Here is a 57671-nt window from a genome sequence, read left to right as displayed (position 1 = left end):
TCATGATCAGTGATCATAACATAAGCGATAGAAATAATAGCGGTATTGATTCTCCCAATGTGTGGAATGATATTTTTACTACAAATACAGTACAAACTAATCCATTCGGAATTACTTTTGATTTAGCAAATTTCTCGCAAACTACAAGTAATTTTGCCAATCTACCAAGCGATCCAATTTTGCACGGTGCATCAGGAACACCTACACAAATGCAATATTCAAACGGAACAAGCATGACTTTAGACCTATCAAAAAATTCAACAGCAAAAGGTTTAGTTTTTATGACTGGTGCTTCTACAACAGGCTTAACGAGTATAATGTTTGCAACTGCAAGTTATGGAACAGGTAAGGTTTGTGCCTTGGGAGATAGTTCTGTTCCAGATGATGGAACAGGAGATCCAGGAGATCGTTTGTATAATGGTTATACAGCAGATGCTGCAGGAAATCACAGACCTTTACTCTTAAATGCAACATCTTGGCTGGCGACCAATTCTAATTTAGCGGTAATTGATTTAGCGAAATCGGACGCTGATTTAGAAGTTTATCCTAATCCTTCTTCAGATTACATTTATATAAAAAACAATAAAAATAATTCTTCTAATTATACTGTGAATCTTTCGGACGCAAGTGGGAAATTGGTGTTTTCAAAAGCAGTTAATTCAAATATAATTGATATTAAAAGTTTGCAAAAAGGATTGTATTATCTGACGGTTAAGAGTGAAAATGGTCTAAAATCGTTTAAAGTTGTAAGGAAATAAATTAGATGTCTAGAGCTGAGATTTAGAAAAGAATTGCATTTTTGCAATTCTTTTTTTATTTAAAAATTAACTTGAAAACCCGCTTTTATTCCAAATTTTGCAATGTTTGGCCGGTCAAGATAATTCCCCCGCCAATTAAAATCGACCCTAAGAATTCTTAAATTACCGAATCCAATATTTTCTATTCCAAATCCGTACTCATAATAAATATGGTCAGAAGGTGCAGAATATAGAATTTTACTGCGGTTAATATCTTTCGAAGCTTGGCTTAAAGTGCCATAAGCTGCACGAAAAATAGCAATTTCTCTCAATTTCAATTTTTTAATTAAGGGGATGTAAGATAAAATTTTACCGTTAAAATGGTGCTCAATATTAAACGTGGAATAAGTATCTGCTACAAATTCGTAATAATTTAAAAGAGAAAAAGTATTCGGAATTAAATTATAAGATTGGTTGCCAGGAATTATATTTTGTAGAGCCAAAGGTAAAGTTTCAAAAGTTTTTCCTACTTCTAAATTAACAATTGATTTACCCCAAACTCCAGTCAAAATTGGTTGCGTGTAAAGAAATTGCAATTTATTATAACTGTAATCTGCATTAAATAAACCCTTTAAACCTCGTGTGTATTTTAGAACAAAACTTGGCGCCAATGTCGTGTGAGAATAGCGGTCAATGCCGGTTTCTGAAAATTTTGCACCCGGATTTGCAATTAAACTCAGCGTAACGTGCGAATCATTTACTGTTTTTCTAATTTGGTTATTATAATTATAAGTTAAATCAAATAACTGATTATCAGCGGATTTAAGGCTCTGTAAAGTTCCATCAATTCTGATTTGAAAATTCTCCCAAGGAGCAATAGAAGTATAAACGCTGGTTTGATTGCTCGAACTCAACGAGCTATTATCGCCACGGGAAAATAGGGAGGATGACGCAAAAGACCTTGACATAATTCCGTCGTCGCCTGTTAAAGCCACACCCAATTGTAAAATATCACGGCGCGTTCCCACACCAATTTGAAAGCGGTTTGTTTTATTAAACATATATTTTGCTTCCACCCCATATTTAAACTGATGGTCCTTAAATCCATAAGCGCCATATCCCTGAATCCGCCAGTCGTCATTTGCTGAGAAGTAAGTCCTGGCGCCTAATCTTAAACGGTTTCCTTCGATAATATTGCTGCCAAAAGTAGAATACAAATCTCCAATATCAATGGCATGACCTACATTAAAATAGCCGGAAGAAAGCGTCTCATAAATTTTTACGAAGCGTTTAAACTTTGGTACGGTTTGTAGTTGCGCCAACATTTTATAAACACCTTCCTCTTCTGTATTTAAAGAATCTGAACGGTTCTCTTCCCAGTAAGCGTCATTTTTTGTAATTTCTGCTGGGGTTTTCGGCGCATCATTTTTAAAAATAGCAGGATTAATTTCTTTATTAAAATCATAATTTGAGTAATCTACCGTTCTTTTTGCCATCATTCCGTGGGAATCTTTGCCCTTACTGACCAGCGATAAATCAAATTGTGTGGTGTTTTTTAAAGGTAAAAAGGTGTATTCATCGGGGTTATCAAATTCTAATTCCGTGAAAACGCCGTTCACAAAATTTACATTCATATTTCTTGTAGATTTCAAAGAAGCTTTAACGACTGCATAACTTTTTTTTGAAATGTATAAATCACCCATAAAAGCCAAAACATCCTTCCTTTTCGGGAAATATTTAATGTGGTAGCATTCCGAGCCTCGAATATTTAGACTATCAATTAAATTATAATCATAGGTGCTAAAACCATCTGTGGAAACCGGACTTTGAAAACCAATATTAAAATAGTTGAGGGTATTATCATAAATGTTGATCTCTTTATAAAGGTTTTTTACGGTTGTAGCCATGATCTGATTATCCTGAAAACCAGAAGTTTTCTGAGCAATTAAATCTTTTTTCTCTTTTTTCGCCGGCTGGTTTTCACCATAGATGTTGTAAACGGACTCATTGAGAAACATCGGTAGAGAAAGCTTTCCATTGGCAGCAGAATCTGCGTATTTAAAAATAAAATCAACTTTATTAAAGATTTTACGCTTCATGAAAGTACTGTCGATATTACTTAAATTAAACTGAATTTTTTCGTATTCCTTGTACTGATAAGTTTTATAGTTTTCTAAACCATTTTTTCTTTTATTGGCCCAAACCTTTTGCATAATAGCGTAAGCAGGATTATCTTTCTTGTTTTTATATTTTTTTGCCGTTGCCTGTATCACAACACCCTGAATATTTTCTACAGTATTCTGATCTAAAATCACTTTTAAAACTACCGGACTTTTCTCGGTTATCAAAACAGTTTTAAGATTAAAACCATTTTTCTGAAAGCGGAGTTTGTAAATAATGGAATCAGAAGAGATTTTAAAATCAGCGGAAGAAATAAGTGCTGGCTCGCTGCTGTCATTGATGTAAATAGCAACATGTGCAGTGGGTTTTTGCTGAAGCGAGTCAACGACGATTCCACTCACCAGAAATTGGCAATGAAAAAAAGTTATAGAAAATAAAAAGATAAGGCTATATAAAGACTTCTGATGAAGATTCTGAGGCATTTTCCAATAATGTGTTGCAAATTTAGCAGAAAAAGTTTGCGTTTCATTACTTTTAGCAAAAGATTAACGTTTGTTGTCTTTATTCTGAACAAATTGATAAACTTCCGCCAAAATGCAGTCAAGTTTTTATCCTAAGTCAAGTGGAAGGAATGAAGTATAAAGAAATCGCCTTGAAATTGAATATTTCAACAAAAACGATTGAAGTGCATATGACGAAAGTTTTAAGAATTATCCGGGAAGCATTTTAAATTGAATTTCAGAAACTTGCCTTCTACTATTTTAAAACACTAAAAACTGAAGCATTCTAATTAATTGATTCAAAATTATTTAAAATTAAAGAAATCAAACTTAACTTTTAATATTCTGCACATAAAAAAACCACTACATTTTTGTAGTGGTTTATACCTTCGCTCCTCTTCTTGGGCTCGAACCAAGGACCCTCTGATTAACAGTCAGATGCTCTAACCAACTGAGCTAAAGAGGAAGGTTACGTCGTTTTTAACGTGGTGCAAATATAAAACGTTTTATAATAAGCACCAAATATTTTTAAAATATTTTTAAAATTTTCCAGTGATCCATTTTACAATGTCACTGCCGAAGATTAAAGCCATTAAAGCAATTAAAAAGATCACTCCAACCATTTGGGCATTTTCTAAAACTTTTTGTGGTACAGGCTTGCCAGTTATCATTTCCCATAAGGTAAAAACGACGTGACCGCCATCTAAACCCGGAATCGGAACTAAATTAAGAAATGCTAACCACACTGAGAACATCGCCGTAAAACTCCAGAGAGCCGGCCAGTCTAAAGTTGTAGGCATCATTTTAACAATACCGATTGGCCCTGAAACTTGTTTGTAACCTTTTGTAGTCGTATTAAAAACGATTTTAAATTGCTTGATCTGCATTGTTAAAACATCAATGGTTCTTCTTAAACCACGTGGAATGGATTCTAAAAATGAATAATGTTTAGTTGTAAGGGTTTTATCAAAATTATCCATTGCTAATTTTGGGTTTGAGACGAAACCTAATTTTCCCTCGTTATTAACTTTTGCAGAAATAGTTTGGGGCATATTATTTCTCAAAACTTCTACAGAAACATCTTTATTTTTGTTCTTGCTAAGTTCTGGACCCAGTTCATCAAAGTAATTAATCTTCGTATTATTTACGCCAATAATTTTATCACCAATTTCTAAACCAGCAATTTTAGCATTGCTGTTTGCTTGAAAACTATCTACAACAACGGGCGCTCTAGTCGCAAAATAACCTTTCGGGCCATCTTGTGCTAAAACATCTGCAATGCCATATTCGTTAATTGGGAACGTTACTTCTTTGCCATTTCTTAAAACCGTTACCTGGTCTGCGAAAAGCATATTAATAGTTGAGGTTTCCAAACGTTCTGCAGGTTTACCATCTATTTTTAAAATTTTGTCCCCATTTTTTAACCCCATTTTTTGACCAGCGGGTGTAACTGAAATGCCGTCTTGAAATTTATTTAAATCATGGTAAGATTCGCCTTGCGTATATGATAACGCCGAATAGATAAACCACGCTAAAAAGAAATTCACCGTAACGCCACCAAGCATGATAATTAATCTCTGCCATGCGGGTTTACTTCGGAATTCCCACGGTTGAGCGGGTTGGGCAAGTTGCTCCTTGTCCATACTTTCATCCACCATCCCGGCGATTTTTACATAACCACCAAGAGGTAACCAGCCAATTCCGTACTCTGTTTCTCCAATTTTCTTTTTAATAATTGAAAAACCAGGATCAAAAAAAAGATAGAATTTTTCTACTTTACATTTAAATAATTTTGCGGGGATAAAATGCCCTAATTCGTGCAAGATAACGAGTATCGAAATACTCAGTAAAAATTGAAATAGTTGTATTAAAGTCATTGATTTTTGTAATAAGGTTGCAAATATAAGCATTCTAAAAAGCCTGCCCAATAAAAAAAGACCTCCAAAAAATGAAGGTCTTCGTAATTTCTAAATTTTATATTTTAGAGGTTAAAGGAAACACCGATGCTTCCATTATTACCTGCTTCAAGATAAATACCAACATTTTTATTGAAGAAATATCTTGCGCCAATGTGAGCGCCAATATAAGTCCCACCTTTTCCTAAAACACCTAAATCAATACCCGGATAGATATCCCATTGAGAAGGAAGACCTAAAGGCTGTTGTAAGTGTACATTTAAGCGTCCAAAAATCCCAAAGTGGTCATTCTCATATTTACTATCGTTGTGACTGAAGAAAATGTTTGCGCCTGCACCAATTGAAATTAATTTAGATAAACCGTAGTCGTAAGTTCCTACAATACCTGACCCGTATCCTAAACCACTTAAACCAACTTGAATTTTTTGGTCGCCTTTCCCGTTCCATGCTTGTGCGTTTACCATTGATGCTGCGAAAAATAACGTGCAGACTAAAATTAACTTTTTCATAATTATTTAATATTTTTTTTTGTTGAAAAAATTGTATCAAAAATAGCACCAATTAAGGATTCTTTTAAATATTATATAAAATTTTACTATATTTATTACATAAAAATTACAATTAAAAATGACTCTTTTAACGATTATAGCATTAAATCTTGATATTAAATGGAAGGATAAAAATGTAAATTTCCATCAGATTAAAAAACTTTTGGAGAACGAAGATGCAGACCTATTCCTTTTACCAGAGATGTTTTCAACGGGTTTTTGCATGGATGCAGATGAAATTGCTGATCAAAATAACGAATCTTTAAAATGGTTAAAAGAAATTTCAAGGGAAAAAAATGCGGCTTTTTGCGGAAGTGTTTCTGTGAAAGAAAATGGAAAATTTTACAATAGAATGTATTTCGTAAAACCCGATGGTGAATTTACTTATTATGATAAACGCCACTTGTTTTCTTATTCTGGCGAAAATAAAATTTACGAAAGAGGTGAACCTCGAAAAATTGTTAATTACAAAGGATTCAAGATTCTATTGCAAGTCTGTTATGATTTGCGATTTCCCGTTTTTTCCCGAAATAAAAATGATTTTGATTTAATTTTATATGTTGCTAATTGGCCAGCATCAAGGATCTCTGCGTGGGAAAGTTTATTAAAAGCGCGCTCCATTGAAAACCAATCTTTTGTTTTTGGATTAAACAGGATTGGGACAGACGGAAATAATTTGGTTTATCCTGAAAGTTCCTACTGTTTTGATGGAGAAGGAAATGTGATTTCTACAGTTTCAAACCAAATCGTTTCTGCTCATTTAGATTTAGATCAACTTCAAGATTTTAGACAAAAGTTTCCATTTTTAAAAGATGGCGATAATTTTAAAATAAAGTAATAGAAATAAAAAAAAGTCACAAAAGACGATTTCTTTTATGACTTAAATATTTAATTATTTTAAAATTTATAAAGAATAATTCGGTGCCTCCTGCGTGATGATCACATCATGCGGATGAGATTCCTTCAAGCCATTTCCAGTGATTTGCACCATTTTAGAATCACGCTGTAAACTTTCAATATCTTTTGTGCCGCAATAACCCATTCCAGCGCGTAAACCGCCAGTTAACTGGAAAATTACCTCCTGCAATTTTCCTTTGTGTGGAACGCGGCCTTCAATGCCTTCTGGTACAAATTTTTTGGCTTCACTTTGAAAATAGCGCTCTTTTCCTCCGCGTTTCATTGCTGCTAAACTGCCCATCCCTTGGTAAGATTTGAATTTTCTGCCTTGCAATAAAATTTCTTCGCCCGGCGCTTCATCTGTTCCGGCTAAAAGTGAACCCAGCATTACTGCATTTGCACCACTTGCAAGTGCTTTTACAATATCTCCAGATAATTTTATACCGCCGTCTGCAATAACAGCAACATTGTATTCTTTCGCTTTTTCAAACACATTATAAATAGCAGAAAGTTGAGGAACACCAACGCCTGCGACAACTCTTGTTGTACAAATTGAACCTGGACCAACGCCAACTTTTAAAACATTTGCGCCGGCTTTTATTAAATCTTCAGCGGCTTGTGCGGTTACGATATTTCCACCAACAATATCTAAATCGGGAAATTTTGCACGGATTTCTTTTACTTTATTTAAAACTCCAATAGAATGTCCATGGGCAGAATCTACGGCAATAATATCTACGCCCACGTCTACTAAGGCTTGAACACGCTGAATTGTGTCTTCACCAATGCCAACGCCAGCGCCAACGATTAACCTGCCTTTTCCGTCTTTGTTAGCATCCGGATATTCCAATTGATTATCAATATCTTTAATGGTAATTAAACCAACTAATCTATTTTCGGCATCTACAATGGGTAATTTCTCGATGCGGTTTTCTAATAAAATTTGTTTCGCAGTTTCTAAAGTCGCATGTTTATCCGAAGTGACGATGTGATTTTTAGTCATTAATTCTTCCACTTTCATCTCCAGATTTTCCTGGTACTTTACGTCGCGGTTTGTAATAATGCCGATTAATTTATTATCGGAATCTACAACAGGCAAACCAGAGATTTTAAAATTTTCCATTAAAAGTTTTGCATCTTTCAACGTGTGGTCTTTAGATAAAGTGACAGGATCGGAAATCATCCCGTTCTCTGAACGTTTCACGCGATTTACTTCTGCAGCTTGCTCTTCGATACTCATATTTTTATGAATAAATCCTAAACCGCCAACTCTTGCTAAAGCAATTGCCATTTCAGCTTCAGTCACAGTATCCATGGCGGCAGAAATTATCGGAACATTGAGCGTAATTTTATCAGAAAGTCTGGATTTTAGAGAAACTTGTGAAGGTAAAACTTCGGAAAAGGAAGGAATGAGAAGCACATCATCAAAAGTGATGGCGGTCTCTACTATTTTGCTATGTATGGACATCTTTGCTTTCTGACAAAATTAAAGTATTTCAAAGGAATATGAAAATGTTTTCTTCGATAATTTAAATAGAAAAAACCAACTTGCAGTAAGTTGGTTTTATATCTTGGAAAAAGAACGATCATTTTATTTTAATGATAATTTTCCCTTTTGCTCTTCCCGTCGCTAAATGCTGAAAAGCTTTAATACTTTCCGAGAAAGGATAAATTTTATCAATCACCGGTTTTATTTTTCCGGCTTCAACTAAGGTTTTTATTTGTTTTAATTGCTCGCCGTCAGGATGCATCCAAATAAATTTATATATCGCATCTTTATTTTCAATGGCTTTTGCTAAATCTTCGGGTAATTTATAATCCGAAATTCCAAAAGCTTTTGCAGATTTTTCATCCATCGGACCTTTTACACTTACAACAGTTCCTCCATTTTTTAAAACTCTAAAAGCATCAATCGTGTAATCGTGACCGAGTGTGTCAAAGACAATGTCTGCATCTTTCACGATTGTTTTATAATCCTCAGTTTTATAATCTATGACTTTATCGGCGCCCAAATCTTTAACCCAATTCACATTATCTGTGCTGGTTGTTGTGTAAACGAAAGCGCCTTTTTCTTTGGCGTATTGAATGGCGTAGCTTCCAACACCACCTGAGCCGGCATGAATTAAAACTTTATCTTCATTTTTAATATTTGCTATTTCCAGACATTGCAAAGCGGTTAATGCAGCCAATGGAAAGCTGGCCGCTTCTTCAAAAGAAACATTCTTTGGTTTTTTTGAAACGACGTCAGATTTTACGGCTACAAATTCTGCTAAAGTCCCCATTTGTTCTTGTGGGACACGCGCGTAAACTTCGTCGCCGATTTGAAAATTATTTACAGAATTACCTTTTTCGATTACAGTTCCACTCACATCGTACGCAAGAGTTGCAGGAAAATTTAAGGGAAGCATGCTTTTTAAATTACCTAAAATAATTTCTTTGTCAATGGGGTTTATCGCCGCTGCCATTACTTCAATCAATATGTCGGTAGATTCTAGCGGAGGTTTTTCAACTTCATTAAAGGCTAAACTATTTTCTATTTTACCGTAATTTACTAATTGTAATGCTTTCATCTTTTTTAAATTTACTTTTTTGAACAAGATGCAAAAATAAAGCCTGATTAATATCTGAAAGTTTATTTGTGATAAGTTTGGGATTTTAGTTTTATTAATTTTAAATATTGATTTTGTAAAGTTAAGAATGAAAACAGCGGAGATGTAAATAGCCCTGATAGAAGCGGCATCCTTTTTTTTGGCTGGAAATTCTTAATCATGATTTTAAGTATTGGCAAAAAAAGATAGAGCGGATAGCAGGATTGGCTTCTACAGAATTATTTATTGTTGGAATAAATATTGTACCTATTGAAAAAATATTATTATGGAACATCCAAAACCAATGTTAACTTTGAGCCAAGTGATGAATAAACTGGCGCAAAAAGGCATCGTGAGAGAGTTTAGAATGAATGACAAAGGTGAAATGCGCCTAACAAATTTTGAAAAAAACTATGAACCAAGCGATTTAAGTATTTTTAAGACCTTTCGTTTTGAAGGTGACAGTAATCCTGGTGATAATGCAGTTTTATATGTAGCGGAAGATAATGAAGGGAATAAAGGCATGATCATCGATTCCTACGGCGCGGAAAGTAATTATCCAGGTGACAGTTGGGGTAATTTTTTAAGAGACATTCCGGTAAATGAGAATGATGATTATGGTTTTCAGGAATAAAAATATATTATTTCTCAGCAAATTATATTTTAATAAAAAAAAGAGGCTCTAATCTAAAGCCTCTTTTTTGTGTTTAAGAATTTGGTTTTAACCAACCTAATTTACTATAATGTTCTTTAAATCTTGCGATTTCTGGCCCAATCACTGCGCTGCAATATGGTTGTGTAGGGTTCTGATTGTAATAGTCCTGGTGGTAAGTTTCTGCCGGCCAAAATTTTTCAAAAGGCACCACTTGCGTCACGTATTTGCCACTCCATCTTTTTGTGGCTACGGAAGTTTTAATAGCTTCTAAAGTTTCTTTGTGCTGCGTTTCATTTTTATAAAAAACCACAGATCTGTATTGAGTTCCAACATCATTGCCCTGTCGGTTAAGTTGAGTTGGATCATGAAGGAAGAAGAAAACGTCCATTAATCTCTGATAAGAAATCACTTTCGGATCAAAACCAACTCTTATCGTTTCTGCGTGGCCGGTTGTTCCTGTTGACACTTCTTCATAAGTTGGATTGGCTTTAAAACCTCCAGAATAACCTGAAACTACAGAATCTACGCCTTTAAGCATTTGAAAAGTGGATTGTACACACCAAAAACAGCCACCACCAATAGTTACATATTCCAAGTTGGCTTTATCTGTTTTCTGAACTGCCATTTTCGCGTCCATTTTATTATCTTTTCCCTGACCGTTGCATGAAACAAGCAAAATGGCCATAAAAAGGGTGAGGAATTTTTTCATTTTAATATTTAATGATTATTACTTTTATCTACGATTTATTCGCAATCAAAGTTTGCCTAGATGTTCAAGCAAATATAATGCTAGTCAGAAAACTTAGAAATTCTGAAAATAAAATTTTAAGAATTAACTTGTGAGAGTGGCGCAAATTTATTCTCCCAAACTAAAGCGCTTGCACCTAAAATGGCTGCGTCAGCTTCGTCTAATTCACTAAAAACAAGTTTCACTTTACCTCGAAAAATAGGTAGAAGATTATGCTCCATATGGCGTTTGGTAGGCTTTAAAATAAATTCACCAGCTTTTATCACCCCGCCAAAGAGAAGAATTGCTTCTGGGGATGAAAACATCACGAAATTTGCTAAAGCTTCGCCTAGTTTCTGTCCAGTATATCTGAAAACTTCTATTGCGGTTGGGTCACCTTTCAAAGCACATTCATGAACTGTTCTGGAATTTATTTTTTCTTCCGGATATTCATTTAGCATAGAATCCGGAAATTCTGCGCGGAATTTTTTTGCGGTGATTGCAATGCCAGTTGCCGATGCGTAAGCTTCCAGCGACCCTTCAGAACCAGTGCTCCAGTGTTTTCTGCCACCAGGTTTTATAATGGTGTGACCTAGTTCCCCAGCAAATCCGTCATGACCATAAATTAAATTTCCGCCACACACGATTCCACTTCCAACGCCGGTTCCCAAAGTCATCATAATAAAATCTTTCATACCGCGCGCTGCTCCATACATCATTTCGCCTAAAGCTGCAGCATTTGCATCATTTGTAATTTTGCATTGTACTCCAAATTTTTTCGACATTAGATCTGCAAATGGAACGACACCTTTCCATCTTAAATTGGGCGCTTGTTCAATTGTACCTTTATAATAATTGGCATTTGGTGCTCCAACACCAATTCCGTAAAACTCGCCATCAATAATGTATTTTGCTAAAAGTGGATGTACAATCTTATGCAATTCATCAATAAAATCTTCTACATTATCATATTTATCGGTTTTAAGATAGCCTCGTTCTAGAATCTCACCACGGTGATTAACCAAGCCGAATTTTGTATTTGTGCCGCCGATATCAATACCTAGCGCCACTTGTTTTGATAGATTTACTAATGACATGTTTGAGTGAATTTTTTGAAAATGGAAGTTAGTAAAAAAATCTATTGTGATGGTAAAATTGAGAAAAGTTATTCAACAAATTTCCAAAATCTAACATTATGATTTTTTAGAAGCAACAAGAGTTCGTTTTTTCGGAAGATTGTACCTGCTCTGCATTACAATCTTTTTTAGAAAACGGCTAAAAACGCCATTTTATAAAAAAGGATTTCCATTGTGATCAGGGCTAAAAGTTCGGGAATCGGTTTTGCGAGGGGATGGGAAATTTGGTTTGAGTAATTTAACGTCCTGCCGCTTGGCGAGGTTGGGGACTAAATTAAGATTAATATTTCGGTTAAACACAAAATTTTCAAATACAAGACCAACTTTAAATTAAGCCTAAAACCCCAATCTAGCCAAATGGCTGTTGTGTGATGTCGCAATTTACGGTTTGGTTTCTATTTAGTTTTCTGCGAAACTGTAACCCAAGATTTGTCAAATCCTAATGCTTTTAAAATTACATTTTTGTCTAATTTTTCGGGTTGTTTAATTTTTATGATTAAACACTTTTCAGGAACTTCTTCAACTATTGTAAATTGGGAACCGTGAGGTTGCCAAGTAAAACAATGTTCGTCAGTTTTTATGTTAGTTCCAGTTAAGTTTCCATTCTTATTCCATTCCCATTTATACAATTCGTGGTCATATCTGATTGTATCAAATTCAAATACTACAACTTCTGATAAATCGTCTGATTTCAAAAGTACAATTGTTCTTAAATGTTTGAATTTTTCACGAATCGAAGAAACTCTTTCATTCCAAATTTCAAGTACAAGTTTACCAATTAATTTTGGATCTGCTTTTTGGTCACTTCTTTCTCCAAATGAATAGTTTGGCGAATTTCTTCCAGAAATTAATCTAACTTTCTTTTGTTTTGATGGATTTTTTGCTTTTACGGTTTTTGCGCCCCAAGCGGTATTGCCCATTACAACATCATCTAAACCAACATTTGAAGGCTTCCAATCTGCTCCAATACAATTAGCAAAAATACTTTCCCATTCCGAACCTTCCAATTCAGGTTTCCCTTTTGAAGCAAGCAAATAGATTATTTCTTTTCCTAACAAAAAAGGAAATTCTTTTGGAAATTCGTTTAGTGGAAATGCCGAAACAGATTTGTTAACTGTTCTTAATTTAGGTGATTGGTTATTCTCCATAACTTACTTCATAATCTCTTAATACTGAAGTCATATCCATAGAGTTTGCAACATAAGGTAAAAGTTTTAATATAACGGCTTTTACTAAATTTACTGGAACTGCATTTCCTGCTTGTCTTTTTGCTTGTCCATCAGAAACTACAATTTTATATTTATCTGGAAAACCTTGCAAACGAAACATTTCTCTTGGAGTTAATCTTCTTTCTCCGTTAACTAATAAATAATTGTGAGAAGCACCTGAACGCAATGCACAAGAATATGGATAAGAACATATATTTCCAGATTTATTTTCGTGCCAAATAGAAAGATTATATGCAGATTTATGTTTGTTTTTTCTCTTCTCTAAAATCATTTCAGATGCAAAATATTTTGCATCAACTTTTTTCTCAAGAATTTCTGTTAATGGTTTAAATGGTCTAATTGGTGATGGAAAATTAAATAAAATTGGTTCTTTGTGTCCAACAATAATTATTCGTTCTCTTTTTTGTGGAAGTCCAAAATCAAGTGCGTTCAATACTGCAAATCTAACACTGTAACCTAATTCTTTTTCAAGAACATTTACAATTGTTTTAAGTGTATTTCCATTATCGTGTCCAAAAAGTTGTTTAACATTTTCTAAAACAAAAGCTTTTGGTTTTTTGTGTTTTAAAATTCTTGCAATGTCAAAAAACAATGTTCCACGAACATCATTAAATCCTTGCATTTTACCAATTATACTGAAAGATTGACAAGGAAAACCAGCAAATAAAATATCGTGGTCGGGAATATCTTTTTCATCTATTTTTGTTATATCTCCAAATGGTCTTTCTCCAAAATTTGCTTCGTAACTATCTTGACAGAAACTATCTATATCAGATGAAAAGACACATTCTGGAATTATATCATTTTCAAGACACGCTTCATCCATTGCGGTTCTAAATCCGCCTATTCCGCAAAAAAGGTCAATAAATTTTATCTTTTCCATTTACAATGTTTATTTATTTTCAAAAATAATATTTTGCTTTCTAATAAACTATTTTATTTGTAAAATTTTAAAAAGATGTTGATTATTTACGATTTTGTCAGCGATATCACACAACGTTTTGAAAATTTTTGCAGAAATGGCATTACTTTCAGAACCATTGTCGCACCACACTTAATTAAATAAATAACTGGTGGATTAACTTAAACCACCCTCAGCCATTTTTGAACAAATTTGCTGTTAGCTCCAGTATTTTTAATTTTTTCTCGCTAAATCTGCCTGTAATTCTTCAGCAAGTTTTTTTCTGTATTTCATATCACTAGGTACTTCTCTAATTCCTGCTCCCCATATAGTTCCGTTATAACTTCTTAAATTTGTATGAATGTAATTGTAATAGATAGTTTTCCCCATTTCATAATTATCTGACCTTAGTCCTTTTAGAATGGACGAAAAAGCTCCCGAAATAAAATCTGCTAGTTGAATTCCTACGCTTTGATGCGAATGTTCAATATTCAAACTGTCTTTGATATGTTTATAAGAATTAATAAAATCGCCGGAATTGAAAAGGTCAAAATAAATATCTCTCAAATGTTTGTCCGTTTTTTCACATACAGGGTCAAAAAACAAAACAGCTAAGTTTTCTTCTTCTCTTGTCTGAATTTGCATTTCAACACGTTGCATATGTTCTTGAAGATGCATCTTCAAGAAAGCTTTTTCGTTAATCTTAGAACAAGTTAGATTTTCGGTATGAGTAATAATAATTTGTTTATATTCAATTTGATTTAAGAGATTTAAACTTTTATCAACGAAATCAATAATTGATTTATAGCTATGGTTTTCCAAAAATTTAAAATCTTTATTTTTTGGAATTTCTTTATTTTCCTTTTGAAATTTCCTAAGTTGCCATAGATAAGCCCATTTTATTTCTCTTTCTAATGGTAAATTAAATTCTAGTTTTAAAGCATTAAAAAGCTTATTTAATTTTTTCCATTCATCTCCTCTAATTAGCAAGGTAGACCTAATATAATAAGGGTGAACAGCAAGGTGCTTTTTCGTCTTTTCTATTTGATAAGTTCCACATTCATCACTAAATCCAAAAAATATGCACATAGTTTACAGGTCTTGTTTAATATTGGTGCTAACGTCCCGCCGCTTGGCGAGGTTGGGGACTAAATTAAGATTTATATTTCGGTTAAGCACAAAATTTCCAAATACAAGACCAACTTTAAATCTAGCCTAAAACCCCAATCTAGCCAAACGGCTGTTATGCGTTCGGTTTTCTTTCTTCGTCACTTTCTTTTTCAATATATTTTACAATCCTTTTTCCATTTGTCAATAACAAATAACCGATGATTATTTTTAGGAAATGGAAAATCAGCCAACAAGAATCAGGATAATCTTTAATCAACATTTTTTGTTGTAAAAAATTGAATAGAGTAGAACAAAAGCTTGGTAAACTTTCTATTATTGTTAAACCGCCAATAACAATAACGGTTATTGTCAAAACTGTTGAACTTTTGATTTCTACATTAATTCTTTCTTCATTGAAGTTTTTTTCGAGTTTTAATTTATCAATAATCCATTCTGCTTTAAAAAGAAACAACCGGATAATTAAAATATAAACTATGATTGCGCCAAAAAGCATCAACCAAATCATTAGCAAACTTTCAAAGTTTAAACTTCCGTTTGTAAAAGATAAAGTGGAAAAGAATCGAGGAATAATTGAAATACAACCAAACAATAGCCAAAGGCCAATGATTTTAATTATGATTTTCCAAAAAGTGTTTATTGACATATTTTCTCGTTTAATATTTACGTGTTTAAAACTGACGCACAACTCATAAATACACGCAACTACTATTTTCAAGTGTTTACAAATATTTATAGTCGTTTGTTAATGTAAATATAAAAAAAAACTCTTCCAAAAAAATTGAAAGAGTTTTAGAAGTAATTAGTAAAAAATTTTACGCAGGAATTTCGCCTTTATACAAGAATGAAATAATTTCTTTGTTTACATTTTCTACCATTTCACTAAATAAGTAAAAAGATTCTTGTTTGTAAATTACCAACGGATCTTTTTGCTCATAAACCGCGCCTTGCGCAGAACGACGAAGATCATCCATTTCTCTTAAATGTAATTTCCAGTTTTCATCGATGATTGAGAGAGAAATATTTTTTTCAAAATCGTTAATTAAAGTGTCACAATTAGAGTCGTGCGCTTCTTTTAAATCTGTCACGATCGTCGTGGTTTTGGTTCCGTCGGTGAAGGGCACCTGGATCATCTTAAACATCGAACCCTGTGTTTTAAAAACATTTTCTATGATCGGGAAAGATTTTTCTTTTAAAAGTAGAAGTCTATGGTTGTAATCTTCCTGTGCTTTTTCAAATAAAATATTAGTTAAGGTAGGAAGTTGCATCGTTTTGAAATCTTCTTCCGAAACCGGTGCTTCCATTGTGAAATATTTGATGACTTCAAACTCAAAATCTTTGTAAATACCACTTGCTTTTGCTTTTGAGGCAATACTTTGCGATACATCAAAAATCATATTAGAAATGTCATATTTTAAGTGATCACCAAATAATGCATTTTTACGACGTTTGTAAATTACATCACGCTGCTTGTTCATCACATCATCATATTCCAATAATCTTTTACGGATACCGAAATTGTTTTCTTCAACTTTTTTCTGTGCGCGCTCAATGGATTTCGAGATCATAGAATGCTGAATAACTTCACCCTCTTTATGACCCATTCTATCCATCATTTTTGCAATCCTCTCAGATCCAAAAAGACGCATTAAATTATCTTCTAAAGACACGTAAAATTGAGAACTTCCTGGGTCACCTTGTCTTCCGGCACGGCCACGAAGTTGTCTGTCTACTCGTCGGGAATCATGTCTTTCTGTACCAACAATTGCTAAACCGCCATTGTTTTTTACTTCACCTTGAAGTTTAATGTCGGTTCCACGGCCTGCCATATTTGTGGCAATCGTCACAACGCCTGGTCCACCTGCCATCGCTACGATTTCTGCTTCTCTCGCATGCAATTTTGCATTTAAAACATTGTGCTGAATTTTTCTCAATTGCAGCGCTTTTGATAATAATTGAGAAATCTCAACCGAAGTCGTACCTACTAAAATTGGTCTTCCACCAGAAGTTAATCTTTCAATTTCCTCAATAACGGCCGCATATTTTTCACGGTTTGTTTTGTAAACCAGATCCTGTCTGTCATCACGTACAATTGGTCTATTGGTCGGAATTACAACCACATCCAGTTTATAAATTTCCCAGAGTTCGCCAGCTTCAGTTTCCGCCGTTCCTGTCATTCCCGCAAGTTTATTATACATACGGAAATAATTTTGCAAAGTAATTGTTGCAAAAGTTTGGGTAGCCGCTTCTATTTTTACATTTTCTTTGGCTTCGATTGCTTGGTGAAGTCCGTCAGAATAACGCCTTCCTTCCATAATACGACCGGTAGATTCATCTACAATTTTCACTTCACCTTCAATTACGACATATTCATCATCTTTTTCAAATAATGTATAAGCCTTTAGCAGTTGATTTAAAGTATGAATCCGCTCAGATTTAATTCCAAATTCACGGAACAATTCTTCTTTGGCTTCAAACTCTTCTTCTTTGGTTAAGTTTTTATTTTCCAGATCTGCTAATTCTGTCGCAATATCATTTAAAACGAAGAAGTTATGGTCTTCATTTCCTGCAGACATATATTCTACACCCTTATCTGTAAGGTCAATTTGGTTATTTTTTTCGTCAATTACAAAATACAGATCCTGATCTACAATAGGCATATCGCGATTGTTATCCTGCATATATGTCGCTTCCGTTTTCTGCAAAAGTGACCGGTGACCACTTTCTGAAAGATATTTTATTAAAGGACGGGTTTTTGGCAAGCCTCTGTACGCCTGTAACAATTTAAAACCACCTTCTTTGTTTTTGCCGTTGTCGATTAATTTTTTAGCTTCACTAAATAATGCTGAAACAGTTTTCTTTTGAATGCCAACAATTCTGTCAACACTTGGTTTTAACATATCAAATTCCTGTCTGTCCCCCTGCGGTACTGGTCCGGAGATAATTAATGGCGTTCTTGCATCGTCAACTAAAACTGAATCGACCTCATCTACAATTGCAAAATTTAATTCACCCTGTACAAGTTCATTCGGCGAAGTCACCATATTATCTCTTAAATAATCGAAACCAAATTCGTTATTTGTACCATAAGTAATGCTTGATTGATAGGCTTTTCTACGGGAATCTGAGTTTGGTTGGTGGTTATCAATACAGTCAATTGACATACCGTGAAATTCATAAATTGGTCCCATCCACGCGCTGTCACGTCTTGCTAAATAATCATTAACAGTAACAACGTGAACGCCCCTTTCGGTAAGTGCGTTCAAATAAATAGGTAAGGTTCCCACTAAAGTTTTTCCCTCACCAGTTGCCATTTCAGCAATCTTCCCGGAATGTAAAACCACACCACCGATAAACTGCACATCGTAATGTACCATATCCCATTTTATGGGTGTTCCTGCCGCATCCCATTCATTAAGCCAAACGGCTTTTTCACCTTCAATTCTCACAAAATCTTTAGTTGCAGCTAATTCCTTATCGCGATCATTTGCGGTCAAACGGATCTCCCCATTTTGAGCTAATCTTCGCGCTGTTTCTTTTATAACTACAAAAGCTTCAGGTAATATTTCACCTAAAACTCTCTCTTCTACTTCGTAAGATTCCTTTTTTAAGTTTTCTATTTTGCTGTAAAAAGCTTCTTTCTCATCTACGTTTGTAGATTCTTTTATCAACTCTTTTGTAGCATCAATTTGTGAAGTAAACTGTGCAGTAGCAGCTTTAATTATTTCTTTAAACTCAGCCGTTTTTTCACGGATTCCGTCGTCAGAAAGCTCCTGAATTTGTGGTTCAACAACTTTTATCTTTTTTAAAACTTTCCTTACTTCCTTTAAATCTTTGGCGTTTTTATCGCCCAAAAAACCTTTCAGAACCTTGCTTAGAACATCCATATCTTTTAATCTTAAGACCAAATAAAATAGTTTTTAAAAGGTCATTATCGCTTTTTTATTTGAATCGCAAGCGCAGAAAGCTGACTGCAGCAGGCGGTCTTAGTTTTAGTATTCGTCTTCGTTCCAGAGGAAATCATCATCCGTAGGATAATCTGCCCAAACTTCTTCTATACTTTCATAAACTTCACCTTCATCTTCAATCGCTTGAAGATTTTCTACCACTTCCATAGGCGCTCCTGTGCGGATTGCGTAATCAATAAGTTCGGCTTTGGTCATCGGCCAAGGTGCATCGCTTAAATATGAGGCCAATTCTAATGTCCAATACATAATATTAAATTTTTTGCAAAAATAGAAAATTAGATGACAAAAAAAAGCTTTTTGTGCCTGATTTTCAATAAACTTTGATTTTAGAATAAATAATTTACCTCATAATCAAAAGCAATTTCTCAAAAACCATTCCACGAAAGTTTTTATGCCATTTTGAAAGTTCGTTTCCGGCGCATATCCCAAAAGTTTTCTAGCTTTAGAAATGTCGGCACTTGTTCTTTTTACATCGCCTTGCTGCAGCGGAAGTTGATTAAGTTTTGCTTTTAATTTTAAAGCATTTTCTAAAGTGGAAATCATTTCCTTTAATGTAATGACTTCACTCTCACCAAGATTGATAATTTCATAAACATTTTCATTTTCCTCTAAATAATTAATGGATTTTAAAACACCGTCGATAATGTCATCAACATAAGTATAATCTCTCGCCGTCGAACCATCGCCGAAATAGGGGATTTCTTGATTCTCAGTCATCAATTTTGCAAATTTATGAATCGCCAGATCTGGTCTTTGTCGCGGTCCGTAAACAGTAAAAAACCGTAACTGGATCATATCAATACTGTACAAAGATTGGTAAACATGCCCAATTACTTCGACACATTTTTTAGTTGCTGCATATGGTGAAATTGGATGATCTACATTATCAGTTTCTGAAAAAGGTATTTTATCATTATTTCCGTAAACGCTGGAGGAAGAAGCGCAAACAAACTTTTTTACATTAAATTTTTGACACAATTGAAACAGATGTTGCGTTCCTTTAATATTCACTTCTTGGTATTCCAAAGGTCGCTCAATAGAAGGTCTTACACCCGCTAAAGCTGCAAGATGGATAATTAAATCTATTTTATTTGATTTAAATATTTCCTCTAAACCTTCATAATCTCTGATATCCTGAAAATGAATTTGGTAGTTTGCAGAACTTACTTCAGATTGCAATTTTTGAATATCCGAAAGTTTATTGGTGAAGGTAAAATCTATAAATTTCCCAACCGATTCCAGCGTATTTTTTATTTTAATTTGATAGTTATAAAAATCATCAAAATTGTCAATGTTAATGACAGAATGTCCTTTTTTAAGTAAATTTTCTACCAAATGAGAACCGATAAAACCGCTTCCGCCCGTTACAAGGTAATTCATATTTTAAATTCAAATAACAAAATTAAGCAAACAAAACGTAAAACGATTGCGCTTTAAAATTCTTATTTTTACAAAAATAATTTAAATGAAATCGCCATTACCAAAATTCAAAAACATAAACCGATGAAGGTTGGCGATACCATATGACCTTAAAAAATATATATTTACATATGAAATTCTCCGGGCAACTGTTAAAAATGATCACTGAAAATGGAAAACCCATTCAATATTACCTAAATCTTTCGGGTGATATGATTCACGTTAATCAATTATTTAATAGAAAAATCAGTCTTAAACATATTGGTTATGAATGCGTAAACTGCGGAAGTGAGCAAAAAGTTTTTCGCATGGGATTTTGCAAAAAATGTTTTTTTGAGTCGCCTTACGCCAGTGAAACCATTATCCGACCTGAACTTTCTACTGCACATTTGGGAATTGGCGAACGGGATTTAGCCGTTGAAGAAAGTATCCAACTAAAACCACATGTCGTTTATTTGGCCTACACCGGCGACGTGAAAGTTGGCGTGACGAGAGAATCTCAAATCCCAACAAGATGGATTGATCAAGGCGCGACTTTCGCCTTAGAGATTGCGCGGACGGAAAATCGTTATGAAGCCGGTATGATTGAAGTGGCGATGAAAGAGCATTTTGCGGATAAAACCAATTGGCGAAAAATGCTGCAGGATGATTTTGAAGGCGATTTAGATTTAAAAGATTTCAGAGAAAAAGTACGCGACTATTTTCCAGAAGAATTCAAAAATTTCTATTTCAATGAAGGCCAAGTCGAGCGTTTGGATTTCCCTTATGAAGCGCCGGAAAAAATCACGTCTTTTACTTTAGATAAAAACCCAGAATTTGAAGGTGTTTTAAAAGGAATTAAAGGACAATATCTTTATTTTGAAGGTGGGAATTTTATAAATGTGAGAGGTCATGAAGGTTATGTGGTGGAGTTGGAGGTGGAATGAAATTAAAGGATTAAAGGATTGAAAAAATTATTTTCCATTCAAAAAGTATTTTTATTGTTTATAGCATTTGTAATTAGTGTTATTTACATAAATATTTATAAATTGGAAATACCGAGAAAGTATTTATTTATGATAAATTTTTTTTACTTTACACCAAGTTTTATACTCTTTTTAGTTTTTTATATTTTTAAAATAAGAAATAATAGAGGAAAAATTTTTGTCATTTTTCCTCTATTAACTTTATTATTATTTTTAACAATTTTTATAATAAAATTGATACGTAATTATTTTAGATAAACCGTTCCAAAACACCCGTCAACCGATTCACGTCATGCACGCCACTTTCTTTATAAAGTAATTCCCCCTTTTTAAAAACCGCCAAAGTTGGAACACCTCGAACGCCATATTGTGAAGCGATCGCAGGATATTGGTCGATGTCAATTTTTACAATTCTGGCTTTATCGCCTACATTTTCCTTCACCGTTGTCAAAACTGAAGACTGCACTTTGCACGGTTGACACCAAACGGCAAAAAAATCGATTAAAACCGGACGTTCAGATTGTATCAATTCTTGAAATTTTGTTGACATGAGAGTAGAAGTTAGAAATTGGACTTTAGAAATTAGATAGAAGATTTTGACAATTTATTTCTTTTCAGCAAATGGAACATTGCAATTTCCACTAGCGCAACCCAGTTTAAAGACAGCCATTCCGGCGTAATACAAACCGATTAAACCCATCCACCAAACCTGGTCTTTGACCGCTAAAAGAATAAAAAAGAGACCGCCAACCAAATAAATAATGCGGCGCAGATCCCAGGAAATTAAATACTTTTTCATTTGTTACTTCTTATTTTAATATTTTTTGTTCTAAACTGTTCCAGCCACCGCCATTATGAACTTCGATAAACCCATTTTTTTCAAGCATCGATTTTGCAGAAGCACTTCGCATTCCACTGGCGCAGCAGGTAATAATTGGTTTGCTTTTATCTAATTTATTCAAATTTTGTGATAAATTTTGAAGCGGAATATTTGTAGAATTTTTAATGTGCCCACCGCTAAATTCAGTTTCTGTACGCACATCAATAATTTGCGCACCGTTGTTCATCAATTCTGCAAAACTGACCGAATTGCCACCGAAAAGATTTTTAAAAAATTCTAACATCGTTTTAGTTTTAATTATCGCTTATTAAATTAATAAAGCGTATTTATTTTTTCTTTAAACTTATAAATAACTCACTTCCATTTCTTTCAGGAATACTTTTCAGAGATTCTTCCATTTTTAAAATCTCAAAATATTTTTTGAAGAGAAACGTATATTCGGCCAAACTTCCACCAAACGGCGGGCCTTTTTGCTCAAAATTTCTATTAAATAAAAGTCCGATAATTTTTCCATTTTCGGGGAGCAAATCAGCGGCTTTTTTCACGTATTTACTTCTGTCAATTGTTGGGATCGCACAGAAAAAAGTTTGCTCAATCATAAAATCATATTCCCCTTCATGTTGAAAAAAATCGCCACAAAAGATTTTCACTTCTTTATTTCCTTTAAATTTTTCCTTTAAAATCTCACACGCTTTTGGCGAAATATCAATAATAGAAATATCTGAAAAACCTTCTTTTAAAAGAAATTCCGCTTCATAAGCATTTCCACAACCTGGGATTAAAATCTTACTGTTTTTATCTGAAACTTTTTTAAGATAATCTAAAATTGCCGGTGAAGCGCAACCGATATCCCAACCAATTTCTTGCTTTTGCCATTTGTCTTCCCAATAATTCTGAGCTAAAGATTCGCCTTTTTTTAAAGTGCCACAACTGATTATATCTTTCAATTTATAATTCTTGAGTTAATAAAAATAGATTTTCATCCATTAAACCTGTCACTTCATGTTGTTCATTTAGTGGAATTTCATACGTGTCAAATGTTTTAAAATGGTGGTTTTGATTCTCGATAGAAAAATTAATTTCTCCTTTCAAAACGATTAACATTGTCGGAACGCTTGCTTTATGTTTTTGTAAAACACCATTTTTTCCAAGTGCAACAGAAAATTGTTTTACTTTTTTAGTTTTCTGGATAATGGTAACTTCAGGTTTATCCGTCCAGTTTATTTTTTCTGTGATGTTCATTAGATTAGAAATTAGACATCTATATTTTACTAAAAATTAAAGCGTTTTCGATTGACAGACAAAATCACTTTGTGGTAAAGTAGTTTCTTTAATCTTGGCAAAACCGCCATCAATTTCTGAGAAATTTCTGATGCCGTGAGATTGTAAAATACTTGCCGCGATCATACTTCTATAGCCGCCCCCGCAATGAAGAAAAAAATGTTCGTCTTTATTCACGGTTTTTAGCCATTCGCTGATGTTTGAAAGTGGTCTGCTGAACGCCTCATCAACATGTGATGCATTGTATTCACTTGGTTTTCGCACATCGATTACTTTAGAATTTTCATTAAATTCACTTTCAAATTCCTTTGCCGAAATTCGATTTATCTTGTCTATTTCTTTGACTGCATTTTTCCAGGAAATGAAACCGCCTTTTAAATAACCAATTACATTATCAAAACCAACTCTGGACAATCTTGTAATCACTTCTTCTTCAGAATTTTCATCAGAAACTAACAAAATTGGTTGCTTCACATCTACGATCATCGAGCCAACCCAAGGTGCAAAATCACCTTTTATACCAATGTTTATAGCGTTTGGAACAAATCCTTTTGAAAAATCTTCTGCACTTCTTGTGTCTAAAATAAGTGCGCCAGTTTCTTCTGCAACCAACTCAAAATCTTCCACAGAAATTGGATTTTTACCTTTTTTTAAAACACTTTCGAAACTTTCGTAGCCACTTTTATTCATCGCCACATTCATGCCGAAATATTTCGGTGGTGCAGATAAGCCATCTAAAACTTCCGCAATAAAACTTTCTTTATTTGGCTGATTTAAAGCATAATTTGTTCGTTTTTGATTTCCCAAAGTATCGACCGTTTCTTTCTGCATATTTTTTCCACACGCAGAACCTGCGCCGTGAGCAGGAAAAACAGTAACATCGTCTGCTAAAGGCATAATCTTCGTTTGCAAACTGTCATAAAGCATTCCAGCCAGATCTTCCTGCGTCATACTTCCAATTTTCTGCGCTAAATCTGGCCTTCCAACATCGCCCAAAAACAAAGTGTCACCCGAGAAAACAGCAGTTTCTTTTTCGTTTTCATCAATTACCAAATAAGTACAACTTTCTAAAGTGTGACCCGGTGTGTGCAGCACTTTTATTTTAATTTTTCCAAGATGAAAAATCTGTTCATCTTTTGCCACAATTATTTCAAAATCTGTTTTTGCGGTTGGTCCATAAACAATTGATGCGCCAGTTACTTTGGCTAAATCAACATGACCTGAAACGAAATCTGCATGAAAGTGAGTTTCAAAGATATATTTCAATGTCACATTATCTTTTTTTAAACGATTGAGGTAAGGACTAATTTCACGCAAAGGATCCACAATTGCGGCTTCATTTTCAGAAACGATGTAATAGGCGCCTTGTGCTAAACAACCTGTGTATATTTGTTCTATTTTCATTTTATTTTTTTAAAAATCAATCTTGAGAGGCAAGTTATGTACTATCACTGCACATCTAAAATTTTCAATTCATTTTCACCCATTTTAAAAGTATCACCGACGTTCTTTTGCTGGATTTTTTTAAATATAGGCGCTTGTTCTGAAAAACAAATCACTTCTTTTCCGTTAAATTTGAAGTTAGCTGTAGAGACACCCACGAAAAAATAAAATTTATCGGTTTCTATGACGCTTCCACGCTCTATCTTGTCTGTGATTTCTTCCGATAGATTTTGTAGAAAATTTAAATCTTGCTTTGATGAGCGCAAAAATTGCTCAAATCTCAATTGCATTTCTTTTGCCTGAGCTTGGCTAGAAAAGTCCTGTGAATCTAAGGTAGAATCCTCATCTAAATCAGATGCTTTACGGAAACGTTCCACGTTTACTTTAAGGTTTTCTATAATTTTTCCTTGCTCTTCAATTATTTTATCTAAAAGTTTTTTCTTTTCCATGTTTCTCTTGTTAATTAACAAAATTAATGAATTATAAATTAGAAAAAACTCACGTAAATTTTAAAATAGATCATCAAATAAAAAAAAGTAGATCCGGTTTAAACTTATAAAAAAATACGTGACACTTGCGGCGAAAAGTAATTTTCATGATTTTATTTATTTTGTCTAAATTTAAACTTTGAAAAATCATAAAGGTGGCTGGTAAAGAAAAATTTATCCAAGAACTTACAACCAAATATACCACAAAAGGTGATTTCATAACCTTGGGAAAATTACCCGATCATTGAATGTTATGACGCAGGACAGCTAATCCAAAATTTAGGAATTGGTGAAGCATTTATTACGGCTTTAGACGAAAAAGGAATTCCTACGCCGTCAGTTGCAACTTATTTAATTTCACCAGAAAGTAGAATGGACGTTTTATCAGACGCCGAAGTTGCAACGCTAACGAGTCAGTCTGCATTGGTTCAAAAATATGAACAAACAGTAAATAAAGATTCTGCATATGAAATGTTGACAAGCAGAATGGAGCAAGCTGTGCAAGCCGTCGCGCCAGAAGTTAAAGTCACGATGGCAAAAACGCAACCCAATATTTTTCAGGAAGTAATAGGAAGTCGTGCCGGATAAAATTTTATGTCCACTTTAGCAAGAGAAGGCGCGAAATTTGTGTTGGGAATGATCACAGTAAAAAGAAGATAGAAATTTAATTTTAAAAAAAATACCAGTCTGAAATTTAGATTTAATTTTTCAGATTTTAAAGAAAATAATGTATTCAATTATAGATATAGAAAGCAATGGCGCTGCCTTTCGGGAAGAACAAATCACAGAAATCGCCATTTATAAATTCGATGGGCATCAGGTTTTAGACCAGTTTATTTCGATGGTAAATCCGCAAAGTGAAATTACACCTTTCGTACAGAAATTAACGGGAATCACCCAAAATATGGTACGAACGGCGCCGAAATTTCATGAAATTGCGAAAAGAATTGTTGAGATAACTCAAAATACAACCGTCGTTGGTCATAATGTAGATTTTGATTACAGAATGTTGCGGCAATCATTTTCCGCTTTGGGATTTGAATTTGAACGTGAAACCATCGACACAATTCCACTTGCAAGAAAATTAATTCCTGAAGAAAAAAGTTATTCTTTAAGCAAACTTTGCAAATCCATCGGCATTCCTTTAACGGAAAAACACCGCGCAGGTGGCGATGCGAGAGCAACTTTAGATCTGTTTAAATTACTCATGCTGAAAGACCAATCCGCAGAAATTATTCAAAAACAACAGGAAGAAGCGCGCTCAAAAACTTTTTTAAATAAAATAAAAAAATTGACGGAAACTCTGCCTTCGAAGAAAGGTTTGGTTTACTTTCAGGATGAAAACGGAAAATTACTTTATCTAGATTATGTCACAGATTTGTATAGGATTTCAAAAAATATTCTGAATTCTAAGGCTAAAAAGTGGTACCATATTCAGCAATTATCAGAGCAGATTAATTATGAATTGGTTGGAAATGAAGTTCTTGCGAGAATTTTAATGCTTAATAAAAAAATCACAAAAGATAATCGTGCATTATTTGGATTGTTTTATATCAATGAAAAATTCAGCATAAAAAGATTGACTTCTGTAAAAAAAATAAAACCATTATTAAAACTGAAATCCTTTTCGCAGGCCTCAAAAGTGTTGAAATATGCGGAAGAAAAAGCAGAATTTAAGGATTTTGAAAACTTCAATTCTATTATAAATTTAGAAAACCGTAATGAATTGTGGATTTCGGAAGGCCGAACTTTAGGCGAAAAATCCTTTATGATAATTGAAAATGGACTTTTAACAGGTTTCGGTTTTTATGAATTATACCACCAAATAAAATCTTGGGAAATGATAAAAAAACTTAAAATTGATATTTCTTTTGAGCCGAAACTTATGGAAAATTATATGAAATTGGGACTTTTGAAAAATTATTTTGAAATAATCCCACATCCAAAAAAAAATGAAATTGCTAAAGAGTAATAAAGTCCATTTTCTAAATAGTTCATTATTCAATAAAAAAAATTATTTTTGTCAAAAATTTAACTGAAATAAAATGAAGGTTCACACATCTATAAAAAAGTTTGCGGCAAAAGGGAAAAAGTTTTTCTCTAAAGCAATCTTCGTAGATTAAGAGCCAATATTTAATAATATTTGTAAAGCAGGCTCTTTTGTAGCCTGCTTTTTTAATTTAAAAAACAACCTCATGACAGATAAAACCTTACTTAAAATCGCACAGGAATTCAGCACGCCAACCTATGTTTATAATGCAGAATCTATCAAAACACAATATCAAAAACTAACAGATTCTTTTACGAAGAATACCCGTTTCTTTTATGCTGCGAAGTCTTTAACCAATATTAATATTTTAAAATATATTAAAAATTTAGGCGCTTCGTTAGATTGCGTTTCCATTAGTGAAGTAAAGTTGGGATTAAAAGCGGGGTTTACGGCTGATCATATTTTATTTACGCCAAACTGTGTAGATTTCACAGAGATTGAAGAAGCAGTTGCGCTTAAAGTTCACGTCAATATTGATAATATTTCTATTTTAGAGCAATTTGGTACAAAATACGGAAATTCTTATCCCATTTTTGTGCGTATTAATCCACATATTTTTGCAGGTGGTAATTATAAAATTTCGACGGGACATATTGATTCAAAATTTGGGATTTCTATTCATCAATTAAGACATATTGAACGCGTTATAAAATCTACAAATCTACGCGTAGAAGGACTTCACATGCACACAGGAAGCGAAATAAAAGACGTGGACGTTTTTGTGCAGGGTTTAGAAATCTTGTTTGAAATGTCAGAAAATTTTCCAGATTTGAAATATCTCGATATGGGAAGTGGTTTTAAAGTGCCTTATCAAGATGGTGATCTAGAAACGGATGTAAAATCTTTAGGTAAAAAAGTGGAAAAAGCCTTGTCTGATTTTAATAAAGAGCAAGGCAAAAAACTCGAACTTTGGTTTGAACCGGGAAAATTTTTAGTGAGTGAAAGTGGTCATTTTATTGTGAAATCAAATGTAATTAAGCCAACAACGGCGACCACTTTCGTTGGTGTTAATTCTGGGTTTAATCATTTAATTCGTCCAATGTTTTACGATTCTTACCACAAAATAGAAAATCTTTCTAATCCAAAAGGTGCAGAAAGAATTTACACGGTAGTCGGAAATATCTGTGAAACCGATACTTTTGCGTGGGATAGAAAAATAAATGAAGTGCGTGAAGGCGATGTTTTGGTTTTTAGAAATGCCGGCGCTTATGGTTTTGAAATGAGTTCTAATTTTAACTCCCGTTTAAAACCGGCGGAAGTTCTATGGTTAGACGGAAAAGCGCATCTTATTAGACGGAGGGACGAGTTTGAAGACTTATTGAGAAATCAGATTGAGGTTATTTAAACATGAAAAAAAGTATAATACTTTTCTTTTTAATTTCAGTTCTAGGTTTCTCGCAAGAAAATGGCATTTATCTATATCCTGCTGGACAAGTAGCTTATTTTGGAGGAAAACAACAGATGTATAAAGATTTACATAAAAATTTGGTGGAACATAATTTTGAAAAATGCAAAGACACACTTCAGCATTTTAAAGTTGCGCTTATTATTAAAAAAGATGCGTCTATTTCAATAATTAGAAATACAGACGATTCCTTAGCAATTGCCCAAAATAAATGCGCTTATGATCTTGCAAAGAAAGTTCTTCCTTATTTGAAAAATTGGAAACCAGCCATTTATCAAAATCAAAAAACAGCAGCGATTTATGAATTCGATTTTATTCCTAATGATTTATTTGAAAATTATGAAGAAGACTACATAGGAATTCCTATTCAAAAAAATCAAGTTCGTTTTCCTGGCGGAATTAATGAATTTAGGAATAAATTTTCAAAAGAGTTTAATCTTTCAGGTTTAGATTCTAACGAAAAAATAAATTGTCAAATAAAATTATCAGTTAATAGTAAGGGTGAAATGTTTGATATAAGTGCTAACTCGACACCACATAATTCAGATTTCGAAAAAAGTTTACTTTCTGCTCTAAAGAAAATAAAAACAAAGTGGATTATTCCTAAAGGTTATGATCTTTCTAAAAAACCATTTAACTTCACATTAAATTTCAATTTACAATCGCAATAAATTACCTGCCATTCTGTCCTAATTTTTCTATCTTTGCAACTTGAATTTAAAATCTAAAATTCAAAATTTAAAATTTTTAGAAGTGCAGGAAAAATATATAGACGAAACTAAACAGGGCGAAGCCTACGCAATAGCAGAAAAACCTGGGAACGGCAAGAAATTATTCTTGGAAAGTTACGGTTGCCAGATGAATTTCTCAGATTCTGAAATAGTGGCTTCTATTCTAAATGACCAAGGTTACAACACGACTTTAAATGTAGAAGAAGCAGATTTAATTTTATTAAATACCTGTTCAATTCGTGAGAAAGCTGAGCAAACCGTGAGGATGCGTTTGGCGCAGTTCAAAAATTTAAAGAAAGAAAAACCGAGCATTACAGTTGGTGTTTTGGGTTGTATGGCAGAACGCTTGAAAACCAAGTTTTTAGAAGAAGAACAATTAGTAGATCTAGTTGTCGGTCCTGATGCTTACAGAGATTTACCAAATCTTTTGAAAGAAACGGACGATGGAAGAGATGCGATAAACGTGATTCTTTCCAAAGAAGAAACGTACGCAGATATCAATCCCGTTCGCTTGGGCGGAAACGGCGTCACTTCTTTTGTGACAATTACAAGAGGTTGCGATAATATGTGCACATTTTGTGTCGTTCCTTTTACCAGAGGTCGGGAGAGAAGCCGTGATCCGCATTCTATTTTAGAAGAATGTAAAAATTTAGCCGAAAACGGCTATAAAGAAATCACACTTTTAGGTCAAAACGTCGATTCTTATTTATGGTTTGGCGGCGGTCCGAAAAAAGATTTTAATAAAGCATCAGAAATGCAACAAGCAACAGCCGTTAATTTCGCGCAATTACTTGGAATGGTTGCAGTTGCGGTTCCGGAATTACGCATCAGATTTTCAACTTCTAATCCGCACGATATGTCGGAAGATGTTTTTCACACGATTGCAAAACATGATAATATTTGTAATTACGTTCACCTTCCTGTGCAAAGTGGAAGCAACCGGATTTTAGAAAAAATGAATCGCCAACACACGCGCGAAGAATATTTACATTTAATAAAAAGAGCCAAAGAAATTATTCCAGATGTTTCATTTTCACAGGATATGATGGTTGGTTTTTGCACCGAAACTGACGAAGATCACCAGCAAACTTTGAGTTTAATGCGTGAAGTAGAATTCGATTACGGTTATATGTTTTCCTACTCAGAACGTCCTGGAACGCCGGCCCACAAAAAAATGGAAGATGATATTCCAGCAGATTTAAAACAAAAAAGATTAGCCGAAGTCATTGCTTTACAAGGAGAATTATCCCGAAAAAGAATGGAAGGTTATTCCGGAAAAGTCCATCAGGTTTTAATTGAAGGCGTTTCTAAAAAGAATAAAAACCAATGGAAAGGCCGGATCTCACAAAATGCAGTTTGCGTTTTTGATATGTTAGAAGGTCAGAAATTAGGGGACTTTGTTGATGTTTTTGTCCATGGAAATACTCAAGGCACACTTTTAGGAGAAACGGTTTTATAGTTTGGGCAGACAATTGACTTTGTCGAAGGCTTACTTATTATTTATGCAGCATTTCCGCCTTCCGTTCCCACTTTTTTCTATTCCGCTTTGCTACATAGAAAAAGAGTTTCACTCAAGTCGGGCTGCAATTTTTGCGAGAAATCAATATAGTTTTTATAAAATTATTAGACGAGAATATTTAGAAAACACATTGTAATTTTACATTATACAAAAAAGATAAATGACAGATTTACAATCCATAAAAACGCGATTCGGCATTATCGGAAATTATCCGGTTCTTAATCGTGCTTTAGAAAAAGCCGTGCAAGTTGCGCCAACTGATATTTCAGTTTTAGTGATGGGAGAGTCTGGAGTTGGAAAAGAGTTTATTCCAAAAATAATCCACGGTGAATCCCGTAGAAAACACCAACCTTATATTGTCGTAAATTGTGGTGCAATCCCAGAAGGAACCATAGATTCGGAACTTTTTGGACATGAAAAAGGCGCTTTTACTGGCGCAACCTCTACCAGAAAAGGTTATTTTGAAGTCGCAGATGGCGGTACAATTTTTTTAGATGAGGTTGGCGAATTGCCATTGCAAACGCAAGTTAGACTTTTAAGAGTTTTAGAAAGTGGCGAGTTTTTTAAAGTTGGTTCTTCATTAGTACAAAAGACGAATGTGAGAATTGTGGCCGCAACCAATGTTAATATGATGAGCGCCATTACAAACGGAAGATTTCGGGAAGATTTGTATTACCGATTGAACACTGTTCAAATCGATATGCCTGCTTTGCGCGAAAGAAAAGGCGACATTCATTTGCTTTTTAGAAAATTTGCCATAGATTTTGCTGAAAAATACAGAATGCCAGAATTAAAATTGACCGATGACGCGGTGAATTATTTAGAAAATTTTCCATTTCCTGGAAATATTAGACAATTAAAAAATTTGGTAGAACAAGTGACTGTTGTTGAGCAAAATAGAGAAATTAATGCGGTGAAATTAGCAGAATATATTCCGGTGCTGAACCAACTTCCTGCGGTGATTCAGAAAAACAATAATTCATCCGGGTCTTCGTCAGAATTTAATTCCGAACGCGACATTATGTATAAGATTTTGTTTGATATGAGGACTGATCTAAATGATTTAAAATCTTTAACTTCAGAACTTATTAAGAACAGAACAAGCGAAGATTTTAGCAATCAGGAAAAAAATCTTATTAATAGAATTTATACTTCGGAGGCTCCGCCACAAAATTCCAATTCTTTGCTTTATTTTGAAAATTCCAAAAATACCGGCAATTTTAACAATCAAAATTCACAGCAAAAGGAAGCAGAAGATTATCACGATGTAGAAGATATTGAAATTGAAGAGCCAAAAACCGATTCACTTTCACTTCAAAATAATGAACGCGAACTTATTGTGAAAGCTTTAGATAAGCACAAAGGAAGAAGAAATAAAGCTGCGAGCGAACTTGGAATTTCCCAGAGAACGCTTTATAGAAAAATAAAACAATATAATTTAGAAGAATAAGGATGGAAGTAAGACTAAATATTAAACCAATCGATTTTAACTTCGGCGATTATCTAAGCCAGGGTTTTGAAATTTTGAAGAAGAATTATGGTAAATATCTTGGTGCTTTTTTAATAACCATTTTAATGACTATTATTCCTTTTTGTACATTATTGGCTTTTGGAAATTTTTATAAATTTTGTCATAAAACCTTTAATGGGGAACCAGCGGAAGCTTCGGATATTTTTAATTTTGAGGATTTTCTTATCTACTTTTATTTACAGTTGATCATTTTCGGGGCAGTTATCGTTTTTGAAATTCCCCTCTTATTAATCATTTTCCTTTCACATCAAACTTCAGAATCTTTCAGTTTTTTAATTCCAATTTACGCTCTCTCATTAGTTATATTTAGTTTTTATTTTATTATAAAAGGCTTTTACATGCCAGCGCTAATATCTGTGGCAAATGTTAAAGATATTAAAACAGCTTGGAAGATGTCTCAAACTATGACCAATGGAAATGCGTGGAATATTCTGCTTTTCGCTTTCGTAATAAGTTTTTTAAGTCAAATTGGAATTATACTGTGTTTTATTGGGGTTTTGCTAACTTTACCGTACAATTATGTTTGTCAGTTTTTAGCTTATGAGGATGCGATCAAACAGATTCAATTTGACGAAATAAAAGAAATAGGAACAATTTAAAATTGATTATTTAATGATAAATATTTTCAATAAAAATAATTTACAATTAAAAAAAAGTAATCGTTCTAAAGCATTTTTGCTTTTACCGTTTGCATTCTTACTTATCAACTGCTATAGTTTCACAGGTTCATCACTAAGCCCGGAGACGAAAACTGTTCAAATTAATGATTTCCCAAATAATGCGGCTTTGGTAAATCCAAATTTAGCACAGCAATTTTCAACTGATTTGCAAAACAGGTTTTTGCAGCGTACAACTTTAAAGGGAACAAAAACCAATCCTGATATTTTAGTGGAAGGGTCAATTACAAATTACAGTATTTCACCGACGACGATATCAACTTCCGTGAATGCACCTGGCGGCGTTTTGCAAGCTGCGCAGAATAAATTGACAATTACTGTGCAAGTTCACTATGAAAATCATGTGAAAGGTGAAGAAGCAAAAAGTTTTGATAGATCGTATTCTGATGAGGCTGTATTTAGCAGTGGTCTAGATATCAATCAGATAGAAACTACACAAGTAAAGTTGGTAAATGATCGCATCATCAATAAAATTTTTAATGACATTGTAGCCAATTGGTAATGAATAACAGACTTTTAGAAATAGTAAAAAATCCTGACTTATTAAGTTTTAACGATATTGAAATTCTTGAAAAAGAAATTTCAAAAAACCCTTACATTCAAAGTTTTCGGGCACTTCAGTTGTTGGCGACACATCGTTTTAAAGGAGAAGATTTTGCTGCGAAATTATCAGAAACGGCAGCATTCACAACGGATAAAAAAATTTTATACCAACTAATTCATCAGAAGAAAATTGAAGAAAAGTTAAGCGTCGAAGATTTAAATACAATTAATACGAATATACATTCAGAAAGTTTAGTGGAAAAAGATGAACTTTCAAAAGTTGAAAAATTGATTGCAACGCCAGAGACAAGATTTCAGGAAATAGAAATTGAGCAGTTTAATTTACCGAATGAGGTTTTTATTGACGGGGAATTGAACCGAATTTTATTTGAAGGTGAAGAAGATTTTTTAAATGAAGAGACGCTGTCAATCGATTTGGAAGCAACGCAAGAATCTGGAAAAATTGTGATCGCAAGTACAGAGGCAAATTCAGGGGAATTTGCACATACGACACATAAGTTTACTTCGGAAACTATTATTAAGGAAGAAAAAATAAAAAATGAAGACGTTATTTTGGATAATTCAGCCGAACTAAGTTTTCATGGAATTGATAAAAATATTCAAGTTGAAGATGAGATCATCAATGAAAAGCAATCGTTAAGTTTAAAACAGATAGAAACTGTTTCACAGGATTTTGATGCAACAATCAGGATATTTACAACTGAAACCTTTATTAATGAAGATGCTATAAAATCTGAAGAAAAAATTATTGAAAGTGGTGCTGAACTTAGTTTTCATGGCGAATCAGAATTTCTCCCAAATGTAAAAATTAAAATTAAGGCAGAAGTTGTACCATATTTCAAAGCTGAAAATAAAATGAGCAAGCACGAAGCTGAAATACAGAAATTAATTGCTGAAGTGGAAGCTAAAATGAAAAAATCTTCAGTAAAAAATGTTGTGAATGAAGATGATTTAATAGAAAATCATTCCTTAAATTATACTGGTATTTCTAATGAAGAACACGAAGAAAAAGTTCTGGAAAATCAAAAAAATGAAGATAATTCTAAAGTAGAAGTTGAAAAAAATGAGGTTGTTTCATCTTGGAAAGCAATTGATTTTTCTACTAAAAAGTCAGTTTTTAGAAATAATGAAATTTCAGAAAAAACTGAATCTTCAGTTGAAAAAGAGGAGTTAATTGAGGAAAAACTAGAAGAAATTCAGAAAAATCCAAATGAACTAATAATTTCAAATGAAGAAAAAGTTATTGATTCAGAAACTGCTGAAAAAATTAACGAAAACTCTTTAGATGAAGAAATCAGCAATGTTCCTGTGTTCATAAATACTTGGCAAACTTGGTTAAAATTAAATCCAGAAACACCGGTTATAAAAGAAAATATCAGGCAAAAAGCCATTGAAAGCTTTATTGAAAGAGAGCCGAAAATCTCTAAATTAAAAGAGGAATCGAGTTTTATTATAAAAGATAAAGGCGATAATATTTCTCATCTGATGACGGAAACTTTAGCAAATTTATACTTAGACCAAAAACTCTATTCCAAAGCGCAAAAAGCCTTCGAACTTTTAATCGAAAAAAATCCCGCAAAAGCAGATAGTTTTAACGAAAAATTATTGAAAATTAAGGAGCTGCGAAATCAAAAGTTTTAGTTATTATTTCTTTTTTAAGTTGCAAAGTTTTGAAAAATTGGCTTCAATTTCGTTAAAATGATTTGGTTTTGTAGGCGAAATATAAAATAACATCGCTGAGGAATTTTCTCCAAATGCAGTTTTAAATTCAGATTTATTTAGACGGAATGACTCACGCAACAATCGTTTAATACGATTTCTGTCGACCGCTTTTTTGTAAAATCTTTTCGAAACGGAAACGCCGAATTGTAGTTGTTGTGACAGATTTTCCTTTAAAAAAATAATCCGCAAATTGCCACAAGTTTGCCATTTTCCTTTTTCAAATAAAAGTGCAATTTCTTTTTTTTGTTTTAATTTTTCTTCCTTTGAATAGCCAAATTCCTTCAAAATCAGTTTTCTTTTTCTATTAAATAATTAATGACTTCTGCAGCAGCAAATAAACCAAAAAGGGCGGGAATATAACTGATCGTGCCGTAAAAAGATTTTTTATAATTTGCACCATCTGTTAAATGTAAACTTTCTTCTTCCTGTATTTCAGTCGAAAATACACACCGAATTCCCTTATCAATTTTTTCTTTTTTCAAACGTTTTCTCACTTGTTTTGCTAAAAAACAATGATTTGTTTTACTGATGTCTCGTACGATAATTTTACTCGGATCTAATTTTCCGCCTGCTCCCATGCAACTTATGATCTTGGTTTTATTTCTTTTTGCTAATTTTAGTAATTCTACTTTCGGACTTAAGCTGTCGATACAATCAACAACGTAATCAAAGTTTTGATCATCAAATAAAGCCATCATTTCTTCAGGATTAAGAAAACGATTGATCTTTATAATATTTATCTCTGGGTTAATATCTTGTAAACGCGCTTCCATCACATCTGCTTTTTCTTTCCCAAGTGTAGAATGAAGCGCAGGAAGTTGCCGATTAATATTCGTTAGATCTACGGTATCTCCATCTACAATAGTTAAACTTCCCACGCCTGATCTCGCTAAAAATTCAGCTGCATAAGATCCTACTCCGCCTAATCCCACTACTAAGATATGTGCTTTTTTTAAAGAATTTATTCCATTTTTTGTTATTAGAAGTTCGGTGCGTTCAAGCCAATTTTTGTCCATAAAATCTAAATATTAATCCCTATTTTGTTGAGGTTTATTTGAATTATTTTGTTTAAATTTTCAAGTGATAAACTTTTTATTTCTGCTGCTTTTTGATAAATTAAACAAACGTCCATTTCTGACGCATCAGTTTCTAAGAAAAATTTATCCAAAGGAATCGACTTAAAAAAGTCTTGCAAATCTACGTTTTGTAACAATGATTTCCCCAAACTAAAATAAAAACCTTTTACTAAAAGTTCATTTCCAACCGTTGATTTTTTATTAAAACCGTGAATAACCATTGGAACTTTTGCGATTTTTCTATAATTTAAAAGTTCGTGAAACTGCCGAACACAATGAATAATTAACGGTTTTTGTAAGTCGTTAGCTAAATAAATTTGTCGCGTAAAAACTTCTTTTTGTATTTGTAAATTTTTATCTGCCAAACTATCTAAACCACATTCACCGATTGCGACACATTTTTTATTTTCGGCAGTTTTTTTCAACCAAGACAATTGGAACTCAAAATCTTCTAAAATATCTTTTGGATGAATGCCCGCAGAAAAAATCGACTCGGGAATCTTTTCGCTAAAATCTAAATTATAAATTCCAAAATTTTCGTAAGAGTGATGGTGGAAATTAAAATTTCTCATCTACCAAAGATAAAAAAAGTAATATCAATTAAACAACCGTTTATTTTTATAACTTTACAGAAAGACCTTTAATGAAAAAAAAATTTACCGATAAACAAATTCATATTTTAGATGTTGCCGAGGAATTAATTGCCAAGAAAGGATTTGAAGGAACTTCTGTTAGGGATATTTCCACAAAAGCACAGATCAATGTGGCGATGATTTCATACTACTTTGGGTCTAAAGAAAAAATGATGTCTTATCTTTATCAATACCGTGTGCAACGGACAAAAGAAGGTTTTTCTGAGTTTTCTGAAACTATAAAAGAGGGTAGACCAGAAATGCAAATGAAAGAAATTGTGAAGTTTTTGATACATCAATTATTTAAATATAATTACTTCCACGGTTTTGTGACACAGGAACTTCGGCACACGGAACATTTAAAAGACGATCTTCTGGCCTTATATCAAATTTGTGCTAATAAAATAGATGAGGTGGTAAAAAAGGGACTGGTCAGTGGTGCGTTTATAAATATTCCCAAGTCTGAAGACATTCTCACTTTAGTTTTAGGCTCTACACTTTTTGTCATCAGAAATAGAAATTTTTATGAACTTTATATCAGAGAAACTGATGAAAACTACTTTGCGGCCGCTGAAAGAAAAGTGCAGGAAAATCTTTTGACCAGTGTTTTTGCACTTTTGGGATACACTGTACAATAAAAAAAGTTAAAATATCTTAAATATAATAGGATTGAGAAAAAAATTCTATTTTTGCAGATTGAAAGTTCAGAGCAGAAAAAACGCATTCTGACATACACCTTATGAAAAAATATATCATTATAATTCTTGCTTTATTTGTGGTAAGTTCTTGCAACAAGCTTCAGGATCAGGCCATGAAAAGTGCAGATAAAGAATTTATTCTAAAAGTGGCCAATCAAAAATTTGAGCAAAAAAAATGGAAAGATGCCTTAGTTTTATATGATCGCGTTGCTAATTTAGTGGCTGGGACAGACGAATTGCAAACCATCGCATATAAAACAGCTTATGCTAATTACTATGATAAAAACTATCGTTTAGCGGGACATCAGTTCAAAAATTTTGCGGTAAGATATACAGATGACCCTCGCCGTGAAGAAGCAGCTTATTTGTCAGCTCTGTGTTACTATCAGGATTCACAGGAATATAATTTAGACCAAACAAGTACAACTGCGGCAATAAATGAGTTACAAGATTTTTTAAATACCTATCCAAATTCAGAACGTTCTAAAAATATTGGACAGTTAATAGATGAGCTCTCTTATAAACTAGAATTTAAGGCTTATGAAAATGCACGTCAATACTTTAAAATGGCAGATTATAAAGCGGCAAACGTCACTTTTGAAAATGTTTTAAATGATTTCCCCGCGACAAAGTTAAAACCAAAAATTACCGATTACATTATGAGATCCCGGTATCAACTGGCAATGAATTCTATTTATGATTTGAAATCGGACAGGATTGATAATGCCCTGGCTTACACTGTAACTGTAGAAAAAGAATTGGCCGGATCGGAATATGCTGCTGATGCTTTGAAATACCGAGAAAATTTGAAAACTGAAAAGGAAAAATTCATCAAATTAAAGGCTGCAGTAGACACAAGAAATGTAGAGTTTGGAAAAAAGCAGAAAATTGCGGTTGATAAAATTGCTGCAGATCAAACACAGAAAGATCAAGCTAAAAATCAGGTGAAATCAGAAAATAAAGCCAATCAGACCTTAAGAGATAGTGCAAAACTTGCAACACCAAAGCCGGCGGCCACTTTTAAAATTAGAAGATAAATTGTATCTTTGCACACTTCAAATAAAATAAATATCTCAAAATGAGCATAAAAGATTCAAAAGCAGAATTAAGTACCGTAACTTACGATAAAGATAAAATAGAGAAAAAGGTTGATTCTATTTACGAAGCCATCGTAATTATGGGTAAAAGAGCCGAGCAAATTAATGCAGAAATCCGCTCTGAACTTCACGGTAAATTAGATGAATTTGCTGTTCATAATGCAACTTTAGAAGAGGTTTTTGAAAATAGAGAACAAATCGAAATTTCCAAGCATTACGAGAAATTAGCTAAACCAACATCAATCGCAATCAAAGAATGGTTAGATGATGAAATTTATTTCAGAAAAACAGAAGAGAAAATATAATTTTTACCGTTAAAAATTTACAATCACAAAAGTTCTGCTTTTGTGATTTTTTTTTATACCAATTTAAAGTTAATTTTAATTAAGTAATTTCGTATCACAGTTTTAAAATATGGCGTCACTTCAAGGCAAGAAAATAGTTTTAGGGATTTCCGGCGGAATCGCTGCTTATAAGATGAATTATCTGGTAAGGGATTTCATTAAACTTGGTGCAGAAGTTCAGGTGATATTATCGCCTTCCGCAGAGAAATTTGTTTCTAAATTAACGCTTTCAACTTTGTCTAACAATCCAGTTTTTTCTGAATTTTATGATGATAATGACGTTTGGAATAATCACGTTGAATTGGCGCTTTGGGCAGATCTAATTTTAATGGCGCCTTGCACAGCTAACACGCTTTCGAAAATGGTCAATGGAATGTGTGATAATCTTTTGCTCGCGGTCTATATGTCGGCGAAATCGCCTGTGTTTATCGCTCCGGCAATGGATTTGGATATGTATAGACATCCTTCAACTTTACAAAATTTAGAAAAAGCAGAAGATTTCGGGCACATAATAATTCCGGCAGAATTTGGCGAATTAGCAAGTGGCTTGGAGGGGCAAGGAAGATTAGCGGAAAATGAAACTATCTTAGGAACGATAAGCTCTTTTTTAGATATTAAAGAAACTTTAACTGGAAAAACGGTTTTAATAACTGCCGGACCAACTTACGAAGCAATTGACCCTGTGCGTTTTATAGGCAATCATTCTTCCGGGAAAATGGGTTTTGCATTGGCGGAAGAAGCTGCAAAACGTGGCGCAAAAGTGATTCTAATTTCTGGACCATCTGTTTTAAATACCGAAAGCAAAAATATTGATCTACACCGCGTAACTTCCGCAAAGGAAATGTTTACGAAAGTTTTTGAGTGTTATGCAAATGTAGACATCGCTATTGCGAGTGCGGCAGTGGCAGATTATGCACCAAAAGAAATTGCCAAAGACAAAATAAAAAAATCAGAAAACTCTATGACTTTAGAACTGGTGAAAAATCCTGATATTTTAAAATACATGGGAGAAAATAAGAACCATCAATTTTTAGTGGGTTTTGCTCTTGAAACCAATAATGAAGAAGCATATGCAAAAGAAAAATTGAGTAAGAAAAATTTGGACATGATTATTTTAAACTCACTTCAAGATGATGGAGCTGGTTTTAAAAAGGATACTAATAAAATTAAAATTTTGACTGCAAATGAAATCTTAGACTTTGATTTGAAATCGAAAAAAGCGGTCGCACAAGATATTTTGGACTTTATAGAAACGCAGATTTTGAAATAATTTAATTATATTTCCGTTTTAAAATTTAAAAAAATAAATGAAGAAATTTATCGCATTTTTCCTTTTAATTATTTTCTCAAGTTCTTTTCCAGCACAAGAATTATTGGCAAATGTACAAGTAAACTACAGCCAGATCGGTGGGAGTAACGTGCAGGTTTTTAAAACATTAGAAAAAAGTTTACGGGATTTTATAAATAATACCAGTTGGACCGGAAAAAAACTTCAAAACTTTGAAAAAATAAAATGTAATTTTTCAATTATTATTTCATCGCGTCCTGATAATAATTCATTTAAGGGCAGCATTGTTGTACAAGCAGTTCGCCCAACTTTTGACTCAACTTATGAAAGTCCGTTACTAAATCTTAATGATACTAATTTTGCTTTTACTTACACTGAGAATGAAAATTTAATTTTTAATGAAAGACAATTTTCTGGTAAAAATTTAATAGATGTCATTAGTTTTTATGTTTATACAGTTTTAGGATACGATGCGGATAGTTTTAAATCAAAAGGTGGCGAGGATTACTTTCAGAAAGCTCAAAAAATTTCACAAAATTCTCAAAATCAAAACTTTGCAGGTTGGTCGATAGTGGAGGGCCCGAAAACAAGAGCAGGATTAATTGATGGACTTTTAAATGAAAACAGTAACATTTTAAGAAATACTTTTTATGTATACCACCGTTCCGGCATGGATAATCTTAGTAAACAGGATCAAAGTGGCGCCAAGCAAAATATAGCAAATTCACTATTACAATTGAAAGCTTACGAAAATAACTTTCAGCTAAATTATCCTTTTAGTCTGTTTATTGATACTAAAAATGCCGAAATTTTTAATATCTTCAATACCAGTAACAATGGTTCGGTTAATATGAACGACCTTAAGACCATCATGTCAACTTTTGATCCTAAAGATATTGAGAGCAAGTGGAATGTTTGGAAATAGATTTTTCTTACCGCTTTCAAAAAACCATAAACTAACGACTTAATAAATGCTTGTAAGAATTTTCATCAAAAATTTTGCTTTAATAGACCATCTTGAAATTAATTTGCATGAAGGTTTACAAGTAATCACGGGTGAAACTGGTGCGGGAAAATCGATCATTTTAGGAGCGCTGAGATTAATTTTAGGAGAAAGAGCGGATGTAAAATCTATTTCAAATTATGAGTCAAAAAGCATTGTAGAGGCAGAATTTAAATTAAATGATAATTTTAAGAATTATTTTGAAGCACAAGATTTAGATTACGATTCACATACCATAATTCGTCGGGAAATTTTACCAACAGGTAAATCGCGTGCTTTTATTAATGATGTGCCGGTAACACTTGAGGTTTTAAAACAACTCTCTCAAAGGTTGATTGATATTCATTCTCAATTTGAAACTTCCAATATTTTTAACGAAGATTATCAGTTTAAAATTATAGATGGACTTTCTGAAAATAAGGATTTACTTCCGAATTATCAAAAGGAGTTCTCTGATTATTTAAAATTGAAAAGATATTTCGAAAATTTAAAAATCCAATTAAGGGAAGGAAATAAAGAAGCAGATTATAAAGATTTTCTTTTAAATGAATTGTTAGAAGCAGACCTTGATGAATTGAATTTTGATGAACTTCAGGAGCAACTAAATACTCAGGAAAATGCGGAACAGATCTCAGATAACTTAGCGCAATTTATTCAGGTTTTTCAGCAGGATGATGTGGGAATTTTTTCTCAATTATCTGATGTTCGTATTAAATTAAATAGAATTGCCCAACTTTCATCACAGTTTGAAAATCCACAACAAAGGCTTGAAGAAGTTTGGTTGGAGCTGAAAGATCTACTTCTTGAGTTAGAAAATGAAGGTGAAAATATTGATATTAATGGTGAATTACTGCAGGAATTAAATTTTAGATCCAATAAGATAAATTCTTTGTTTCTGAAACATAACGTGAATTCTGTGAAAGAATTGATAGCAATTAGAAATGAAATATCCGAAAACCAGTCTCAGTTTTTAGATTTAGAAAATGAGATTGATAAGACAGAAAAATCGCTTCAAAATTCAAAGAAAAATTTAGAAAAATCCGCAGAAAATTTAAGTGATAACAGAAAAAAAATTATTCCCGATTTTATAAAAAGAATTGAAGTTATAATTAAACAATTGGGATTAGAAAAAGCGAAAATTCAAGTTGAATTAAAAGAAACTGAGGCGTTATCAATTTATGGTAAAGAAAGTATGCAAATTTTATTTCAAGCGAATTCAGGCTTTCCTTTAAAGCCAATTCAAGAGGCGATTTCTGGTGGCGAAAGAGGTCGGGTAATGCTTTCCATCAAAAAAATAATGGCAGAAAATTCAGAATTACCAAGTTTAATTTTAGATGAGATTGACACAGGCGTTTCTGGTAAAATTGCCGAGGAAATGGGTAATGTGATGCAGGAAATGGCGAAAGATCTACAGTTAATTGTCATCACGCATCTTGCGCAAGTTGCCGCCAAAGGAAATAATAATTATAAAGTGGTAAAAGAAGATATTTCAGGCAAAACACAATCCAATATTATTCCTTTAAATGAGTCTGAAAAGCTGCAAGAAATTGCGCAATTGCTCTCTGGCAGTAAGATTACCGATGCTGCAATTTCGCAGGCAAAAGAATTAATTGGCTAAACTGTAACAATTTTTAACATTTCATTACCAATTAATTAAACTATTTATATGTTTAATAAATTTGTTAGTCTCGAAATTAAAAGTTTTTTTCGCAGTCCGCGCTTTGCTTCTGGGATTGCACTAAAAATTGGAACTATATTTCTGTTGATGTATTTTGCGTCCATTTTAATTGGCGTCGCTTTTTTACTTTATTTTGGTTCTTTAGAAAACGGTGAAAATCCTATTCTGATGTTCTGCAAATATTTTTTAGCCTATTGGACGGTTGATTTAGTTCTAAAATTTGTTTGGCAACAACTGCCAACTAATAATATTAAACCTTTACTGACGCAAAATATTAATAAGAATATTATTACCAGATATACGGTGGTAAAAATCCTGACATCCTTCTTCAGCTGGGCATTTTTACTATTTTTTATTCCTTTTTTAGCCCTGCTCATTCATAACGGCACTTTTCCGGTAATTTCCATTTTTAGTTTAGTTTTAGCGGCGGTTTCGCTTATCATCATTAATACTTTTATCAACGTTATTATCAATAAAATTGATGGTTTAATGTACTTCGTTTTCGCTTCTTTAGCAGCCGTTGGCACATTGAATTATTTTCAAGTAATAGATGTTTTTGCCTTTTCACAGCAGTTTATTTTTAAATTTTATAACAATCATTTGTTGTTTTTAATTCCTTTATTTTTAGCAATACTTTTCAGCGTCTTAGTTTTTAGATTTATAAAAAGTAATCTTTATTTAGATAAAGGTTTGGAAATAAAAAAAGCAGTTGGAAAAACCGAGAATATTGTTTTCTTAAATAAATTTGGCGCGGTTGGAACTTTTTTAAATAATGATTTAAAATTAATAAAGCGAAGTAAAGCTGCAAAAGGCGCCGCAATGAGCGGTATTTTCTTCCTATTTTATGGTTTGTTTTTTATGGGAACAAAAAGCGCTATCCCACCAATATTCCCGGGGATTTTTATTACTGGTGGATTTATGATTGTTTTTGGACAGAAGGTTCCAGCTTGGGACAGTTCCTATTATTCGCTGATGATGACGCAAAATGTGCCCTATAAAGATTATCTGAAAGCAAAATGGTGGTTGGTTGTAATTGCAACCTTAATTTCAATGATACTCGCTACCGCTTATGGTTTTTACAAAGGCTGGGAATATTATTTCACAATTTTTGCCGCCGGACTTTATAATTTGGGTATAAATGCTTATGTCACGTTGTTTGCGGGAGCTTTTAACAAAAGACCGGTTGATCTAAATTCTGCCGCAAAAGGATTTTCTAATGGGCAAAATAATTTTAATATTAAAAATTTACTTCTGGTAATTCCGCAGTTTATAGTTCCCATCGGCGTTTTTATGGGTGTGAAATATTTCTTTGGTTTAACTGCCGCAGTTTTAGCCATTGCATTTTTAGGATTTATTGGATTTTTATTGAGAGATAAAATTTTCGATTATATCGTTAAAATTTACAAAACCGAAAAATATTCAACTTTGTCCGCGTTCAAAAAATTAGATTAACCACAAAAAATACAACTATGATTTCTATAAATAATATTTCAAAAGTTTACGGCGATAAAAAGGTCTTAAATATTCAAAACTTGGAAATTCCCAAAGGCGAAAGTTTCGGTTTAGTGGGAAATAATGGTGCGGGAAAAACAACGCTTTTTTCTTTACTTTTAGATTTAATTCAGGCCAGTTCTGGTGAAATTTTAATTGATGACGAAAACGTTGCCAAATCTGAAAATTGGAAAACCAAAGTTTCTGCTTTCGTAGATGAATCATTTTTAATTGGTTATCTCACGCCAGAAGAATATTTCTATTTTCTTGGCGAACTTCGCGGCGAAAATAAAGCATCAGTCGATGATTTTATGAAACAATTCACAGATTTATTTAATGGTGAAATTCTAAATGCCGGAAAATACGTCAGAGATTTATCTAAAGGAAATCAGAAAAAAGTGGGCGTTGTTGGCGCTTTAATCGGCAAGCCGGAAATTATTATTTTAGATGAACCTTTTGCAAACTTAGATCCTTCCACACAAATTAAACTTAAAAATTTAATTAGAAAGTGGTCTCAAGATTCTCAGGTTACTTTTCTAATTTCCAGCCATGATCTGGCCCACACAACTGAAGTGAGCAATAGAATTGTGGTTTTAAATAAAGGCGAAATTGTAAAAGACATCAAAACCAATCCTGAAACGTTGAAAGAATTGGAAGCGTTTTTCGCAGAATCGGTTGTGGTTTAAAATTAGAATTATTTTTAAAATGATAAAGATTTTATTTTCAACTTTGATTTTTTTACCAATGTTTTTATTTTCTCAAAATTTAAAAATTAATTATAAAATTGGAGGTTATGGATTTGGAGAAAAAGGTGAATATGAAAGGGAAGAAATTATTAATATTTATCCTATAAAGGAAAATTTCAGATTAAATTATTTACAATTAAAAAAATCTTGGGTTTTTAATGATGTAACAGGTAAAAATGATAGATCAGAAACCGACACAATTGAAATAAAAAATCAAAATTTAAATAAAAATCATGTTGGTGAATTATTCTCAGAATTAAATCAAAATAAAAATAATTTCAATTATAAATTTATCAGTCAAAATTTAGATAAAAAAATTTCAAAAAGTTTAATTATTAAAACTGCAAAAAAGTGTAATATTTTTTATTTTATTGGAGATGACGACAGTGATAGAATAGACGAATTTGGAAGAAAAAAAATTCGAGAAATAAAAAAACTAAAACAATTTGAAAAATTTATTGATTCTATTAAGCCAAATCTGGAAGAATTTTTCGTTCACACAGACACTTGGAATTCTGCAAGAATTATAACTCAAACTAAAAATTACAAATTAGATTTTTTAAACGTTTTGGGACAACCAATAACAGAAAGAAATGAGAGATTTATAAATCTTAATGTAAACCTTGCATTATTAAATATTCTTCCAAAGAATTCTCTTCTGAGAAAAAAACTTTCTTTTGAATCATTGTATGAGGACTATATTTTTTGGTATTTAAAAAACTACAGAGAATTTTAGATTTAAAATTAAAACCTACTTCAAACCACCAACCATATCTTCCGGTTTCACCCATTCATCAAACTGTTCAGCCGTTAAAAGTCCAAGATTTACGGCTTCTTCTTTTAAAGTTGTTCCGTTTTTATGCGCCGTTTTTGCGATTTTTGCGGCATTTTCATAACCGATATGTGTGTTTAAAGCCGTTACCAACATCAAAGATTTATCAACCAATTCTTTTATTCTAGGCAAATTTGGTTCAATTCCAACCGCACAATGGTCGTTAAAAGAAATACACGCGTCGCCTAAAAGTTGCGCCGACTGTAAAAAATTCGCTGCCATAACAGGTTTAAAAACATTCAATTCATAATTTCCTTGTGTTCCTGCAAAAGAAATCGTTACGTCGTTTCCTAAAACCTGCGCACAAACCATTGTCAAGGCTTCATTCTGCGTTGGATTTACTTTTCCAGGCATGATAGAAGAACCCGGCTCATTTTCAGGAATGTGAATTTCACCAATACCAGAACGCGGTCCAGAAGCCAAAAGACGAATATCCTGTGCAATTTTATACAGAGAAACTGCGAGTTGTTTTAGCGCGCCGTGCGTTTCTACAATCGCGTCGTGTGCGGCCAAAGCCTCGTATTTATTTGGTGCCGTCACGAAAGGTAAACCTGTAAAAGCTGCAATGTATTTTGCGACTAAAACATCGTAACCTTTTGGCGTATTCAAGCCAGTTCCCACCGCAGTTCCGCCCAAAGCGAGTTCATGCAAATGTTCTAACGTATTTTTTATCGCCTTCAAAGCGTAATCTAATTGCGCTACATACCCGGAAAATTCCTGTCCCAATGTAATTGGAGTTGCGTCCATTAAATGCGTTCTGCCAATTTTAACAATTGTTGAAAATTCTGAAACTTTACTTTTTAAAGTATCTCTCAATTTTTCAACAGCCGGAATCGTCGTTTCCACCACTTTTTTATAGGCTGCAATATGCATCGCCGTGGGAAAAGTGTCGTTTGAAGATTGAGATTTATTCACATCATCATTTGGGTGAACTTCCGCTTTTTCGCCTAATTTTCCGCCTGCGTTTACGTGAGATTTATTTGAGATCACTTCATTCATGTTCATATTAGATTGCGTTCCAGAGCCGGTTTGCCAAATTACAAGTGGAAATTGATCAGCTAATTTTCCTGCTAAAATTTCATCACAAACTTTTGCAATCGCATCACGCTTTTCATCCGACAAAACACCCAATTCTGCATTCGTAAAAGCCGCTGCCTTTTTTAAATAAGCAAAGGCTTCAATGATTTCTTTTGGCATCGACGCTTCTGGCCCAATTTTAAAATTATTTCTGGAACGCTCGGTTTGCGCGCCCCAAAATTTATCCGCAGGCACCTGCACATCGCCCATCGTATCTTTTTCAATTCTGAAATCCATAGTTTTAGTTTTATTTTTTTAGGAGCAAGAAGGGTTTTTGTTTCTTTTCACTTTTTTACCCGCTTTTCGTTACAATCTTTTTAATTTTTTTTAAAAATTAAAAAGATTTCCACTGCAATCGGGGCTAAGTTTCAAGTTTATTTCTACTTTTCATCAGATAAAATTGCTGAAAAATTTCAATTGCAAATTTACGCATTTCTAAAATCTCAACAAAATGATAAATTTTGGTCAGAAAACTTTTGTATGAAAGAAATTTTAAAGTATTTTTGCTTAAAATTTATTGCAATGATAATGCTATCCGCTTTTTGGCCTTTTTACCAGTTTCTTGGTTTTTGTTTCTTTTTAGGAATGATGCTTGTTGGCTTCTGGTGTATCTTTATGTTTTTTGGTTTTGTATTGCCACTTTGGTTAACTGAAGGACTTTGGGAATATTTCGGAAAATCAAAAGCATTTGATCCGGAAGAAGTGAGATTTAAAAAATTATATGAAAAAGAAGGTTATGAAGTGATTTATAACAATCCAAAAGGACATGGTCCTTATTTGCACCACGATTCTGACTCTCACGTCGCACATTAATTTTGCAATTCTTCGCTTTGCAAGAATTGCCTCAAGCGAAACTCTATATATTATATCCACTCAAATTTTTTTGAGTGGATTTTTTATCTCAGGTTAATTTTAAAACTGTTTTACTTTTCTTATTTTTGTAGTGATAAAACTGCGAAATACTTTGCAGCGTTTAATTTAATCAAATGAAAGTAGATTTTTTAGCAATTGGCGCACATCCAGATGATGTAGAATTAGGTTGTGGCGGAACACTTGCCAAATTAATTTTTGAAGGCAAAAGCGTCGCTATCGTAGATCTGACGCGGGGCGAACTAGGGACTCGCGGAACAGACGAAACCCGGGCGGAAGAAGCTAAAAATGCTTCTGAAATTTTAGGGGTTTCTCATCGAGAAAATCTTGGAATGAAAGATGGTTTTCTTGAAAATTCACAGGAGTACCAAATGCAAATTGTAAAAATAATCCGGAAATACCAACCAGAAATTTTATTTTGCAACGCCATTGACGATCGCCATCCAGATCATGCAAAGGCTGCAAAATTAGTTTCAGACGCGTGTTTTCTGGCAGGTTTAAAAAAAATAGAAACTGAACTTGACGGAAATACGCAGGAAGTTTGGCGGCCGAAACAGATTTTCCACTATATCCAATGGAAAAATATTAAACCAGATTTTGTGTACGATATTTCAGAGTTTATGGATAAAAAAATTGAAGCGTGTTTGGCTTATAAAACCCAGTTTTACGATCCGAAAAGTACAGAACCGGTTACGCCAATTGCCACCAAAGATTTCTTAGAAAGTTTGACTTACCGCGCACAAGATCTGGGAAGATTATCAGGCGTAGATTTTGCCGAAGGTTTTACAAGTGAAAAGTTATTAGCCTTCAAAAATTTTGACGGAATTGTTTGTTAATTTTAGAGAAAATACTATATTTGCACTTCTGAAAAACGGTGGTTGTAGTTCAGTTGGTTAGAATGTCGGTTTGTGGTACCGAAGGTCGCCGGTTCGAACCCGGTCATCCACCCAAAGCAAAAGTGTTCCGATTGGAACACTTTTTTGATTTCTATAATTATAAATACTTAGGTCACGGATTATAAATCCGCGCCATCGGAATCGCCACAATCTAAGCAAAAACTTGAAGTTTTACAATCTTCAAATTTTTCAGAATATAAATTTTGAGAATAAATTGTAATTGAAAATAGTGGCAAAAGTAAATGGCTGAATATTTTAATCAGTTTTCTCATTTGTTAGTTTTTTGATTTTCCACGCCTTTTCAAATATAAGTAACTTTTTGATTTTCTAAATCTCTTATTAAACAAGACCTCGCAAATACCGATAAACTGCGGCCGTGATAGAAGCGGCATCCTTTTTTGTTATTGCGATTAAAAGTTCAACAGATTGATTCGCGTCGCTCGCAATGACAAAAAAGATACAGCGGATAGCACGAAATGTCCGCCCAAAGAAAATAAAAAAAGCATCTAATAAATTAAATGCTCTTATATGTTTTTAAATTTCGTCTTCAGAATCTATGGTGAAGGTTTTTGCCTTGAAATCTTTATCGTGGCGCTCTGAGATCACGTCTTCGCCTTTGTTTTCTATAATAAAATCTGAGGCCTCGGTAAACATTTCGCCAAACTGGGCGAAATCTTCTTTGTAAAGGTAAATTTTGTGTTTTTCAAAACTGGCTTCGCCATTGTCATGAAAACTTTTTTTACTTTCTGTAATCGTGAGATAGTAATCTCCCGCTTTGGTTTCCCGCACATCAAAAAAATAGGTTCTGCGCCCGGCTTTTAAAACTTTCGTGAAAATCTCATTTTCGTTTCTTTCCTTGTAATCACTCATTTTTACGCTTTGTTTGAAATCTTGTGATAACAAATATAAAAGAAATCTTTTAATTTTAATATATTTTCTTAAAATTAGTTAATTATACTGTAAATCAATAATTTAAATTAGTTCAAACTCGTTTATCGGCGTTAAATGCAGGGTTTTGTCTGCTCGTTTTGCGCTGCTTTCACGGTGCGTAATGATCACATTGGTCGTGTTATTGATTTTTTCATCGATGTTTTTTAAAATATTTTCTTCAGTTTCTGTATCTAAAGCGGAAAGTGAATCGTCAAAAATTAAAATTTTCGGCTGTTTTATTAAAGCACGCGCAATACAAATCCTCTGTTTTTGTCCACCAGAAAGCATCACGCCGCGCTCGCCAACCATGGTTTCGTATTTATTTTTAAAACCCATGATATTATTATGAACGTCTGCGGTTTTCGCCATTTCTTCTACTAATTTATGCGAAGGTCGGTCTAAAGCAAAACCGATATTATTCTCAATAGTATCTGAAAACAAGTAACTTTCCTGTGGAATGAACCCAAGATTGTTGCGGTAATTTTTTAAATTATGGTCTTTTAGATTTTTTCCGTCAATAAGAATTTCGCCTTCATCGGGATCAATTAATCGGCTGAGAAGAAGTGCGATTGTCGATTTTCCACTACCGGTTTTCCCCATAATAGCGAGTGATTTTCCGGCTTCTATTTTAAAGGATAAATGATCCAAGGCTTTAATTCCTGTGTTTGGATAAGTGTAGGAAACGTTGCGAAATTCGATACCGCCGCCAATGTCATATTTATTGGTATTTGTGTTAACAATTTGAGATTTCATATCTAGAAATTCGTTCACACGCTGCATGGAAGCATCGGCTCTTTGATTGATGGAAGTTACCCAACCAAGCATTGAGAAAGGAAAAATAAGAATATTAATATAAGTGAAAAATTCTGCGATAGTCCCGACATTCATTTGGCCTGAAATATATTTTTGTCCACCAATAAAGAGAATTGCCACATTTAGCAAGCCAATTACGAAAGTAATAATCGTGAAAAAATAGGCTTCCGTTTTTGCAAGATCCAATGATTTATCCTGATAATCACGGACTTTATCACTATAATTTTTCTCTATAAATTTTTCTTTAGCAAAAAACTTTACAACTCTTATCCCAGAAAAACTATCTGTCACAAAAGTTGAGATCGCAGACTGACTTTTCTGTGTAATTTTTGATTTTCTGCTGATGACTGAGCTTACTCTGTAAATTAAAAAAGATAAAATGGGCAGAGGAATTAAAGTCCATAATGTCATAGAAACGTCCGTTTTTAGCATATAAAATGTAGTGATAGAAACCAGTACAATTAAATTTGCCACATACATAACGCCTGGACCGAGATACATTCTTATCGCAACAACGTCTTCGCTGAGGCGATTTAATAAATCACCAATAGTTGTTTTTTTATAATCTGTGATAGAAATTTCCTGATAATGGCTGTAGATTTTATTTTTCAGTTCGTATTCTATTCTTCGGGATGCCACAATAATTGTTTGGCGCATCATAAAAGTGAAAAATCCCGTAAGAAGGGAAGAACCGATTATTATTCCAACATTAGTTAATATTTTTGGATTAAAGCCAGAGCCTTTATAACTGGCAATCTCATTAACAGAATCGCCGATAAAAGGAACCTTATAGATATTAAAAAAGTTACTTAAAATTATAAAAATAAATCCGTAAAAAAGAAGGAGTTTATGTTTATAGAAATAAGGATTGAGGGTTTTTAGCGCTTTCATATGAAGGGCAAAATTACAAATTTTATTGTTACCTTTGCGGCACAAAAAAGTTCTTTGAATGTTAGGTAGACGACAAATCCGTGAAAAAGTAGTGGAAACACTTTATTCTTATTATCAGAATCCAATAGCAGCAGATATTCTGGAGAAAAATATGATATCACAGATAGATAAAATTTATCATTTGTACATCTATGAACTTAATTTTTTAGTTGGTTTAAAGAATGTTGCGGAGCAGCAAATTGAGATCAGCAAGAATAAATTCATTAAAACTGAATCTACGATCAATCCGAATCAAAAATTTATTAATAATAAAGTTCTGCTTCAGTTAGAAGAAAACACCGAGCGTTTATCATTCACGTCCAAGCATTTAGAATTAAAATGGGATTTGTATGACAGTTTGCTTGTTCATACTTTTCAGCGGATAAAAGCGGGGAAAAGGTATCAGGATTTTATGCTGGAAGAGGATACTTATTCTTTTGAGGACGATCAAAAATTTATCGGGAAATTATTTCTTAGATATATTGCAGAAAACACAGATTTTCACGAACATTTGGAAGAAAAAGAATTGAGTTGGGCAGATGATTTTCACATTGCTAATTCTATGATTCAAAAAACAGTTGGCTATCTTAAACCAGATGTAAGTAGTCACACTTTGATCAAAATGTTTAAAAATGACGACGACATTGATTTTGCAAGAAATTTATTAAAATATGCCATCATTCATTTAAAAGAAAGTGAAGAGAAAGTAAAAGAACGTTTGCAAAACTGGGACTTAGAAAGAATTTCTTTAATTGATAAAATCATCATTATCGCAGCAATTACAGAAATGGATCATTTTCCTTTTACACCGTCTGCGGTAATTATGAATGAGTACATTGAGATTTCAAAGGTGTTTTCTACGGAAAAATCTAATATCTTCGTTAACGGTATTTTAGATAAATATATAAAAGATAAAAACAGAGTTTAGTTATGAATATTACATTTAAATTATTAGCAATTAGCACGTTAGTTGTATTTTCTTTTCAATCTTGTGAGAAAAAAAGTCAGCCAGCAGATCAAATTCATGTTGATACAATGACGACAGGACCAGTAAATCCGAACGAGGCTTCCATAAAAGAAGCGCAATCCAAACCTTTAACCAATATTGCCATTTCAGAAAACACGTTTGATTTTGGAGTAATAAAAAAAGGAGACGTGAAAAGCCACACTTATGAAATAACAAACACCGGAACAAATCCGCTTATTATTTCTGAGGTTAAACCTGGCTGTGGCTGTACGATTCCCGAATTTACAAAAGATCCAATTATGCCCGGAAAAAAAGGAAAAATTACTTTAAAGTTTGAATCTGAAGCTTTTGACGGCGTGGTTAATAAAACGGCAGATGTTTATGCAAATGTTGCAAAAGCGCCAATCACAATAAATTTCACAGCAAATATTAAATAAAAATTAAAAAAATGATTGCAACAATATTACAGTTTGGCGGCGGTGAAGGTTCTATGACGCCAACTTTGTTAATGATGGGCGTAATGTTCGTGGGATTTTATTTCCTGATGATCCGTCCACAAATGAAAAAACAAAAACAGGAAAAAACGTTTCAGGAAACCATAAAAGTAGGTTCTAGAGTCGTAATGACTTCAGGAATTCAAGGAAGAATTGCTCAGGTAATGGAAGACGGCGTGGTGATTGAAACAATGGCGGGGAAAATTAAATTTGAAAAAGCAGCAATTTCGAGAGAATTTACGCAGCAAAGATTTCCAGATACTTCGGAAGTAAAAAAATAAATAAACTTTTTCTTAAAGTTAAAAATCCATCGCAGATTTGTGATGGATTTTTTTGGTTATAATTTCAAATGTCTGATTTAATTATGCTTATTGCGCATATAAAAAACCAAAGTTCCGCCGGCAATTACATCTTGATAATGTAAAGTATGGTCTTTAATTTCTTTCCCATTTAAAGTCACTTTTTTTACAAAGACATTTTCAGCAGATTGATTTTCAGTTTTAATGGTAAATTTCTTTCCATTTTCTAAATTAATAACGGCAGATTTAACGAGCGGACTTCCTAATGCATAATCATTTGAGCCTGGCAAAACCGGATAAAATCCTATGGCAGAGAAAATATACCAGGCGCTCATTTGTCCAGCATCGTCGTTACCACAAAGTCCCGCAGGCCCATCGTGGTACATCTTATTTAAAATTAAACGAACTTTTTCCTGCGTTTTCCACGGATCATTCGTCCAGTTGTAAAGGTACGGAATGTGATGTCCTGGTTCATTCCCGTGGATATAATTCCCGATAATTCCGTCACGTGTAATATCTTCGTTTCTTTCAATATATTTATCCGGAATTAGTGTCGTAAAAATACTGTCTAAATGTTTAGAAAATTTATCTTTTCCGCCCATCATTTCAATCATTTTCGGCACATTTTGTGGAACATATAAGCCGTAATTAAAAGCGTTGCCTTCTATAAAACCTTGTCCTTCAGTGTCCATCGGATCAAATTCTTTTTTAAAAGTTCCATCGGATAATTTTGGTCGCATGTAACCACTTTTTGGATCGTATACGTTTTTATAATTTTCACTTCTTTTTAAATATTCATTTTCAACTTCTTTATTTCCAGCTTTTTTAGCGATCTGTGCAATCGTCCAGTCGTCATACGCGTATTCTAAAGTTTTTGAAACTGAAGCATTACTTAAATCTTCCGGAACGTAACCGTATTTTAAATAAGAACCTATTCCATCATAATATTTTAAATTTGAGGAAGATTGTGCGGCTTTTAGAGCTTCATTAATATTAATGTCTGTATTTCCTTTTAAAATCGCGTCAGCAATTACGGAAACCGCATGATAACCGGTCATACACCAATCTTCGTTCGCATATAAACTCCAGATCGGTAAAGCGTGATGCACACTTTGCTCGTAATGTGCTATCATAGAATGCACAAAATCATTATTTCTTTTCGGCTGAATAATGTTGTAAAGTGGATGCAGCGCACGATACGTGTCCCAAAGTGAAAAAATAGTATAATTCGTAAAACCATCAGATTGATGAATATTTTGATCCAATCCCAAATATTTTCCATCAACATCTTCATAAATTGACGGCGACATCATCGTGTGATACATGGAAGTATAAAAAACTCTTTTATCATTTTCATTTAAACTTTCCACCTGAATTCTCGACAATTCTTTTTCCCATTTTTGCTGGGTTTCTTTTTTAATTTGATCAAAATTCCAATTTGGGATTTCAGTTTCTAAATTTTTCATCGCGCCATCTGTAGAAGTATTTGACAGGGCAAATTTTATTTCAATGCTTTCATTCTCCTTGGTATCAAAATTAAAATAGGCGCGAATTTGTCTGCCAGCAATTTCCGGGAAATTTTCATTTTCGTTAAACTTTCTGTAAAAGCCATTATATTCTACCTTTTCATAGCGTTTTCTACCGTAAGATTTAAACGGTTTTGAAAACTTCATCGCGAAAAATACTTTTTTAGTTCTTGCCCAACCTGTCGTTTCGCGATATCCGGTAACAGTTGAATCATTTTCTACACGAACAAAAGTCCAGACATTTTTGCCATCATAATTATAGATATTAGACATTAAATCTAAAATGATATGAGAATCTGACGATTTTGGAAACGTATATTTGTGAAACCCAACACGTGCCGTGGCAGTTAGTTCTGCTTTGATATTATAATCATTAAGCATTACGCTGTAAAATCCAGGTTCTGCTTTTTCGGAAGAATGAGAAAATTGGGAATGAAAACCACTTTTCGGGATTTTAGCATCGCCGGGTTCTAAATTAAGTTTACCAACTGTTGGCATAATTAAAAAATCTCCTAAATCGGAATGACCTGTTCCACTTAAGTGGGTATGTGAAAAGCCGAAAATTGTATCGTCATCGTATTGATATCCAGAACAATATCGGTAAGTTTCAGCATTGTATTTTCCGTCTTTTATATAAGGTTGCTGATTTGTTTCCGGGGAAAGTTGCACCATTCCAAAAGGTGCAGTTGCGCCTGGAAAAGTGTGTCCCATACTTTTGGTTCCAGTCATTGGGTTCGCGTAGGAAATTAAACTTTGAGAATAGCAATTTGCTGAAAATAGAATAGCAAACAGGAAAATGCAATATTTCATTGGATAATAATTTTCACTAAATTATTAAATCTTAATGGGAAAATTTGAAAATTGAAGTTAATTTTTTGTTTTACTATCAAAAACCAAAGTAACAGGTCCGTCATTTACCAAAGACACTTGCATATCTGCAGCAAAAATTCCGCTTTCAATTTTTAAAGTAGACTTTGCAATTTCCGTTTTAAAATAATTAAATAAATTCAGAGCTAACTCCGGTTTTGCAGCTTTTATAAACGAAGGTCTATTGCCTTTTTTGTAATCTGCAATTAATGTAAACTGACTTATACAAAGGATTTCACCGAGAATATCTTTCACCGAAAGATTCATTTTCCCTTCATCATCGCTAAAAATTCTCAGATCTAAAACTTTTTTTACAAGCCAGTCTGCATCTTCTTTTGTATCTTCTTCATCAACGCCAATTAGTAAAAGCAAACCTTTGGAAATTTCGCCAGCAATTTTCGTGTCAACTTCTACATTTGCCGAAGAAACTCTTTGAATGACGATTCTCATTGAATAAATTTAATTAAAGATAGAGAGAATGTTAGTTGAAGAATCATAATTTACAGGATATGTTTTTGGCGGAACTTTAGAAATGTTAATTGGTTCGCCGGTGATTAAGATCCATTCTGCACCGTCACTTGGGCAGATTACTTTAATGTTGTCTTTCACTTCGAGAGTGGTATTGCTGCCCGGGCAAATATGCGGTGCATTTCTGTCATAAACTTTAAATGAATTGGTGGTTCGCACAACAATTAAACCTCGTGTTCCGCTGCTTTGTTCATTTACGTAAATGTAACCGCCTACATTTTGAAGATTTTGATAGGCTGGAAGACTTAGATTTAAATTTACACTAATTGGTGAATTTGGAAAACAACTGACCGTATCTTGTCTGTTACCGCAGGAATTAGTTATTAATAAAGCACTGAAAATCAATGTTATTAAAATAAGGACCAAAGAAGTCTTAGTTTTCATTAAAATAAATTTATATCTTTGTAACTACAAATCAAGAATAGATATTGTCCGGCAAATGTCGGATTATTTTTTTATATAAATTTTAAATAAAATGTAATGGCAAATTATGTAACACAGGAGGGTTTTGATAGGATGAAAACCGAATTGGAGCAGTTGGAAACCATTGAGAGACCAAAAATTACGCAACAAATCGCAGAAGCACGCGACAAGGGTGATTTATCAGAAAACGCTGAGTATGATGCGGCTAAAGAAGCGCAAGGAATGTTGGAAATGCGTATTTCGAAAATAAAAAATATTTTAGCCGAGGCTAAAATCATTGATGAGACAAATCTTGATACTTCAAAAGTTTCAATGCTTACGACGGTCACATTAATGAATCTTGATACGAAAAAGGAACAAAAATTTACTTTAGTTCCAGATAATGAAAGTGATATTAAAGTAGGAAAAATCTCTGTAAGTACGCCGATCGCAAAGGGTCTGCTTAATAAAAAAGTAGGTGAAACTGCAGAAATTATTTT

Annotated in this window: 60 protein-coding genes and 2 tRNA genes (2 of these 62 cut by a window edge); 30 read left to right on the top strand and 32 right to left on the bottom strand. The window is 33.3% G+C overall.

Features of this window, described 5'->3' with window-relative positions:
* On the top strand, positions 1 to 758 hold the 3' portion of the coding sequence (locus ACVBED_RS10225; RefSeq protein ID WP_447120179.1) for a T9SS type A sorting domain-containing protein. Its footprint begins 466 nt before the window's first position; 758 of the gene's 1224 nt are visible here — the last part of the coding sequence; its start codon lies off the left edge, out of view; its stop codon occupies positions 756 to 758.
* A gap of 59 nt (positions 759 to 817) precedes the next feature.
* Here the strand turns inward: ACVBED_RS10225 and ACVBED_RS10220 are convergent, their stop codons facing one another.
* Positions 818 to 3259, bottom strand: coding sequence for a DUF5686 family protein (locus ACVBED_RS10220; RefSeq protein ID WP_447120178.1), 2442 nt, complete (start codon positions 3257 to 3259; stop codon positions 818 to 820).
* A 143-nt stretch (positions 3260 to 3402) separates the two neighbouring features.
* On the opposite strand from ACVBED_RS10220, the gene ACVBED_RS10215 reads away from it, so the two are divergent.
* A complete protein-coding gene (locus tag ACVBED_RS10215; RefSeq protein ID WP_447120610.1) occupies positions 3403 to 3588 on the top strand; it encodes a sigma factor-like helix-turn-helix DNA-binding protein in 186 nt (61 codons plus the stop codon).
* Between the two features lie 162 nt (positions 3589 to 3750).
* Here the strand turns inward: ACVBED_RS10215 and ACVBED_RS10210 are convergent.
* The 3 genes from ACVBED_RS10210 to ACVBED_RS10200 form a co-directional block, all read right to left on the bottom strand.
* A tRNA-Asn gene (locus ACVBED_RS10210) sits at positions 3751 to 3824 on the bottom strand.
* A gap of 73 nt (positions 3825 to 3897) precedes the next feature.
* Positions 3898 to 5235 (bottom strand): RIP metalloprotease RseP, encoded by a 1338-nt coding sequence (rseP, locus tag ACVBED_RS10205; RefSeq protein WP_473094964.1) that lies wholly within the window; start codon positions 5233 to 5235, stop codon positions 3898 to 3900.
* Positions 5236 to 5339: 104 nt separating this feature from the next.
* Positions 5340 to 5783 carry a DUF6646 family protein gene (locus ACVBED_RS10200; RefSeq protein ID WP_447120177.1) on the bottom strand — a complete coding sequence of 148 codons (444 nt, stop codon included), beginning with the start codon at positions 5781 to 5783 and terminating at the stop codon, positions 5340 to 5342.
* Positions 5784 to 5901: 118 nt separating this feature from the next.
* On the opposite strand from ACVBED_RS10200, the gene ACVBED_RS10195 reads away from it, so the two are divergent.
* Positions 5902 to 6660 carry an amidohydrolase gene (locus tag ACVBED_RS10195; RefSeq protein ID WP_473094963.1) on the top strand — a complete coding sequence of 253 codons (759 nt, stop codon included), beginning with the start codon at positions 5902 to 5904 and terminating at the stop codon, positions 6658 to 6660.
* A gap of 66 nt (positions 6661 to 6726) precedes the next feature.
* Here ACVBED_RS10195 and guaB read toward each other — a convergent pair whose 3' ends face one another.
* Together guaB and ACVBED_RS10185 are read right to left on the bottom strand one after the other, a co-directional pair.
* A complete protein-coding gene (gene guaB / locus ACVBED_RS10190) occupies positions 6727 to 8187 on the bottom strand; it encodes an IMP dehydrogenase (RefSeq protein ID WP_473094962.1) in 1461 nt (486 codons plus the stop codon).
* A gap of 118 nt (positions 8188 to 8305) precedes the next feature.
* Positions 8306 to 9289 carry an NADP-dependent oxidoreductase gene (locus ACVBED_RS10185; protein ID WP_447120176.1) on the bottom strand — a complete coding sequence of 328 codons (984 nt, stop codon included), beginning with the start codon at positions 9287 to 9289 and terminating at the stop codon, positions 8306 to 8308.
* 304 nt (positions 9290 to 9593) lie between these two features.
* On the opposite strand from ACVBED_RS10185, the gene ACVBED_RS10180 reads away from it, so the two are divergent.
* Entirely contained in the window at positions 9594 to 9941 is a 348-nt protein-coding gene (locus tag ACVBED_RS10180) for a hypothetical protein (RefSeq protein WP_447120175.1), read from the top strand.
* Between the two features lie 73 nt (positions 9942 to 10014).
* On the opposite strand, the gene msrA is transcribed toward ACVBED_RS10180, so the two are convergent.
* The 9 genes from msrA to ACVBED_RS10135 form a co-directional block, all read right to left on the bottom strand.
* Complete coding sequence (msrA, locus tag ACVBED_RS10175; protein WP_447120174.1) at positions 10015 to 10671, bottom strand: peptide-methionine (S)-S-oxide reductase MsrA; 657 nt, start codon at positions 10669 to 10671, stop codon at positions 10015 to 10017.
* Positions 10672 to 10787: 116 nt separating this feature from the next.
* Positions 10788 to 11786, bottom strand: coding sequence for an ROK family protein (locus ACVBED_RS10170; RefSeq protein ID WP_447120173.1), 999 nt, complete (start codon positions 11784 to 11786; stop codon positions 10788 to 10790).
* Positions 11787 to 12220: 434 nt separating this feature from the next.
* A complete protein-coding gene (locus tag ACVBED_RS10165; protein WP_447120172.1) occupies positions 12221 to 12973 on the bottom strand; it encodes a hypothetical protein in 753 nt (250 codons plus the stop codon).
* Positions 12963 to 13937: a DNA (cytosine-5-)-methyltransferase gene (gene dcm / locus ACVBED_RS10160; RefSeq protein ID WP_447120171.1), complete on the bottom strand. Its 975-nt coding sequence runs from the start codon at positions 13935 to 13937 to the stop codon at positions 12963 to 12965. Before dcm ends, ACVBED_RS10165 begins: the two co-directional genes overlap by 11 nt.
* A gap of 252 nt (positions 13938 to 14189) precedes the next feature.
* A complete protein-coding gene (locus ACVBED_RS10155; RefSeq protein ID WP_447120170.1) occupies positions 14190 to 15044 on the bottom strand; it encodes a DUF3800 domain-containing protein in 855 nt (284 codons plus the stop codon).
* A 154-nt stretch (positions 15045 to 15198) separates the two neighbouring features.
* Complete coding sequence (locus ACVBED_RS10150) at positions 15199 to 15729, bottom strand: hypothetical protein (protein WP_447120169.1); 531 nt, start codon at positions 15727 to 15729, stop codon at positions 15199 to 15201.
* Between the two features lie 169 nt (positions 15730 to 15898).
* Entirely contained in the window at positions 15899 to 18970 is a 3072-nt protein-coding gene (secA, locus tag ACVBED_RS10145) for a preprotein translocase subunit SecA (protein ID WP_447120609.1), read from the bottom strand.
* Between the two features lie 105 nt (positions 18971 to 19075).
* A complete protein-coding gene (locus ACVBED_RS10140; protein WP_103913280.1) occupies positions 19076 to 19297 on the bottom strand; it encodes a DUF2795 domain-containing protein in 222 nt (73 codons plus the stop codon).
* 105 nt (positions 19298 to 19402) lie between these two features.
* Positions 19403 to 20431 (bottom strand): GDP-mannose 4,6-dehydratase, encoded by a 1029-nt coding sequence (locus ACVBED_RS10135; protein WP_447120168.1) that lies wholly within the window; start codon positions 20429 to 20431, stop codon positions 19403 to 19405.
* A gap of 170 nt (positions 20432 to 20601) precedes the next feature.
* Between ACVBED_RS10135 and ACVBED_RS10130 the strand changes: the two genes are divergently transcribed.
* Complete coding sequence (locus ACVBED_RS10130; RefSeq protein ID WP_447120167.1) at positions 20602 to 21396, top strand: DUF2797 domain-containing protein; 795 nt, start codon at positions 20602 to 20604, stop codon at positions 21394 to 21396.
* A gap of 289 nt (positions 21397 to 21685) precedes the next feature.
* Here ACVBED_RS10130 and ACVBED_RS10125 read toward each other — a convergent pair whose 3' ends face one another.
* Genes ACVBED_RS10125 through ACVBED_RS10095 form a run of 7 tightly spaced genes read right to left on the bottom strand, consistent with a single transcriptional unit; the run spans position 21686 to position 25449 of the window.
* Positions 21686 to 21985 carry a thioredoxin family protein gene (locus tag ACVBED_RS10125; RefSeq protein ID WP_447120166.1) on the bottom strand — a complete coding sequence of 100 codons (300 nt, stop codon included), beginning with the start codon at positions 21983 to 21985 and terminating at the stop codon, positions 21686 to 21688.
* A gap of 54 nt (positions 21986 to 22039) precedes the next feature.
* Positions 22040 to 22234, bottom strand: coding sequence for a hypothetical protein (locus ACVBED_RS10120; protein ID WP_447120165.1), 195 nt, complete (start codon positions 22232 to 22234; stop codon positions 22040 to 22042).
* Between the two features lie 10 nt (positions 22235 to 22244).
* Positions 22245 to 22559 carry a rhodanese-like domain-containing protein gene (locus ACVBED_RS10115; RefSeq protein ID WP_447120164.1) on the bottom strand — a complete coding sequence of 105 codons (315 nt, stop codon included), beginning with the start codon at positions 22557 to 22559 and terminating at the stop codon, positions 22245 to 22247.
* A gap of 43 nt (positions 22560 to 22602) precedes the next feature.
* A complete protein-coding gene (locus tag ACVBED_RS10110; RefSeq protein ID WP_447120163.1) occupies positions 22603 to 23223 on the bottom strand; it encodes a methyltransferase domain-containing protein in 621 nt (206 codons plus the stop codon).
* Position 23224: 1 nt separating this feature from the next.
* Entirely contained in the window at positions 23225 to 23518 is a 294-nt protein-coding gene (locus ACVBED_RS10105; protein WP_447120162.1) for a cupin domain-containing protein, read from the bottom strand.
* Positions 23519 to 23554: 36 nt separating this feature from the next.
* Positions 23555 to 24961, bottom strand: coding sequence for an MBL fold metallo-hydrolase (locus tag ACVBED_RS10100; protein ID WP_447120161.1), 1407 nt, complete (start codon positions 24959 to 24961; stop codon positions 23555 to 23557).
* Positions 24962 to 25005: 44 nt separating this feature from the next.
* Complete coding sequence (locus ACVBED_RS10095; RefSeq protein WP_447120160.1) at positions 25006 to 25449, bottom strand: hypothetical protein; 444 nt, start codon at positions 25447 to 25449, stop codon at positions 25006 to 25008.
* A gap of 279 nt (positions 25450 to 25728) precedes the next feature.
* On the opposite strand from ACVBED_RS10095, the gene ACVBED_RS10090 reads away from it, so the two are divergent.
* The 9 genes from ACVBED_RS10090 (at position 25729) to ACVBED_RS10050 (ending at position 35606) form a co-directional block, all read left to right on the top strand.
* Positions 25729 to 26076, top strand: coding sequence for a helicase HerA-like domain-containing protein (locus ACVBED_RS10090; protein WP_447120608.1), 348 nt, complete (start codon positions 25729 to 25731; stop codon positions 26074 to 26076).
* A 115-nt stretch (positions 26077 to 26191) separates the two neighbouring features.
* Positions 26192 to 27460: a 3'-5' exonuclease gene (locus tag ACVBED_RS10085; RefSeq protein WP_473095071.1), complete on the top strand. Its 1269-nt coding sequence runs from the start codon at positions 26192 to 26194 to the stop codon at positions 27458 to 27460.
* 223 nt (positions 27461 to 27683) lie between these two features.
* Positions 27684 to 28883, top strand: a complete 1200-nt coding sequence (gene lysA / locus ACVBED_RS10080; protein WP_473094961.1) for a diaminopimelate decarboxylase — start codon at positions 27684 to 27686, stop codon at positions 28881 to 28883.
* 2 nt (positions 28884 to 28885) lie between these two features.
* Positions 28886 to 29614 (top strand): hypothetical protein, encoded by a 729-nt coding sequence (locus ACVBED_RS10075; protein WP_473094960.1) that lies wholly within the window; start codon positions 28886 to 28888, stop codon positions 29612 to 29614.
* Between the two features lie 82 nt (positions 29615 to 29696).
* A complete protein-coding gene (gene miaB / locus ACVBED_RS10070; RefSeq protein WP_473094959.1) occupies positions 29697 to 31133 on the top strand; it encodes a tRNA (N6-isopentenyl adenosine(37)-C2)-methylthiotransferase MiaB in 1437 nt (478 codons plus the stop codon).
* A 220-nt stretch (positions 31134 to 31353) separates the two neighbouring features.
* On the top strand, positions 31354 to 32643 hold the full coding sequence (locus ACVBED_RS10065; RefSeq protein ID WP_473094958.1) for a sigma-54 interaction domain-containing protein: 1290 nt from the start codon (positions 31354 to 31356) through the stop codon (positions 32641 to 32643).
* Positions 32644 to 32645: 2 nt separating this feature from the next.
* Positions 32646 to 33323 carry a hypothetical protein gene (locus ACVBED_RS10060; RefSeq protein ID WP_447120154.1) on the top strand — a complete coding sequence of 226 codons (678 nt, stop codon included), beginning with the start codon at positions 32646 to 32648 and terminating at the stop codon, positions 33321 to 33323.
* A gap of 13 nt (positions 33324 to 33336) precedes the next feature.
* Positions 33337 to 33903: an LptE family protein gene (locus tag ACVBED_RS10055; RefSeq protein ID WP_447120153.1), complete on the top strand. Its 567-nt coding sequence runs from the start codon at positions 33337 to 33339 to the stop codon at positions 33901 to 33903.
* Complete coding sequence (locus tag ACVBED_RS10050) at positions 33903 to 35606, top strand: hypothetical protein (protein ID WP_447120152.1); 1704 nt, start codon at positions 33903 to 33905, stop codon at positions 35604 to 35606. The genes ACVBED_RS10055 and ACVBED_RS10050 overlap by 1 nt, the downstream gene beginning before the upstream one ends.
* A gap of 3 nt (positions 35607 to 35609) precedes the next feature.
* Here the strand turns inward: ACVBED_RS10050 and rnpA are convergent, their stop codons facing one another.
* From rnpA to ACVBED_RS10035, 3 genes are read right to left on the bottom strand one after another with little or no spacing between them, the layout of a single operon-like run.
* Positions 35610 to 35972 carry a ribonuclease P protein component gene (rnpA, locus tag ACVBED_RS10045; RefSeq protein WP_447120151.1) on the bottom strand — a complete coding sequence of 121 codons (363 nt, stop codon included), beginning with the start codon at positions 35970 to 35972 and terminating at the stop codon, positions 35610 to 35612.
* A gap of 2 nt (positions 35973 to 35974) precedes the next feature.
* Positions 35975 to 36703 (bottom strand): tRNA threonylcarbamoyladenosine dehydratase, encoded by a 729-nt coding sequence (locus ACVBED_RS10040; protein WP_447120150.1) that lies wholly within the window; start codon positions 36701 to 36703, stop codon positions 35975 to 35977.
* 5 nt (positions 36704 to 36708) lie between these two features.
* Positions 36709 to 37335, bottom strand: a complete 627-nt coding sequence (locus ACVBED_RS10035; protein ID WP_447120149.1) for a TatD family hydrolase — start codon at positions 37333 to 37335, stop codon at positions 36709 to 36711.
* Between the two features lie 71 nt (positions 37336 to 37406).
* On the opposite strand from ACVBED_RS10035, the gene ACVBED_RS10030 reads away from it, so the two are divergent.
* From ACVBED_RS10030 to ACVBED_RS09990, 9 genes are all read left to right on the top strand, one after another.
* Entirely contained in the window at positions 37407 to 38033 is a 627-nt protein-coding gene (locus ACVBED_RS10030) for a TetR/AcrR family transcriptional regulator (RefSeq protein WP_447120148.1), read from the top strand.
* Positions 38034 to 38134: 101 nt separating this feature from the next.
* Entirely contained in the window at positions 38135 to 39130 is a 996-nt protein-coding gene (locus tag ACVBED_RS10025) for an outer membrane protein assembly factor BamD (protein WP_447120147.1), read from the top strand.
* A gap of 41 nt (positions 39131 to 39171) precedes the next feature.
* Positions 39172 to 39495 (top strand): DNA-directed RNA polymerase subunit omega, encoded by a 324-nt coding sequence (locus tag ACVBED_RS10020; protein ID WP_447120146.1) that lies wholly within the window; start codon positions 39172 to 39174, stop codon positions 39493 to 39495.
* A gap of 109 nt (positions 39496 to 39604) precedes the next feature.
* Complete coding sequence (gene coaBC / locus ACVBED_RS10015; protein ID WP_473094957.1) at positions 39605 to 40804, top strand: bifunctional phosphopantothenoylcysteine decarboxylase/phosphopantothenate--cysteine ligase CoaBC; 1200 nt, start codon at positions 39605 to 39607, stop codon at positions 40802 to 40804.
* Positions 40805 to 40841: 37 nt separating this feature from the next.
* Positions 40842 to 41747: a type IX secretion system protein PorD gene (gene porD / locus ACVBED_RS10010; RefSeq protein ID WP_447120144.1), complete on the top strand. Its 906-nt coding sequence runs from the start codon at positions 40842 to 40844 to the stop codon at positions 41745 to 41747.
* A 46-nt stretch (positions 41748 to 41793) separates the two neighbouring features.
* Entirely contained in the window at positions 41794 to 43443 is a 1650-nt protein-coding gene (locus tag ACVBED_RS10005) for a DNA repair protein RecN (protein WP_447120143.1), read from the top strand.
* 48 nt (positions 43444 to 43491) lie between these two features.
* Positions 43492 to 44955: a DUF5687 family protein gene (locus tag ACVBED_RS10000; protein ID WP_473094956.1), complete on the top strand. Its 1464-nt coding sequence runs from the start codon at positions 43492 to 43494 to the stop codon at positions 44953 to 44955.
* Between the two features lie 17 nt (positions 44956 to 44972).
* On the top strand, positions 44973 to 45680 hold the full coding sequence (locus ACVBED_RS09995) for an ABC transporter ATP-binding protein (protein ID WP_447120142.1): 708 nt from the start codon (positions 44973 to 44975) through the stop codon (positions 45678 to 45680).
* Between the two features lie 19 nt (positions 45681 to 45699).
* Positions 45700 to 46476: a hypothetical protein gene (locus ACVBED_RS09990; RefSeq protein ID WP_473094955.1), complete on the top strand. Its 777-nt coding sequence runs from the start codon at positions 45700 to 45702 to the stop codon at positions 46474 to 46476.
* Positions 46477 to 46491: 15 nt separating this feature from the next.
* Here the strand turns inward: ACVBED_RS09990 and fumC are convergent, their stop codons facing one another.
* Positions 46492 to 47886 (bottom strand): class II fumarate hydratase, encoded by a 1395-nt coding sequence (gene fumC, locus ACVBED_RS09985; RefSeq protein ID WP_473094954.1) that lies wholly within the window; start codon positions 47884 to 47886, stop codon positions 46492 to 46494.
* A gap of 285 nt (positions 47887 to 48171) precedes the next feature.
* On the opposite strand from fumC, the gene ACVBED_RS09980 reads away from it, so the two are divergent.
* The 3 genes from ACVBED_RS09980 (at position 48172) to ACVBED_RS09970 (ending at position 49467) form a co-directional block, all read left to right on the top strand.
* Positions 48172 to 48462 (top strand): hypothetical protein, encoded by a 291-nt coding sequence (locus tag ACVBED_RS09980; RefSeq protein ID WP_447120140.1) that lies wholly within the window; start codon positions 48172 to 48174, stop codon positions 48460 to 48462.
* A gap of 173 nt (positions 48463 to 48635) precedes the next feature.
* A complete protein-coding gene (gene bshB1 / locus ACVBED_RS09975) occupies positions 48636 to 49355 on the top strand; it encodes a bacillithiol biosynthesis deacetylase BshB1 (RefSeq protein WP_447120139.1) in 720 nt (239 codons plus the stop codon).
* Between the two features lie 38 nt (positions 49356 to 49393).
* A tRNA-His gene (locus ACVBED_RS09970) sits at positions 49394 to 49467 on the top strand.
* A gap of 67 nt (positions 49468 to 49534) precedes the next feature.
* Here ACVBED_RS09970 and ACVBED_RS09965 read toward each other — a convergent pair.
* The 3 genes from ACVBED_RS09965 to ACVBED_RS09955 form a co-directional block, all read right to left on the bottom strand.
* Entirely contained in the window at positions 49535 to 49687 is a 153-nt protein-coding gene (locus ACVBED_RS09965) for a hypothetical protein (protein ID WP_447120138.1), read from the bottom strand.
* A gap of 262 nt (positions 49688 to 49949) precedes the next feature.
* Positions 49950 to 50285 (bottom strand): DUF3276 family protein, encoded by a 336-nt coding sequence (locus ACVBED_RS09960; RefSeq protein WP_447120137.1) that lies wholly within the window; start codon positions 50283 to 50285, stop codon positions 49950 to 49952.
* A gap of 102 nt (positions 50286 to 50387) precedes the next feature.
* On the bottom strand, positions 50388 to 52049 hold the full coding sequence (locus ACVBED_RS09955) for an ABC transporter ATP-binding protein (RefSeq protein ID WP_447120136.1): 1662 nt from the start codon (positions 52047 to 52049) through the stop codon (positions 50388 to 50390).
* A 58-nt stretch (positions 52050 to 52107) separates the two neighbouring features.
* On the opposite strand from ACVBED_RS09955, the gene ACVBED_RS09950 reads away from it, so the two are divergent.
* Genes ACVBED_RS09950 through yajC form a run of 3 tightly spaced genes read left to right on the top strand, consistent with a single transcriptional unit; the run spans position 52108 to position 53830 of the window.
* A complete protein-coding gene (locus ACVBED_RS09950) occupies positions 52108 to 53016 on the top strand; it encodes a transcription antitermination factor NusB (RefSeq protein ID WP_447120135.1) in 909 nt (302 codons plus the stop codon).
* A gap of 2 nt (positions 53017 to 53018) precedes the next feature.
* Complete coding sequence (locus ACVBED_RS09945) at positions 53019 to 53492, top strand: DUF1573 domain-containing protein (RefSeq protein ID WP_473094953.1); 474 nt, start codon at positions 53019 to 53021, stop codon at positions 53490 to 53492.
* Between the two features lie 11 nt (positions 53493 to 53503).
* Positions 53504 to 53830, top strand: coding sequence for a preprotein translocase subunit YajC (gene yajC / locus ACVBED_RS09940; RefSeq protein WP_447120133.1), 327 nt, complete (start codon positions 53504 to 53506; stop codon positions 53828 to 53830).
* A gap of 77 nt (positions 53831 to 53907) precedes the next feature.
* Here the strand turns inward: yajC and ACVBED_RS09935 are convergent, their stop codons facing one another.
* From ACVBED_RS09935 to ACVBED_RS09925, 3 genes are read right to left on the bottom strand one after another with little or no spacing between them, the layout of a single operon-like run.
* Entirely contained in the window at positions 53908 to 56184 is a 2277-nt protein-coding gene (locus ACVBED_RS09935; protein ID WP_447120132.1) for a GH92 family glycosyl hydrolase, read from the bottom strand.
* 57 nt (positions 56185 to 56241) lie between these two features.
* Positions 56242 to 56691, bottom strand: a complete 450-nt coding sequence (gene dtd / locus ACVBED_RS09930; RefSeq protein ID WP_447120131.1) for a D-aminoacyl-tRNA deacylase — start codon at positions 56689 to 56691, stop codon at positions 56242 to 56244.
* 9 nt (positions 56692 to 56700) lie between these two features.
* Positions 56701 to 57153, bottom strand: a complete 453-nt coding sequence (locus ACVBED_RS09925) for a Rieske (2Fe-2S) protein (RefSeq protein ID WP_447120130.1) — start codon at positions 57151 to 57153, stop codon at positions 56701 to 56703.
* A 96-nt stretch (positions 57154 to 57249) separates the two neighbouring features.
* Between ACVBED_RS09925 and greA the strand changes: the two genes are divergently transcribed.
* A protein-coding gene (greA, locus tag ACVBED_RS09920; protein WP_447120129.1) for a transcription elongation factor GreA crosses the window boundary here: on the top strand, positions 57250 to 57671 show its 5' portion. 49 nt of this gene lie beyond the right edge of the window; the window shows 422 of its 471 coding nt (coding positions 1-422); its start codon is at positions 57250 to 57252; its stop codon lies beyond the right edge, outside the window.

The sequence above is a fragment of the Halpernia sp. GG3 genome, from assembly GCF_052976925.2.
The sequence above is the reverse complement of the archived record's forward strand: the minus strand, read 5'-3'. Positions and strand labels throughout refer to the sequence as shown.

Excerpts from the sequence above, each read along its gene's own strand:
- rseP (WP_473094964.1), bottom strand. The coding sequence starts at position 5,235 with ATGACTTTAATACAACTATTTCAATTTTTACTGAGTATTTCGATACTC.
- ACVBED_RS10200 (WP_447120177.1), bottom strand. The coding sequence starts at position 5,783 with ATGAAAAAGTTAATTTTAGTCTGCACGTTATTTTTCGCAGCATCAATG.
- ACVBED_RS10195 (WP_473094963.1), top strand. The coding sequence starts at position 5,902 with ATGACTCTTTTAACGATTATAGCATTAAATCTTGATATTAAATGGAAG.
- guaB (WP_473094962.1), bottom strand. The coding sequence starts at position 8,187 with ATGTCCATACATAGCAAAATAGTAGAGACCGCCATCACTTTTGATGAT.
- ACVBED_RS10185 (WP_447120176.1), bottom strand. The coding sequence starts at position 9,289 with ATGAAAGCATTACAATTAGTAAATTACGGTAAAATAGAAAATAGTTTA.
- ACVBED_RS10180 (WP_447120175.1), top strand. The coding sequence starts at position 9,594 with ATGGAACATCCAAAACCAATGTTAACTTTGAGCCAAGTGATGAATAAA.
- msrA (WP_447120174.1), bottom strand. The coding sequence starts at position 10,671 with ATGAAAAAATTCCTCACCCTTTTTATGGCCATTTTGCTTGTTTCATGC.
- ACVBED_RS10170 (WP_447120173.1), bottom strand. The coding sequence starts at position 11,786 with ATGTCATTAGTAAATCTATCAAAACAAGTGGCGCTAGGTATTGATATC.
- ACVBED_RS10165 (WP_447120172.1), bottom strand. The coding sequence starts at position 12,973 with ATGGAGAATAACCAATCACCTAAATTAAGAACAGTTAACAAATCTGTT.
- dcm (WP_447120171.1), bottom strand. The coding sequence starts at position 13,937 with ATGGAAAAGATAAAATTTATTGACCTTTTTTGCGGAATAGGCGGATTT.
- ACVBED_RS10155 (WP_447120170.1), bottom strand. The coding sequence starts at position 15,044 with ATGTGCATATTTTTTGGATTTAGTGATGAATGTGGAACTTATCAAATA.
- ACVBED_RS10150 (WP_447120169.1), bottom strand. The coding sequence starts at position 15,729 with ATGTCAATAAACACTTTTTGGAAAATCATAATTAAAATCATTGGCCTT.
- secA (WP_447120609.1), bottom strand. The coding sequence starts at position 18,970 with ATGGATGTTCTAAGCAAGGTTCTGAAAGGTTTTTTGGGCGATAAAAAC.
- ACVBED_RS10140 (WP_103913280.1), bottom strand. The coding sequence starts at position 19,297 with ATGTATTGGACATTAGAATTGGCCTCATATTTAAGCGATGCACCTTGG.
- ACVBED_RS10135 (WP_447120168.1), bottom strand. The coding sequence starts at position 20,431 with ATGAATTACCTTGTAACGGGCGGAAGCGGTTTTATCGGTTCTCATTTG.
- ACVBED_RS10130 (WP_447120167.1), top strand. The coding sequence starts at position 20,602 with ATGAAATTCTCCGGGCAACTGTTAAAAATGATCACTGAAAATGGAAAA.
- ACVBED_RS10125 (WP_447120166.1), bottom strand. The coding sequence starts at position 21,985 with ATGTCAACAAAATTTCAAGAATTGATACAATCTGAACGTCCGGTTTTA.
- ACVBED_RS10120 (WP_447120165.1), bottom strand. The coding sequence starts at position 22,234 with ATGAAAAAGTATTTAATTTCCTGGGATCTGCGCCGCATTATTTATTTG.
- ACVBED_RS10115 (WP_447120164.1), bottom strand. The coding sequence starts at position 22,559 with ATGTTAGAATTTTTTAAAAATCTTTTCGGTGGCAATTCGGTCAGTTTT.
- ACVBED_RS10105 (WP_447120162.1), bottom strand. The coding sequence starts at position 23,518 with ATGAACATCACAGAAAAAATAAACTGGACGGATAAACCTGAAGTTACC.
- ACVBED_RS10100 (WP_447120161.1), bottom strand. The coding sequence starts at position 24,961 with ATGAAAATAGAACAAATATACACAGGTTGTTTAGCACAAGGCGCCTAT.
- ACVBED_RS10095 (WP_447120160.1), bottom strand. The coding sequence starts at position 25,449 with ATGGAAAAGAAAAAACTTTTAGATAAAATAATTGAAGAGCAAGGAAAA.
- lysA (WP_473094961.1), top strand. The coding sequence starts at position 27,684 with ATGACAGATAAAACCTTACTTAAAATCGCACAGGAATTCAGCACGCCA.
- ACVBED_RS10075 (WP_473094960.1), top strand. The coding sequence starts at position 28,886 with ATGAAAAAAAGTATAATACTTTTCTTTTTAATTTCAGTTCTAGGTTTC.
- ACVBED_RS10065 (WP_473094958.1), top strand. The coding sequence starts at position 31,354 with ATGACAGATTTACAATCCATAAAAACGCGATTCGGCATTATCGGAAAT.
- ACVBED_RS10060 (WP_447120154.1), top strand. The coding sequence starts at position 32,646 with ATGGAAGTAAGACTAAATATTAAACCAATCGATTTTAACTTCGGCGAT.
- ACVBED_RS10055 (WP_447120153.1), top strand. The coding sequence starts at position 33,337 with ATGATAAATATTTTCAATAAAAATAATTTACAATTAAAAAAAAGTAAT.
- ACVBED_RS10050 (WP_447120152.1), top strand. The coding sequence starts at position 33,903 with ATGAATAACAGACTTTTAGAAATAGTAAAAAATCCTGACTTATTAAGT.
- ACVBED_RS10040 (WP_447120150.1), bottom strand. The coding sequence starts at position 36,703 with ATGGACAAAAATTGGCTTGAACGCACCGAACTTCTAATAACAAAAAAT.
- ACVBED_RS10035 (WP_447120149.1), bottom strand. The coding sequence starts at position 37,335 with ATGAGAAATTTTAATTTCCACCATCACTCTTACGAAAATTTTGGAATT.
- ACVBED_RS10030 (WP_447120148.1), top strand. The coding sequence starts at position 37,407 with ATGAAAAAAAAATTTACCGATAAACAAATTCATATTTTAGATGTTGCC.
- ACVBED_RS10025 (WP_447120147.1), top strand. The coding sequence starts at position 38,135 with ATGAAAAAATATATCATTATAATTCTTGCTTTATTTGTGGTAAGTTCT.
- ACVBED_RS10020 (WP_447120146.1), top strand. The coding sequence starts at position 39,172 with ATGAGCATAAAAGATTCAAAAGCAGAATTAAGTACCGTAACTTACGAT.
- coaBC (WP_473094957.1), top strand. The coding sequence starts at position 39,605 with ATGGCGTCACTTCAAGGCAAGAAAATAGTTTTAGGGATTTCCGGCGGA.
- porD (WP_447120144.1), top strand. The coding sequence starts at position 40,842 with ATGAAGAAATTTATCGCATTTTTCCTTTTAATTATTTTCTCAAGTTCT.
- ACVBED_RS10005 (WP_447120143.1), top strand. The coding sequence starts at position 41,794 with ATGCTTGTAAGAATTTTCATCAAAAATTTTGCTTTAATAGACCATCTT.
- ACVBED_RS10000 (WP_473094956.1), top strand. The coding sequence starts at position 43,492 with ATGTTTAATAAATTTGTTAGTCTCGAAATTAAAAGTTTTTTTCGCAGT.
- ACVBED_RS09995 (WP_447120142.1), top strand. The coding sequence starts at position 44,973 with ATGATTTCTATAAATAATATTTCAAAAGTTTACGGCGATAAAAAGGTC.
- ACVBED_RS09990 (WP_473094955.1), top strand. The coding sequence starts at position 45,700 with ATGATAAAGATTTTATTTTCAACTTTGATTTTTTTACCAATGTTTTTA.
- fumC (WP_473094954.1), bottom strand. The coding sequence starts at position 47,886 with ATGGATTTCAGAATTGAAAAAGATACGATGGGCGATGTGCAGGTGCCT.
- ACVBED_RS09980 (WP_447120140.1), top strand. The coding sequence starts at position 48,172 with ATGATAATGCTATCCGCTTTTTGGCCTTTTTACCAGTTTCTTGGTTTT.
- bshB1 (WP_447120139.1), top strand. The coding sequence starts at position 48,636 with ATGAAAGTAGATTTTTTAGCAATTGGCGCACATCCAGATGATGTAGAA.
- ACVBED_RS09965 (WP_447120138.1), bottom strand. The coding sequence starts at position 49,687 with ATGAGAAAACTGATTAAAATATTCAGCCATTTACTTTTGCCACTATTT.
- ACVBED_RS09960 (WP_447120137.1), bottom strand. The coding sequence starts at position 50,285 with ATGAGTGATTACAAGGAAAGAAACGAAAATGAGATTTTCACGAAAGTT.
- ACVBED_RS09955 (WP_447120136.1), bottom strand. The coding sequence starts at position 52,049 with ATGAAAGCGCTAAAAACCCTCAATCCTTATTTCTATAAACATAAACTC.
- ACVBED_RS09950 (WP_447120135.1), top strand. The coding sequence starts at position 52,108 with ATGTTAGGTAGACGACAAATCCGTGAAAAAGTAGTGGAAACACTTTAT.
- ACVBED_RS09945 (WP_473094953.1), top strand. The coding sequence starts at position 53,019 with ATGAATATTACATTTAAATTATTAGCAATTAGCACGTTAGTTGTATTT.
- yajC (WP_447120133.1), top strand. The coding sequence starts at position 53,504 with ATGATTGCAACAATATTACAGTTTGGCGGCGGTGAAGGTTCTATGACG.
- ACVBED_RS09935 (WP_447120132.1), bottom strand. The coding sequence starts at position 56,184 with ATGAAATATTGCATTTTCCTGTTTGCTATTCTATTTTCAGCAAATTGC.
- dtd (WP_447120131.1), bottom strand. The coding sequence starts at position 56,691 with ATGAGAATCGTCATTCAAAGAGTTTCTTCGGCAAATGTAGAAGTTGAC.
- ACVBED_RS09925 (WP_447120130.1), bottom strand. The coding sequence starts at position 57,153 with ATGAAAACTAAGACTTCTTTGGTCCTTATTTTAATAACATTGATTTTC.